We start from the raw sequence: 54,686 nt of genomic DNA, 5'->3' as shown, positions 1-54,686 counted from the left end.
ATAGGCGGAGCCGGAGCTCGATCCGCCTGATACATAGTCGGGGTTGATGGCGTTGGGCACCGCGCCATACGGCGAACGCGTGCCGTTCAAGCCGCAGGCGAACTGGTCCAGGTTGGTCTTGCCCAGCAGTTGCGCACCCGCATCGAGCAGCTTTTGCACCACGGCGGCGTGCGCCGTCGGCGTGTAGGCGAAAGCGGGGCAGGCGGCGGTGGTTGGCACGCCCGCTACATCAATATTGTCTTTGGCCGCAAATGAGAGCCCGGCCAGCGCGCCGCCGCGGCCGGTCGGGAAAGACGATGTCCTGGTAATCCAGGCCTCGGGAGCCCAGCCGGCGTCCGTGCCCGCAGATGTCGTCACCTGCTCAGGTGCAGCAAGCGATTGAGGAGAGTTCGGCGATGAAGAGATGTGCACCAATTGAAGGCATCCATACTTGTGTACAAGATGAGATGCAAGAGCTGTGCCAATCCGTAGAGCCGTCCCAGCACTGCCAGTGACGAAAAGGACTTTGATGTCTGCTTGTTATCCGATTAGGCGTATGAATGTCATGGATAAAGCGATTCTTGGGTAATTAATCACGCTCGATGTATCAAATACAGTAGAGGCTTATGGAAAAGTCCCGCTCCAACCCACAGCCCAAGCTTCGTGCTGTGCTGTTTGACGCCTACGGCACGCTGTTTGACGTGTACAGCGTGGGCTTGCTGGCGGAGCAGTTCTTTCCGGGCAAAGGCGAAGTGCTGGGCGTGCTGTGGCGCGACAAGCAGATTGAGTACACGCGCCTGGTGACCATCAGCAACGGCGGCGCGCATTACCGGCCGTTCTGGGACCTCACACGCGCAGGCCTGCGTTATGCGTGCAAACGCCTGGGGCTGGATTTGAATGCCGCCCGTGAGGAGCAGCTCATGAACCAGTACCGCCACCTGTCGGCGTTTCCCGAAAACCGGGAGGTGCTGCAGGCGCTGAAGGCGCGTGGCATCACCACCGGCATCCTGTCCAACGGCGACCCCTCCATGCTGGATGTGGCCGTCAAGTCGGCCGGGCTTGAAGGTCTGCTGGACCACATCATCAGCGTGGACAGCATTCGCAAATACAAGACCGCGCCCGAAGCCTATGCGCTCGGGCTGAAAGCCACCGGGCTGGAGGCGAAACAGATCGCCTTCGTGAGCTGCAACAGCTGGGACGCACTGGCGGCCACCTGGTATGGCTACCAGACGCTGTGGGTTAATCGTTACCAACTGCCGTTTGAAGAGCTGGGCACGCAGCCCCTGTACACCGGCAGCAACCTGCGTGAAGTGCTCTCGCTGCCGCTGCACTGATTTCGCAGGCTCGTTCTATTTTTTGTCTTTTAGTTTTTTTGATTCTTCTGATGCTTTTGAGAAAAGGGACCGCACCATGAACACAACAACCAACACACGCACCTCCAGCCACCGTCTGCAGGTCGCCACCGGGCTTTACCGTTTCGTCGAAGACGAGGTGTTGCCTGGCACCGGTGTGGCCAGCGGCGCTTTCTGGAAGGGCTTTGACGCCATCGTGGCCGATCTGGCGCCCAAGAACCTCTCCCTGCTGGCAGAGCGCGACCGCCTGCAGGCCGAGATGGACGCCTGGCACAAGGCCCACCCCGGCCCCATTGCGGACATGAAGGCTTACCGCGCTTTCCTCGAAAAAACCGGCTACCTCGTGCCTACGCCGAAGAAGGTCACCATCACCACTGCCAACGTGGACGCCGAACTCGCCAAACAGGCCGGCCCGCAACTTGTGGTGCCCATCCTGAACGCGCGCTATGCGCTTAATGCCGCCAATGCGCGCTGGGGCAGCCTGTATGACGCGCTCTACGGCACCGACGCCCTTTCCGAGGATGACGGCGCCACCAAAGGCAAAGGCTACAACCCCGTGCGCGGCGCCAAGGTGATCGAGTACGCACGTTATGTGCTGGATCGCACCGCGCCGCTGAAAAAGGGCTCGCACATCGATTCGATCGCCTATGCGGTCAAGGGCGGCAAGCTCGTCGTTACCCTGAAAGGCGGCAAGACAACGGCGCTGGAAGACGCCAGCCAGTTCATCGGCTACCAGGGCAAAGCCTCCGCGCCGTCGTCGGTGCTGCTGCAGCATAACGGCCTGCACATCGACATTCGCATTGACCGCGGCACGCCCATCGGCAAGACGGATCCGGCCGGCGTGAGCGACCTGGTGATAGAGGCTGCGCTGTCGACCATCATGGACCTGGAAGACTCTGTGGCCGTGGTGGACGCCGACGACAAGGTGCTGGCCTATCGCAACTGGCTGGGCATCCTGCAGGGCACACTGACCGAAAGCGTGACCAAGGATGGCAAGACCTTCACCCGCGGCCTGAACCCGGACCGTGAATACACCTCGCCGAAAGGACCCAAGGGCAAAGCAGTGGTACTGCACGGCCGTTCGCTGATGTTCGTGCGCAATGTGGGCCACCTGATGACCAACCCGGCCGTGCTGTACACCGCCGCGGATGGCAGCACGAAGGAAATTCCGGAAGGCATCCTGGACGCCGTGATCACGACCACGATCGCCATCCACGACCTCAAGCGCAAGGGCAAGCCCGGCATCAGGAACTCGCGCAAGGGCTCGGTCTACATCGTCAAGCCCAAGATGCACGGCCCCGCTGAAGTGGCATTCGCCGCCGAACTTTTCAGCCGCGTCGAAAAGATGCTCGGCCTGCCGGGCAGCACGGTCAAGCTCGGCATCATGGACGAAGAGCGCCGCACCAGCGTCAACCTCAAGGCCTGCATCGCCGCCGCTTCCAGCCGCGTGGCCTTCATCAACACCGGTTTCCTGGACCGCACCGGCGACGAAATGCACACGGCCATGCAGGCCGGCCCGATGATCCGCAAGGGCAACATGAAGATCAGCCCCTGGCTCAGCGCCTACGAACGCAGCAACGTGCTGGTCGGCCTGGCCTGCGGCCTGCGCGGCCGCGCCCAGATCGGCAAGGGCATGTGGGCCATGCCCGACCTGATGGCCGACATGCTCAAGGCCAAAATCTCGCACCCGCAGGCCGGCGCCAACACCGCCTGGGTCCCCTCGCCCACGGCCGCCACGCTGCACGCGCTGCACTACCACCAGGTCAATGTGGCGGCGGTGCAAAAAGACATCGAGAAGACGGTCGACCTGAAGTCCGAAATCGCCCGCCTGCTGCCCGAGCTGCTGCTGGTGCCGGTCTCGCCCGACGCTCAATGGACGCCTGCCGAGAAGCAGCAGGAGCTGGACAACAATGCCCAGGGCATCCTCGGCTACGTGGTCCGCTGGATCGACCAGGGTGTGGGTTGCTCCAAGGTGCCCGACATCCACAACGTCGGCCTGATGGAAGACCGCGCCACGCTGCGTATTTCCAGTCAGCACATCGCCAACTGGCTGCTGCATGGCGTGGTCACGAAAGCGCAGGTCAAGGAAACCTTTGAACGGATGGCCGCCGTGGTCGACGGCCAGAACGCGGGCGATCCGCTGTACAAAAAGATGACGGGCAACTTCGAGGCGTCAGCGGCCTACAAGGCAGCGTGCGACCTGGTCTTCAAGGGCCTGGAGCAACCCAGTGGCTACACCGAGCCGCTGCTTCACGCCTGGCGGCTGAAGGTAAAAGCCGGCTTGTGAGCTGTTAAGTCTGCGGCAGGGGTGCGGACGGGGGCTTGCGCCTGCTGCAGCCTGTGCCTGACAGAGCCAGCTTGCTACTGAATTGATAGCTGTTGGCGCAGGCTGCTATTGGCCTGCAGGCCAAATACTCTTGGAAATCTGGGTTCGGCCCGCTGGCGCCGGTGCGCCCCCTATGGCGGATGACAGCCGGTCAGGCGTTGATAACCCCTGAGCTTGCGGAGGTGTTGCGCCAAACTGACCTTTACAGAGAGCCGCCGATCTTGCAAAACCGGCCGCTCATCGCCATTCGCGGGATTTAAGGGCTGGTTATGGACCGTTCCGTGACAAAAACCCTGTAATTCATATGTATGCGTTGGAAACCAAGTGAAACACTTTGCAAGTACTTCAATGAAATCGCGGTTGGCCCTTACGCTAGCGTCTCCCCCTTCTCCGGCCACAGATCGGTTGCAAGCCGGCCGGCAAATGTGATTAATACCAATTTTCCCGAACTCCTCGATGGCTTCGCAACCTGACGTCCTTCAATCCTGTCTTCAGGCGGCTGCCAAAGCAGCCCGGCCTGCGCTGGAACGGTGCATTGATGACGCCGTGGCGGGGCTGCAGATTGCCGAGTCACAAAGCCCAAAAGTGGCCGAGCGCGACGAACTCGCGGCGGCCTGGCGGGGACTTCAACAAAACAAGCCCGTCTGGGTCGTGCAATACCCGGCAGACCTGCTGGTGCATTTCAAGGCGAATGTGGCTGTTGCGGTGCAGGCGGTGCGCACGCCGGCAGCATCGCCAGACCAGCTCGCTGCTTCAGCCGCCGCCGCATCCAGCACCTTTGCCGCCCTGTCTTATGCCAGTTTCGCCCTCGTCGATGACGAGGACGTGTCCCAGGCCATTGAATCGTCACGGCTGCTCCAGCTGGTGCTGCCGGCGGTCGACCACGTCCTCGCCGAACTCAACAAGCTGATCAGCACCGTGCAGGGGCTGCCCAATGTGCGCCCGGAGCTCAATCCGCTGCGCCCTGAAGTGTTTGCACAAACCCTGCGCGAAATGATCACCGCAAGCAATGCGGGCCCGGCCGTCGTTTCGCTGTGGCTCAGGTATCTTGCCGAGCCTCTGGGGCGCGAACTCGGGCAGGTCTATGAACGCCTGGTTAACCAGCTCGAACTTGCCAACGTGCAGGGAGCCAGCTACCGCGTATTGCAGACCCCTGCAAGCGCAGCCCCCGGCCGTGCCAGGGGCGCGGGAGGCGCAGGCTCCGGGTCGGGCACCGGTACCGGAGGCGTCGGCGGCGGTGAGGGCGGAAACGGTGGGAGCTCCGTCGAATCCGGCCAGCACCAGCCGCCCCCGCAATATGCCGACCTCTCCAACTATGAGATCCGGGACGAGTTGTTCCAGGATTTCCTGTTCCATGGCGGCAGCAACGCCCATCACGGGCTGGCGCCGTCCTATTACGAAACGGTGGAGGAAGAGCTGGTCGCCCTGCAGGAAGCGCCTGACTCTTCCGGCGCGCCGTTGGCTGAGTCGCAAGCCGCGCCCTCGCATGAATACCAAAACCTGCCGGCGGTAGACCGTCCGCAGCGGATGGTCGATGAGCGCAGCCAGCTCAGCCCGCAGGTTTGGGGCTCGTACGCCCGACCCCGCGAGCGCGCCATCGTCCGGACCCAGCTGAAGAAAGAGGCCAAGCAGGTCGGTCAGGTGCTGGGCCTGGAAGTGGTGCGCAAGCTGGTCAAACAGGTCGCGCAAGACCCGCGCCTGCTGGTGCCGGTGCGGGAAGCCATCGTGGCGCTGGAGCCTGCGCTGCTGCGTCTGGCCATGGTGGACCCGCGCTTTTTCAGCGACGAAGGCCACGCCGGGCGCCGTGTCATGGAGCGCGTGGCGCAGCGCAGCTTCAAGTACAACGACGAATTCAGCCCTGAGTTCCTGGCGTTTTTTGAGCCGGTCACGCGCGCTTTCAACGGGCTGAACAGCCTGACGATCGAAGATGCCCAGCCTTTCGCGATGGCACTGGCCGAGCTCGAATACGGCTGGGACGAGCAGGACCAGCTCGAAGCGGAAAACCGCAACAACGTGCTGCAGGCCCTGCGTTTCGCCGAAGAGCGCCAGACGCAAGCGGACCAGATCGCCTTTGAGCTGAGCACACGCTCAGACCTGGACAAGGTGCCGGGCCTGGTGCTGGACTTCCTGTTCGGCCCCTGGGCGCTGGCCATGGCGCACGCCAGACTCTCCGATACACGCAACCAGGTTGATCCGATGGGCTTCGGTTCGGTGGTGCCTGACCTGCTCTGGAGCGTCAAGCGGGAAGTCACCCTGAAACGCCCGGCCAAACTGATCGAGATGATTCCCAGCCTTTTGGGCAAGCTGCATGAGGGGCTGGAGTTGCTGGGGCAGGACCCGCGCGAAAGTGAGCCTTTCTTCGAGGGCCTGATGATGCTGCACCGGCCCGTGCTCAAGCTGCGACGCCTGAAAAGCCGGCGTGACGCCGAAGAGTCTGGCGCCGTGCCACTGGAGGCCGAAGAAGATTCGGCCACGCCTGAACAGCGTCTTGCCAAGGCCGCCGCGCACCCCTGGCTTGCGCGCGACGACCTGGACGCCGCAGGGTTTGAAGACACCCTGCCGACTGTGCCCGGAGAACTTGCTCCGATCGAGGAAGACGAACCGCCGCCGATAGAACCCATGCAAGCGGCAAATGAGCCCGACTCCAGCCATCCGGAATACCTTGCCGCGGCGGCAGCCTCCGCAAATGCAGTACCGGCCATGGCTCAAAGTGAAGCCGAGCGCCTGTTGCTCAGCCTGCGTTCCGGCCACTGGGTGGATATGTACTCCAGGCGCCGCTGGCTGCGAGCCCAGCTGATCTGGGCCAGCACCAAGGGCACGCTGTTCATGTTCGTGAGCCACGGCGGCCAGCCCCACTCGATGACCAAGCGTAGCTGCGAACGGCTGATCCGCGAACGCCTGCTCCGGCCGGTCGACAGCCAGGGTGTGGTGGCGCAGGCCCTGGATGCGGTCGCTTCGGAAGTCGCAACCACAGCGCAGCCGGAATCCCAGCCGGTCTGAAGGGGGAGGCCGCACGAGGCGGCAGTTACCTGCCGCCGGATACATGGCGGAACCCACCCGTACCGCTTAAAGCCTCATGACCTCCTGGCCCGACCTCAATCAATTTCCTGCCGCCGCTGTACCTGCTGGCCCGGCTGAATTGCAGCAGCCAGCGCATGCCCAGCCCTTTGTGCATGACGACGGAAGCACCCGGTCGCTTCACTTCACGATGGGTGAACTGCAAAGCCGCATGCTGATGCACAGCCCCTGGCACCTGGAAGTGGACTACACGCTGACGATGATGGGTTTCCTGCTCTTTCGGCCCGTGCCCCTGCACATCGGAATGATCGGCCTCGGAGGCGGCTCCCTGGCCAAGTTCTGCCACCGGCAGCTGCCGTCCAGCCAGATGACTGTGCTGGAGATCAACCCTCAGGTGGTGGTGCTGCGGCGCGAATTCCACGTGCCCGACGATGACGCGCGGTTCCGCGTCATCGCCGCTGACGGGGCCGATTTTCTGCAGGCCGGTACCTCCCGGTTCGACGTGCTGCTGATCGACGGGTTTGACCACCAGGGGCAACCGCCGGCCCTCTGTTCGCAACGCTTTTATGACGACTGTTTTGCCGCGCTGTCGCCGGGCGGCGTACTGGCGGTGAACCTGCACTACGATGACCCGGACTATCCGCTGCTGGCGGGCCGCATTGCGCGCAGTTTCGATGGCAATTCCGCAGAAATTCTTGCCCAGGAAAAAACCAACAGCATCGTGTTTGCCCACCGCGGGAAGCCCGTTTCCGCGCGCAGGCTCTCGGTTGCGCAAGCTCTTTCCGCACTGGCGGACGACGAGGGCCGGGCCCAGCTCAGGGCCGAGTTTGGGCGGATCACCTGGCACATGAAAGACCCGGGCGCAGACGACGCCTGACCGGTGCATCCCGGCTCACACCGGATCCGGCCACGGCGGGAAGGCCTTACCCCGACGTGCGGTGCTGTCCGACGGCCAGCCCCCAAAAAAACAGGCACGCTGGAACGTTCAACATTTCATTTCACTGTCCTGCACGGATATACCCTGCACGCGCACAAACCTGGAGAACCCCATGACCGAAAAAACCGCATCTGTTCACTGGGAAGGCCGAGGCAAAAAGGGCCAGGGCCAGATCAGCACCGACACCGCTGCACTCAAGTCGTATCCCTACGGCTTTGGCAGCCGCTTTGAGGACGACCGCAGCGGCACCAATCCTGAAGAGTTGCTGGGCGCCGCGCATGCAGCCTGTTTCACCATGGCATTTTCTTTTGCCTGCGACAAGGCTGGGTTCGGCACCAGCTCGGTAGACACCCGCGCCAGGGTCCGTCTGGTGCCGCAGGGTGATGGCTTCCTCATCGACCGCATTGCGCTGACCCTGGAGGCCGTGATTCCGGATATCGATGAAGCGAAATTCCAGGAACTCGCCGAAGGCGCCAAGAAGGCCTGCCCGCTCTCCAGGGCCCTGGCCAGCGTTCCCGAAATCACCCTCGCAGCGACATTACGCCGGTAGCTTTTTCCGCACCCAGAAAGAAACCCGATATGAATCCCAGGACGAATTTTTCTTTTGAGGTTCAATATGCCGCACAGTCAGGCGCCGCGCAGGACGAGCGCGACGGCCTGATGGGGTCGCTGGGCCCTTCGCTGCAGAAGCTGTTTGCCGCAGACGACCCTTCGGCCACCGTGACGGTGAGCGACAGCCACAAGGGTGACGGCAACAAGATCATTGAGTTGACGACCACCCTGCAGGATCCCCAGGTCGCCGCAACACTCCAGGCGTTTTCGAAGCAGCACGGCGTGGCCGTGAGTGCACTCGAATAGCCGGCCCTGGTGCGGCCTCGCTCAGGCTTGCCACACACCGTAACCCGCTTCGCGCAGGGCAATACCCAGTTCGACTTCCATGTCGCGCGCGGCGTCGTAGGGCATGGGGTTGTACATCTCGTACAGCTTGGGTAAAAGCCGCACGCCGAAATCACGGGCGAAACGGTTGGATTGAATGCCGGCCTTGTGTTTGTCAAAACGCACATCCGGGTCCAGCCCGGTCATGCCCACATACACAAAAGGCTTGCCCAGCTGGTAGTCCGGATTGGCGCGGCGAAAGCGTGCCACGTTCCACACTTCGGGCCCAAGCTCGATCACATAGACGCTGTAGTGATGGCCTCTGGGTCGGGTGGGCATGAATGGGCGGGCGTGGAGGGTGGGCGTTGTGCCGACTTTAACGCATCGCAATCCATTCAGGCGCTATCAAAAAAATAGCTGCTTGCGCGCGTCCTTATTGGTCTGCAACTTCTTTCTGCCTGAAAATCGCGCGCTAGCCTTGCTGTTGCTGCTGCGATTCCTTCATTTCTCCATTTTCTTCCTCTGTTGGGCTCTGGGTCTGCGTCTGTGCCTGTGTCTCATCCGGGGCCTGCTCCTGCAGCCAGCTGCCCGACGACACCACCAGGTGAATGAAGTGCAGCTTGGCGACCGCCTCCGTTGGCAGGATGAAGGGATAGAAATCGGGCTGGCCCATGCTGCGCGACATCTCGTTGAGCATGGTGGTCAGCCGCGTCCAGTGGTTCAGGAAGGTGAGGAACTGTTCGGCATCCGGGTGATCCGGTTGATACAGCGCATCTATCGTGAACGGCGTGAACTCCAGGTCGAAGTGATCGACGCTCAGGCCGAAACTTAAAGCGGTGTCGATCGCATCGCGCATGTGCAGGTAATGCGCCCAGCACTCGGCCCAGTCCTCCCAGGGGTGAGTACTGGCGTAGGCGCTCACGTAATGCAGCGGCCAGTCCGCGGGCGGGCCCTCGTCGTAGTTGCGCTGCAGGCTGGCCTTGTAGTCCAGGGTTTCGTCGCCGAAGAGTGCGTGAAAGCCGTCCATCCAGGCAGTGCCGGCCAGCAGGCGGTCCCAGTAGTAGTGGCCCACTTCATGGCGGAAATGCCCAAGCAGCGTGCGATAGGGCTCGCGCATGGCCTTGCGCACCGCCTCGCGCTTGGCGTCGTCGGCCTCGTCCACGTTGAGCGTGATGAGGCCGGTGTTGTGGCCCGTCATGATGTGCGGGCCGTTCACCGGCGAACGCAGGAAGTCGAACATCAGGCCGCGCTCGGTGTCTTCGCTCATGCGGGACGCCACCGGCAGCCCGAGCAGGATCAGCGCGGACACCAGGCGGCGCTTGGCCAGCTCGACCAGCCCCCAGAGGTAACCGTTGTCGGGCAGGGCTGGGTCCGTCAGGTCCGGAATGGTCCGGTTGAGGCGGCAGGCCCGGCACATGTCGGCGGGGTCCTCCACCGGCACCAGCCAGTTGCACGATGCGGGGGTTGAGAGATTGAGGCATCGCCTGTAAAGAGGTTCGCCGTTTTCGGCAGGCTGAGCGGGCGGTGCCTGCGTCGCCTCGGCTTCCTCAACGGGTGCGGCAGGCGCAGATTCCTGGCCAGGAATTTCCTCGAGCAAAGGCGGCTGGATGTCGTCGGGCGGCGCGCCGGCCGGTGCGCCGGCGGCCTGCCATTCCTGCCAGGTGCCCTCTTGCGGCCCAGGCATCAACGGCAGCAGCAGGCCGCGCTCACAGTCATAACCCAGCGGCGTGCCGCAGGCCAGGCATTTGCTGTTGCGAAAAAAGACGGGCTGCCCGCAATGGCAACGGTAGTTGCGCCCGGCCAGCAAAGGCAGGGGTTGGTCGGTGGATCTGGATGGCGTGGTGAAAAACAAGTGGCTTGCCCGAATGAATGGTGGGCCCGCAAGGCCGAAAGCGCAAAGCACCTGGCAGGAGAACACCCGGCAGGAGAACCCGAGGGTACAGGATAGCCCCGGCGAAGCCTCCGGGGCCCGGCGCCAACACCTGTCATGCTGTCAGTGGAGGCCGACAAAACAAGGCCGGGCTCTTGCTTTTATCATCGGGTATCAGACATGTTTGCGGGCCAGTTGACCGGACACCCGTAAAACCCTGTGTTCAACCCGCATCAACCACCACACCCCAGAGGACACCATGCCCACTTACCACGTCGAAATGATGGAAGGCCGGACCATCGAGCAGAAGAAAAAGCTCGTCGAGGCCATTACCCGCGTCAGCGTCGAAATTCTCGGCGGCCAGCCTGACTCGGTGGACATCCTGATCACCGACATCAAGCGCGAAAACTGGGCGACCGGCGGCAAACTCTGGTCCGAGCCGAGAGACTGACGACGGACACCCGGGCCATGCCCGCATCCCTTGCCGGCCTGCAGGCGCGCCACGGTCCGCGTTACCGGTGGTTGCTGCTGCTGTCGGTCATGATCGGCACGATGGCTTCCATCATGTCGTCGACCATCGTGAACGTGGCGATTCCCGACATGAGCCATTACTTCACGCTGGGGCAGGAGCGCGCGCAGTGGGTGAGCTCGGGCTTTATGGTGGCCATGACGGTCTCCATGCTGACCACGCCCTGGCTGCTTTCGCGCTACGGCTATCGCCGCACCTATGTGGGCACCATGGTGCTGCTGATGGCCGGCGGCATTGTGGGCGGTCTGGCCAACAGCTTTGGGCTGGTGCTGGGTTCGCGCGTGGCCGAGGGCCTGGCGGCCGGTGTGGTGCAACCGATTCCCGCGATCATCATCATGCGGGCCTTCGGGCCACACGAGCAGGGGCGCGCCAGCGGCCTCTTCGGCATGGGCGTGGTGCTGGCGCCGGCGCTGGGCCCCAGCGTGGGCGGTGTGCTGGTCGACCTGTTTGGCTGGCGCTCGATTTTTTTCATGGTGGTGCCGCTTTGCCTGGTATCTCTGTGGATGGCTTACCGCTACGTGCCCGACACAGCGCCCGGCGGCGTGGAGCCCAACCGCAATGGCGCGATGATCGACTGGCGCGGCCTGTTGCTGGGCGCGGTGGGCACGCTGTGCCTGCTCAACGGCATGGTTGAGCTGCACGGCGCCGGGCGCGCGCATGCCTTTGTATTGCTGGGCGCCGCGCTGGTGGCGCTGGCAGCATTCATCTGGTGGCAACGTCGCCTGGCGGCTTCGGGCGGTGCACCGCTGATGAACCTGGCGCTCTTTGGCTACCGGCCTTTTGCCATGGGCAGCATCGTGGCTTTCATCTACGGCACCGCGCTGTTTGGCTCCACCTACCTGCTGCCGGTGTACCTGCAGCTGGGCTTGAATCTCTCGGCTTCGCACGTCGGCACCATCCTGTTGCCTGCGGGCCTGGTGTTGGCGGCCACGATTGCGGGAGTGGGCCGGCTGGCGGACAAACACCCGACCTGGCTGCTGGTCAGCACGGGGCTGGCTTTGCTGGCAGCCTCGTTTGCATTGATGCTCACGGTGAACCTGGCTTCGGGGCTCTGGATGCTGGTGGCGTGGGCCACGCTGGGGCGTATCGGGCTGGGTTTTATCCTGCCTTCGCTCAACCTCGGGTCACTCCGGCCACTGCATGAGCATCTGTTATCGCAGGGCGCAAGCGCCATCAACTTCCTGCGCATGCTGGGCGGCGCGATCGGCGTGAGCCTGTGCGGCATCGTGCTGGAGTGGCGGCTTGCGGCCCATGGCGATTCGCTGGCCAACGCCACCAGCAGCCCGGCGCGGCTGGCTGCTTTCAATGAAGCCTTCCTGATGCTGGCCGCCCTGTGCGTACTGGCCGTGGTGGCCGCATGGCAGCTTCGCGTGCCGCCCCCCGCCCAACCTGATCACTTACCGAATAACAAGCAGGAAGCGGACTGACATGTGCCAACTTCTCGGCATGAACTGTAATGCCCCAACGGATGTGACCTTCAGTTTCAGGGGCTTCGCGCAGCGGGGCGGCCACACCGACCACCATGCCGACGGTTGGGGCATCGCTTTTTTTGAAGGTGACGACAGCGTGGCCGGTGGCAGCGACCGCGGCCTGCGCCACTTTGTCGACCACCAGCCGGCCTGCAGTTCACCGGTGGCCGAGCTGATCAGCCGCTACCCGATCAAAAGCCGCAACGTCATCTCACATATCCGCAAGGCCACGCAGGGCCGTGTCGCGCTGGAGAACTGCCACCCCTTTGTGCGCGAGCTGTGGGGCCGCTACTGGGTGTTCGCCCACAACGGCGACCTGAAAGATTTTTCTCCCCGCCTGCACGGCAGCTTCCGGCCCGTCGGCACCACCGACAGCGAACGCGCCTTTTGCTGGATCATGCAAGAGATGGCCAAGTCGCACGCGGGCGTTCCCAGCGTGCAGGAACTGAGCATCACGCTGCGGGAACTTGCCGCGCACATCGCCACCCACGGCACTTTCAACTTTTTGCTCAGCAACGGTCAGGCCTTGTGGGCGCACGCGTCCACCAACCTCTATTACGTGGAGCGCAAGCACCCCTTTGCGCATGCCACGCTGAGCGACGAGGACGTGAGCGTGAACTTTGCCGAGCACACCAGGCCGACCGACCGCGTCGCTGTGGTGGTCACGGCGCCGCTCACCACCAACGAAACCTGGACGTCATTTGCGCCCGGGGAACTCAAGGTGTTTGAAGGCGGTGCGCTCATCGCCGCCTGACAGCCGCAGCCCGCCTGTGTGATCGGGCTGTCAGGCGCCGGCTGTCGTGACAGCCTGTTCCAGTGCATCAATGAACATGGCCGCCACGTCAAAGCCTGCCTGGTCGTGGATTTCCTGGAAACAGGTCGGGCTGGTGACGTTGATCTCGGTCACATAGTCGCCGATCACGTCGACACCGGCCAGCAGCAGGCCGCGCGCGGCCAGCACCGGCCCCAGTGCTTCGGCAATTTCAAAATCCCGCTTTGAGAGCGGCTGCGCCACACCCACGCCGCCGGCCGCCAGATTGCCGCGCACTTCGCTGCCTTGGGGAATGCGCGCCAGGCTGAAAGGAACCGGTTTGCCTCCGATGACCAGCACGCGCTTGTCGCCCTTGACGATCTCGGGCAAAAATTTCTGCACCATCACGCTTTCGGCGCCGTTCCTGTTCAGTGTTTCGGTGATGCTACCCAGATTCAGGCCGTCTTCCTTCACGCGGAAGATGCCCATGCCGCCCATGCCGTCCAGCGGCTTGAGGATGATGTCCTTGTGTTCGGCATGAAAGCGCTTGATGTCGGCCGCGCTGCGCGTGACCAGCGTCGGGCCGCTGAATTGCGCAAACTCGAGGATGGCGAGCTTTTCGGGATGGTCGCGCAAGGCGGCGGGCTTGTTGAAAACCCTGGCGCCTTCACGCTCGGCCTGCTCCAGCAGGTGCGTGCTGTAAAAGTATTCACTGTCAAAAGGCGGGTCCTTGCGCATGACCGCCGCATCAAAACCCGCAATGGCTTCGCGGCCGTCGGGCCGGGCGGCATCGGCCGTGAACCACACATCTGCATCGCCTGTCAGCGTGATGTGGCGCACCTGGGCCGTGACTTTCGCGCCGGTCTGCCAGCTCATGTCGGCCGGTTCACACGCGCTGATGCGGTGCCCGCGCCGCTGCGCCTCCCGCATCATGGCAAAGGTGGTGTCCTTGTAAATCTTGAATGACTCGAGCGGATCGGCAACAAAAAGAAGGTTCATGGTGTGGAACGTGTCCCTGGGTTTGGCGCCGCCCCGGAGCGGGCTTCGCGGCGCTGTTGGCCATATTGTTGTACAAAGAGTGCAATCGCGCCCGCGACGACACCCCAAAAGGCCGAGCCCACACCGGCTATTGCGACGCCCGACAAGGTGACGAGAAAAGTGATAAGCGCCGCTTCCCGGTGCGATTCCTCCTTCACCGCCGCGGCCAGGCCGTTGCCGATGGTACCCAGCAGCGCCAGTCCGGCAATGGCGACGACCAGCTCCTTCGGAAAAGCTGTCAGCAGGCCGGTGATCGCTGCGCCGAATATGCCGATCACGATATAAATGGCGCCGCAGCAAACGGTCGCGGTGTAGCGCCTGGCGGGGTCCTCATGCGCTTCCCGGCCCATGCAGATGGCCGCCGTGATGGCGCTCAGGTTGAGGGCAAACGCGCCAAAAGGCGCCAGCACCAGCGTGGCCAGGCCGCTCAGCGTGATGATTTTTGACACCGGAATGCCGCCGTCCGGACTGTCGGGCCCATAGCCCGCCGCATGGATGGCCGCCACGCCCGGCAGATTCTGCGAAGCCATGGTCACCACAAATAGCGGAATGGCCAGGCTGACAGTGGCGGCCAGTGTGAACTTCGGCATCACGAACACCGGCATCGCCAACGAAAAAGCGACCTCAGACCACGCCAGTTGCCCGCGCGCAGCGACAAACACAATGGCTCCGACCAGCGTCAGCACTACCGCATAGCGCGGCATCAACCGCTTGCCCAATAAGTAGATCGCCAGCATCAGCAGCACCAAAGGCAAAGCCGTTTGCGCTGCCGCAAAGGCCTGGATGCCGAAGCGCGCAAGCACACCCGCCAGCAACGCGGAGGCGATGGCCACAGGAATACGGTTCATGACTTTTTCAAACCAGCCGGTGATGCCGAACAAGGTGATGAGCGCCGCACTGACCATAAATGCCGCAACCGCCTCTCCCATCGAGAAACCGCCAGCCAGCCCTGCAGTAGCCAGCACGGCGGCACCCGGTGTGGACCAGGCCACCATCACCGGCTTCTTCAACCACAACGACGGCACAAGAGAGCACAAACCCATGCCGATGCCGAGCGCCCACATCCACGAGGCAATCTCGGCAGGCGTGGCGTTGAAGGCAAGGGCTGCCTGAAAGACGATGGCAACCGAGCTGGTGAAGCCGACCAGTACTGCCACGAAGCCCGCGGTGAAGGCGGCGAGGTTGAGGTCTTTGAAAAATTGCATGGGGGGATTCTGGCAGGGTTGGCACGCAGGGCATGAGGTCGCAAGAGGAAGAACCGCCTTCCAGATGGATTTCATCCGTTTGCTATGAATTCAATAGCGGCTTGCGCCCGACCCAATTGCCCTGTGGCCCAAATGCCTACAAACCCGACAGCTTGCGCATTTGCCGGTCATGCCACCGGCCCAGCAACGTGATGGCCACCGCAGCTCCGATCAAGGCCATGAACATGTCCGACTGCGTGTCCCAGGGGTCCCCCTGGGTTCCCAGAAATTCATCCGCGCCCTGACCCAGCGCCAGGGCCGCCCACCACTCCACCAGCTCATACACCGCGCTGATGGCCATGGCCACGCACACCGACAGAAACCCCGCCATGCGGCGGCTGCCCAGGTAGCCGCGCTGCAGCAATACCTCGCGTGCCACCAGCGCAGGCACCAGCCCCTGCATGAAGTGGCCGACCTTGTCGTAAGGGTTGCGGCCCAGGTGAAACAAATCCTGCAGCCAGAAACCCGGCGGCACCCTGGCATAGGTGTAGGCGCCACCCACGATCAGCACCAGCATGTGCAGCGCAATCAGCACATACAGCAAGGTCGTCAGCGGGTAGCGCCGGCCCGTGGCCAGCAGCACCGGTGCGGCGATGACGGTGGGCGCCACCTCGAGCATCCAGGTGCCCCGGTCATACGGCGCCATCCCCGACCACACCAGCGCGGCCAGTACCGGCAGGCCGAGAGCGACCAGCAGCGGCCTGCGGTCAGTCATGCGTCGCCATACACAGGCTCGCAGCGCACATCGGTTTTCACCGAGTTCGCGATGAAGCAGGCGTCGTGGGCCTCATGGTGCAGCTTGTCGATCTCGGCGCGTGTCGGCATGCGTTCACCGGCAAACGCCACGTCAGGCCGCAAGGTGACGGTGGTCATGGCGATTTTTCCCTCCGCGCTCTTTTCCATCACGCCGCTGGCCGCATCAAAGTAGCGTGTCACGGAAAACCTGCGCTTGGCTGCGATCGACAAAAACCACAGCATGTGGCAGCTCGACAGCGAGGCGACGAATGCCTCTTCCGGGTCCATGGCCGATGCGTCCGACATCGGCAGGGGCACCACATGTGGTGAAGAAGAGCCCGGCACTTCGAGGCCGCCGTCGAAGCGGATCAGGTGCCTGCGGCTGTAGCGGTTTCCCGGGAAATCACCGCCATTGATTTCCCACAAAACCTCTGCCGTATAAGTCGACATGGCCGTCCCTTGAAGTCAGCGAAAGAAGTTGTGCAGCGCAGTGGCCGTCGCCACGGGCTGTTCTTCGGGGATGAAGTGGCCCGCCGGTACGGCATGGCCCGAGACCTCGCCGCTGCATTGCGCCTCCCACAGCGCCAGCGGGTCGAACATCCGGTGCACCACACCGCGTTCGCCCCACAGGAGCAGCAAATCGCAGGCCACCGTCAGGTGCTGCGCGCGGCTTTCGCGGTCGTGGTCCAGGTCAATCCCGGCGCTTGCCCGGTAGTCTTCGCAGGCCGCATGCAGCGCTTCGGCGTTGCAAAAGCAGCGTTCATATTCGGCCAGGGCCTGAGGTTCGATGTAATTGAGCCCCGCGCTGCCCCAGCCGCCGAGCTTGGCGTGCAGGTAGGCTTTGGCGGTTTCGGGATGGTTGGCGCCCATCATGATTTCGGGCAGCGGCGCCGGCTGCAACATATGGAACCAGTGGTAATAGGCACGCGCAAACGCCATGTAGGGCTCCGTCATGCTGCGGCCTTCGTACATGTCCAGTGTGGGGGCTATGTCGATGATGCAGAGTTTTTGCACGCGTGCCGCATAGTCCAGCGCCAGCCGGTGCGCCACACGCCCGCCGCGGTCGTGGCCGCAGAGGTAAAAGCGGTCCACACCCAGGGTATCCATCACCCCGACCATGTCGTGCGCCATGTTGCGTTTGCTGTAGTTGCTGTGGTCGGGCAGGCCTGCGGTTTTGGAAGAGTCTCCGTAACCCCGCAGGTCGGGCATGACCAGGAAATAGTGTTTTGCCAGGCGCTGCGCCACGCGGTGCCACATCACATGCGACTGCGGAAAACCATGCAGCAGCAACAGGGCCGGGCGCAGCGGATCACCCGGCACGACCCGGGAAAACCGCGCGTTGATGGACGCGCCGTTGACCTCAAAGCTGCGTGATTCAAAACCGTCAAACCAGGACATGAAAACTCCCGTTCAAATCAACTCTTGCGCGGGCCTAGTGTCGCGTCACCAGGTATTTTTGCAGATTCGCCGCCGCCTGTGCCCGCACCTTGTTGCGCAGGAAAGGCGTCCAGCCCAGCAGCAGGCCGGGCGCGCCCAGCGCCTGCCGCGACCAGGTCCAGAAATCAAAGTGATCACGGTGCCGCGTGATCAGGCCCTGTTCATTGAATTCAAACGCGCCGTCAATGCTGTTGTGCACCATGCGCCCAGTGGCGCTGAAGCGGTAGTAGGCGTCCCAGTGTGATTTTCCCGTGCTCGCGCCGGCTTCCAGCCCGCTGTAGGTGAGTTTCCAGACATCCATGCCCTTGGCTTTTGTGGCGTCGCACAGCATGTGCCACATGCCGGTGACCTCGCGGTGCCCCCGCAGTGAAAACGCCGCGTCGTCGAAAGCGGCGTCCGGGGCGTAGCAGGTCGCCATGGTGTCGGAATCCAGCCGTGTAAAAGCGCTGTAAAACTTCTCGAGGGTGGCCTGGTTGGGGTGCATGGTGTCTCCTGGGTGGTTGTTTTCGGGTGGCCTCGTGGCTTCGCGACTCTATAGCGCTTTGGTAGGGGCCGGCGTCGCTCACGCGTCAGCCGGCTTCGCGCAGCAATTGCAGCAGCCGCTGCAGCGCATGCTGCACCGTGGCGCTGCGCACCGCGGCGCGGTCGCCGTCAAAGCGCCGGACTTCAGACACCAGCCGGCCGGGCAGCGCAAAACCAAACCATACCGTGCCGACAGGCTTGGCGGCACTGCCGCCTGTCGGACCGGCCACTCCGGTGACGGCCACGGACACCTGCGCGCGCGAGCGGGCCAAGGCTCCGGAGGCCATCGCACGGGCCACTTCTTCGCTGACAGCGCCGTGCACGGCAATCAGCGCAGCATCTACACCCAGCAGTTCGTTTTTCGCTTCGTTGGAATAGGTGACAAAGCCGCGCTCGAACCAGGTGCTGGAGCCCGCCAGGTCGGTGCACACCGCCGAAATCATGCCGCCGGTGCAGCTTTCGGCCGTCGCAAGCATCCAGCCCTTTTTGAGCAATAAATCGGCCACCAAGCCAATAGATACGGGCGCAAGCAGCTCCTCTTTTAATAGCAATTCGTTGCTCACCAGAACCTCCAGAAGGCGATCACCAGCAAGGCGCAGAACGCGGCCACGAAGTCGTCAAACAAAATCCCGAAGCCGCCGCGCCAGCTAAAGCCCTTGAAAGCCTGATCCGCCCATGCCACCGGGCCGGGCTTCACGGCGTCAAAAAAGCGGAACAGCAAAAATGCAGCAAGTTGCGCTTCGAAGCCCGCCGGCATGACCAGCCACAACACCAGCCAGAAGGCCACCACTTCGTCCCAGACGATGTTGCCGGGGTCGAGCACGTTCATGGCCTTCGCGGTGACGGTGCAGGCCCACCAGCCAATCAGGGTAGAGGCGGCAATCAGCCAGCCCATGTCGGCCGGCGACAGCCATTGCTGCAGCACCAGAAAGGCCAGCCATGCCCACAGTGTGCCGGCCGTGCCGGGTGCCACCGGGCTCAGGCCCGAGCCGAAACCAAGGGCGATGAAATGCGCAGGGTGCGACAGCAGGAACCGGACATTGGGCCGGAACCGCGGTGGGCTGAGGGTTTCTGATGGGGGAGTGAGTTCGGACATGGGGATCATGAGGCTGGGGCCGCGCTGGTTTTCTCCAGCCACTCGGCCCAATGGTCGATACAGGCCTTGATTTTGGGCAGGCGGTGGCGGTTGGTAAGCGTCACGGCGTAAATCGGGCTGGGCTGGTCGTCGACAAAGTCCGCAAGCACCGGGACGAGCAAACCCTGGCGCACCAGCGGTTCGGCGACCAGTGTGGCGCAGCGTGAAATGCCCAGCCCCTGCAGCGTCAGCGTGGCGGTCATGCCGGTATTGTCGGATCGCCAGGATGCCTTGGGCACGATCACGCTGGGTTTCCCGTCAATCACGAAGGGCCAGTGGTTGAGCATGGGCACGCCGCTGTTGGTGATCAGCCGGTGGCTGTGCAGCTCATCGGGGTGCCGGGGTGTTCCGTAGGCCTGAAGATAGCCCGGCGCGGCATACAGCCGCCGGCCCAACGCACCGATTTGCCGTGCAACGACCGTGTCGGTCACCGGTGTACCGGTGCGAATCGCGATGTCGATGCCATCGCGCGCCATGTCCACCAGGCGGTCTTCCACCTGGAGGTCCACGCACAGCTGCGGATGGCGCTGGTGCAGGCTGTCAAAACTGGGCGCCAGCAGGTACTGGGCGACCACCGTGCTGGCCGCCACACGCACCCAGCCGGTGGCTTGCCGCGACTGGCTGGCAAATTCGCCTTCCAGTTCGTCGAGCGTTCCCACGATGCGGCGGCAGTACTGCAGAAAGGTTTCGCCCTCGGCGGTGGGCGCCAGCCCGTGCGTGGAGCGATGGATAAGGCGCGTACCGCAGGCTTTTTCGATGCGGCTCAGGCTGCGCGAAACCTGGCTGACCGGCACGTCGCGTTCGCGGGCCACAGCCGAGAGGGTGCCCAGCTCGGCCACGCGGGCAAAGAGGAGCATGTCGTCGAAGCCAAGGTTGCGCATGGGTCAATGGTAACCAGTACAAGGCCTGCGGGCGGCTTTGCAGCCAGCGCAAGACCCATTTGCGGACCATGCCGTTTCCGGCGGGCCGTGCTTTTCCTACAGTGCTTTCACCCCCCGCAAACCCCGGGGACAGAAAAGGAAAACATCATGAACCGCACCCTTTCGCTTGACGAGCACAATCGCCTGATCGATCTGGCCGGGCAGCGAGCCAGGCAACTACGCCGCGAGGCCGTGGAGAATTTCGGCAATGGGGCCGCCCCGGCCGCCCTGCGGGCCGCAACCCGGTTTGTACAGAGTCTGGCGCGCCATGCCCGGCTGCGCAAACACACCGAGACCTGAACACGCGGGTGCACCCGCCTGTCACAGCCGCTTCACAGAAAGGCGTCAAAGTCCACCGCTTCAATACGGAGGATAAGCATGTCGGTTTTGACAAAGATGAATGGATTGACCCTGGCGGCGGCTTGCGCGTTGTGCCTGGCTTCAGGTGCCGGGCGCGCGCAGACACAGGCGGCCCCGGCGGTGGAGGCGGTTCTTGCCGGCCATGCAGCCCTGAGTGCCACCACGGCCGTGGCAGCGCCTCGCGATGCAGGTCCTTTTTTCGCCACGGCCGGGAAATTTGCCAATGCAAAACGTCAGCGCAATGAGCGGCTGGGCAGCGAAAGCGCCAACACTTTTGTGGGCGACCCCAAATACCCGCGTGCTTCCGGCGGCACCCTGCCCATGAAGGGGCAGTCGGTGCAGGGGTTTTCGGGTATTGTGTCCCTGGGCAAAGGCGACTTCCTGGCGCTGACCGACAACGGCTTTGGCAACAAGGTCAATTCGCAGGACGCGCTGCTGATGGTGCACCGGTTGTCGGTGGACTGGGCCAAAGGCCAGGTCCGGCGGCGCAGCACCGTCTTCCTGAGCGATCCCGACAAGCGCGTGCCTTTTCACATCCAGAACGAAAACACGCAGCGCCGTTATCTCACCGGCATCGATTTCGATCCCGAGTCCATCCAGGTGGTGGGCAACGAATGGTGGATCGGCGACGAGTATGGTCCCTACCTCTTGCGCACGGACTTTCAGGGCCGCGTGCTGGGCGTGACCGAGACGGTCATCAACGGCAAGCTGCTGGCATCGCCCGATCACTACATGCAGGGCCGTTTGCCCAACCTGCCGGGCGAGGCCCTGTTTGAGGTGCGCCGTTCCAACGGGTTTGAAGCCATGGCCCGATCGCCCGACGGCAGCAAGCTGTACCCGATGTTTGAAGGCCCGCTGTTCGATACCGCCGCCAAAAGCGTGGAAAAGGCAGGCGACAAAACCTATGTACGCATCAATGAGGTGGATGCAGCCTCGCGCAGTTTCGCCGGCAAGCAGTGGAAGTACCTGCTGGAAGAAGTGGGCAACGTCGCCGCCGACTTCCAGTTGCTGGACGCCACGACCGGTCTGGTGATTGAACGCGACGACAGCACCGAAGGCCAGTCGCCGGCGTGCCCAGGCGAAGCGCGCACCGACTGCTTCACCCGGCCCGCGCGTTTCAAGCGTGTCTACAAGATCGACCTGGCGGCAAGCGATGCGGACGGCTTTGTGCGCAAGGTGGCCTATGTCGACCTGACCCGCATCGCCAATCCGCAGCGGCTGGCCAGGCTGGGGCCCAATGAAGCGGTGTTTTCATTGCCGCACCTGGGCCCTGAAGGGCTGGCGATTGTTGACGCCACGCACATCGTGCTGGTCAACGACAACAATTTCCCGTATTCGTCAGGCCGTGAAATCGGCAAGCCGGATGCCAATGAGCTGACCTTGCTGGACATTCGCACCCTGGTGGACGCGAAGTAAAGGCGCAGACGCTTTCTTCCGACGCTTCTTACTTCCGGGCAAAGTGATCAAACGAGGAAAACTGCTGCGAAACAGCTTTTCCCTGTGCGTCGATCAGGCGAAGGCCCGGCTGGGAGTCGATTTGCCCGATGCGGGTGACGGGCGTTGCGGCAAGCCGTGAAGCTGCCCGCACGGCCTCACGCGCGGAGGGCGGCGCGGTGAAGGCGAGCTCATAGTCATCCCCGCCGGCCAGTACGCATTCCAACTGCTTTTCATGGGGAATTGTGCCTTCAGGCCAATCAGGATGAGCGCAAGCAGCTATCAAATTGATAGTGGCCGAGCTGTCGATGGTGGCACCGGCGCCGGACGCCTTGAGGATGTGCTGCAAGTCGCCCAGCAGGCCGTCGCTCACGTCGATGGCGGCAGAAGCAACACCCCGCAGGGCCAGGCCGAGGGCGACGCGCGGCGTGGGTTGTTCGAGCCGCTGGCGGGTCTGTGCAAGGACGCCTGGAGGCAGGGCCAGGGCGCCGCGCAGCGCCTCCAGGGCAAGCCGGGCGTCACCCAGCGTGCCGCTGACATAGATGTCGTCGCCGGGCTTTGCGCCGGAGCGCAGCAACGCCTGGCTCTTGCCGCCGACCACAGGCACTTCGCCAAACACCGTGATGCAGATGTTGAGCGGACCCTGGGTGGTGTCGCCGCCCACCAGTTCACAGCCGTGCGCGTCGGCCAGCGACAGCAGGCCTTGCGAAAATGCGGCCAGCCAGGCTTCGTCGATAAGGGGCAGGGCCAGGGCCAGTGTGAATGCCAGGGGCTGGGCGCCGCAGGCGGCCAGGTCGCTAAGGTTGACGGCCAGCGCCTTGTGGCCCAGCGTAAAAGGATCCACATCCGCAAAGAAATGCCGGCCCTCGACCAGCATGTCGCTGGAGATGGCCAGCTGTGTGCCGGGCGCGGGCTGCAGCAACGCGCAGTCGTCACCGACACCCAGGACGGCCCGGCCGGCGGGGCGCGTGAAATAGCGTGCGATCAGGTCAAATTCACCCATATGCCGAGCATACAAGGGTATCCGGCAAAGCCGGATCAGGGATGTTGTTGGTGCGTGACGCCACCGCGGAAACGGTCGGCCGCCTGGCGTATGACTTCGGCCAGCAGGTGTTCCTCGCCTTGCTTTTCGCGCAGCCAGCGGGCGTCATTGTCGGCGCGCTCCACGCTGTTGCGCAGCAGGTGCAGCGACGCACCGGCACCCATGCCGGTGGCATGGCGTTCAATCTGTGCCATGGTCAGCAGGATGTGCTCGCGCAGCGGCATGTGCCCGCCCGTGGCCGGGTCGACATAGACTGCGTCCAGCCCGAAGCGGCAGGCCTGGAAGCGGTTGTAGGTGTAGACCAGGTAATCGTCTTCGACCGGCATGAAGGGCTGTTCGTGCATGAACCAGGAGGCCAGTGACTGCACAAAGCCGGCCAGCGCGGTGGCACGCTCCACGGTCAGCGGGGTGTCGAACACGCGGATCTCGATGGTGCCGAACTCCGGCTTGGGCCGGATGTCCCAGTAAAAATCCTTCATGCTCTTGACCACGCCGGTGCGCGTCATCTTGTCGAAGTAGACGGTGAAGTCGTCCCACGTCAACGCGAACGGTGCACGTCCCGACAGCGGAAAGGCAAACACGGAGTTGAGCCGCGCCGAATCAAACGCTGTGTCTTGCCCCTGCACATAAGGCGAAGACGCCGACAGGGCAATGAAGTGCGGGATATAGCGCGACATGCGGTGCAGCGTCAGCAAGGCACTGTCGGCGTCGGGGCAGCCCACGTGCACGTGCTGGCCGAAGATCGTGAACTGCTTGGAAAGGTAGCCGTACAGCTCCGACAGTTCGCGAAAGCGCGGTTTGTCGTAAATGCGGCGCTCGTGCCATTGCTGGAACGGATGCGTGCCGCCGCCCACCACCGCAATGTTGAGCTTGTCGGCGCTCTTGACGAGCGCGTCGCGAATCTGCGAAAGCTGGCCCAGCACCTCCGAGGCGTTATGGCACACGCCGGTCGAGATCTCGATCATGCTGGACGTCATCTCCGGCACCACGGCGCCGGGTAGCGGAATTTTGGCCATCAGGCGCAGCATGTCTTCGGCATACGGCGCGAGGTCGTAGTCGTGGGTATTGACGAGCTGCAGTTCAAGCTCGACACCCAGCGAGAGGGCTGCGGACTTCTGGAAAGGTTCAAGACTCATGAACAGGTCCTGTTGAAGGGCTGCGTGTGAGCGGCGCCCAGGGTTTGGAGCTTTCGCCTGAGCGGTAGATGGCCACGGTGGCGAGCACGGCACCCAGCACTTCCATCAGCAAGATCGCAGGCAGGGCCACGCTGGCAATCTGGCGCCCGGTCGCGCCTGAGGCCGCTGCAAACTGTGAGACCAGCAGCAGCGCCACCGATGACATCGGCGACATCGCGCAGCCGACCCAGAGGGCCTGCTTCCAGCTGGCGCCGCTGCCCACGTTGCCGATGGCGACACCGGCAATCTTGGCAACCATGCGGGCCACGACCATGCCGATGACGAGCCCGGCAACAGGCCCGCTCCAGTCTGCTTGCGCGGCGACGACGGAGACCAGCACAAACATCAGCATGGTCAGCATCGACGAGGCCGTGCCCATCTGCCGCGGCCATGACCAGGGGCGCGGGTTCAGTTGCTTGAGCAGCATGCCGCCCAGCAGGGCCGCCAGCGGCGCCGAGCCGCCGAAGTGGGCTGCAAGCGCCGCACCTGTGGCGATCAGTGCCAGCAGCAGGATGGCGGTGTTTTCGCTGGTGGGGCTCATCACCCGCAAGGCGATGCGCAATGTGAGGGCGAGCACAGCGCCGACCACGACAGACAGGCCCAGCACCACCAGCACTGCATAGAGCGGGCTTGACAGCGCGGCTTCGCCCCGCGGCATCAGGCCGGCGCGGGCGCTGCACAGTGTGAGGGCATACAGGGTGCCCAGCGTTGACAGCACCAGGGCGCGCTCCGTCACCGGCCCGGCGGCGCCTGTGTCGATCGCCACGCGCGAGAGAACGGCCGGTGAAGCGGCCATGGCCAGCAGCGCGAGCGACTCCGCAACGATCTCGCGCACACCCAGCTTGCTCAGGGCCCAGTGGACAAAAACATAGGTGAGGGCAGATTCAGCCAGGCTTTGCACCAGCACCATGGGGTTGTGGCGAAACCAGCGCAGCGGAATGCGCCCGCCCGCTTCAAACAGCACCACGGCAACGCCCAGCTCCAGCAGGAAAAGCCCGGTGCCCTGCAATGGCCACACGGCGCCGGTAAAACCGGCCAGGCCGGCCAGGCCGCCGACGAGTGAATAGCCGATGACCTTGGGCAGGCCGGTGTAGCGGTTGGCGAGGTGGCCGGCGGCGGCGGCTACCGCCAGCAGGATGGACCATTGCACGGTCGGCAAACCTGCCGACGGCTTGATCCACTCAGCCCATATGGCCAGGATTTCGTTCATACGGGGTTGTCTCCACTGTCGTCAGGACTTCTTCTACAAGCATGCCTGTGTCTGCGGCATGTTGCGCGTTGAGTGGCCAGCCTTGGCGGCGTGAAGCCCGATGGTGTTCTTGAAAAGAAACGTTGCATTAATTTACAGGCGCCTCGCGGCGGGGGCTGTAGGACAAGACCTGAACATGAAGCACACCCCTATCGGGCTCACCGCGTGTAGCCCTTTTCCCCTTGCAGGGGACGGCGCCTGCGGCCCGGCAAAGCCGGTTCCGCGGCCCCTGCTTGCTTGAAGAATTCAGTGGGCACTACCAGAGGTGCCGCGGGACTGGCTTTGCCAGACCGCAGGCGCCGCCCCCTCGAGGGGGGAGCAGGCTACACGCAGTGAGCCTGGACGGGGGTGCTGCTTGTTTAGGGCATGAAGAAGCTGCGCGGGTGGCTGCGCAGGCGTGCCCAGATGGCGATGCGTATGCGGGCCCGGTCCAGGTTGCTCACGTTGTGCGCCTGCAGGGCCAGGCGAAACGCCAGGTAAAAACTCACGCCGAGGTTGAGCGCGCCTATCAGGGGAATGGCAAGAATGCAGGACCAGATTTGCCAGTGCCGGAATGCTTCGAGCCCGAGAGAGGCGCCGGCCGCCGCCAGTTGTCCGGTTGACAGGGTGACGTGGCGGGCCTGGAGTTCAAGCCCGAAGAAACCGGTAAAGGCCGGTATGAGGCCGAGCATGAAACCCAGTGCGATGTTGGACGCGAAACCCGAAATGTTGTCGCGCATGAAGCCGGACCAGCGCGCAGCGCGCTCGCCCCCCAGCACGGAAGTGATGCGCGGGTTGTGGCGCATCGCCGAGTCAAGATGATGCAGTACAAACCAGTTCTCGGTCCAGCCCCCGATCATGCTGGCTGCGAACAGGATGCCGCCGGTGAACCCGGCCCATAGCAGGGCGGGGCCCATCACGGTGAGGGTTTCCAGCACGTGGTGCGCGTCGGCGACGCTGATCATGGGCCGGCCCAGAACGACCTGGATCAGCGTGTTGACGAGCAGCACGGCCGGAACGACCATGAATACATTGCCGCACACCGCCGCAACTTGCGAACGCACCAGGTGCGTCACCTCGTCGACAAACGCTTCAATGGGGCCGGTCGTATCGACCGAACCGATGTCCTTGAGCTTGGCCGCCATCGCCGGTGCGGTCATGGCAGGCTGCTTGGTGGCCAATGTGAAATGCAGCAGCTGGATGACAACAAAGCTGCCGGCATAGACGACGCTGGACCAGAAGCCGCCCCAGAAGGCAGAAAGACCAACTGCCACGACCATGAATTTCAGGAGCGTGGTGAAAGCGGTGATCGCTCCGCCGCCCATGGCCTTGCCCAGCATTTCGCGGTATTCCTCGCGGGTACGGGTGATGTAGGTTTCCCCGGTCTCTGCGCTGCGCTCAGCCATCTTGGCCGACAGCAGCGTGGAGTTGGCGCTGATCAGCGCGCCTATGCTTTTACTCTCCTGCGCCGTGATGACGCGGCGCGTCAGTAGTTTCAGCGCAGCCATGCCGGGTTTGGCCGAAAGCAGAGCGTCCAGCAGTTCGCGCACGCGCAGGATGCGTTCGCGCAACTGGCGCAGGCGAAACACCATGCCGACGGAGATACCGTGGTCTTCAAGATGCACGTAAATGCTGTTGACGGCCTGGCGGCAGGCGTCCAGTCGCTCACGGTACTGTGCGATGGCGGATTGCAGTTGGGCTTCGTTCCGGTCAGGCTTGAAGAACGCGTTGCGCAGCTCGTCGATATCAGCGGGCAAGGCATGGAAGGCCCGGGCGTGTGGCGTGGCGCGGTTCATGCGCAGACGCAGCTCCGGCGCAAAACCGGTGGCGCGAATCTGCGCGGTGCAATACGTCAGGGCGTCCATCAGGCTGTATTGCCAGTGCAGTGCATCCAGCTTTGGGCTGGCCGACAACAGCTGCGTGAGGCGGCTGATCTGGGCGTCTTCCAGTGCGCCCATCCACTGGGCATCGAAACGTGTGGGGGCGACCAGTGGGAAAAGCTCCGAAGCATCGGTGGTTTCGGGCGTTCCGGGTAGCAGCTTGCGACGCAGGCGTTCGGCCAGCTCGCTGACAAACGCCGTGCGCGGAGCAAAGCCGAAGTCGGCCAGCAAGGTGGTGATGTCAACGGTCTGCATCAGCGTTTGCCACCAGGCTTGCAGCCGTGTGCGCACTTCGGGTTGCATCTCCACGGCGTCCATCAACGCCTGTACTCGTGACACGGCCGCAGGCACGGAAGTCTGGTCGCCGCGAATCCACTCGAAAAGCTTGATCAGCCAGACGTGGCGCTGGGCCAGGTCGGCGTCGGGGTCGAGCGCCTTCAGGAGGGAAGCAAGATCCTTCATCAGCCGGTCAAACCCATCCGTTCAGTGCAGCACCCGGCCGTGCGGGGCGCTGCCGTTGTGTGCTTCCAGAACGAACATGGCAATGGGTACGTCAAAACGTTCGCCATCTTCGGCCACACAAAAATAGCTGCCGTGCATGGTGCCGGTGGGCGTGCGCAGGCGCGATCCGCTGGTGTACTGGAAGGACTCACCCGGCTTGAGCAGCGGCTGGTGACCCACAACGCCAAGCCCTTTGACTTCCTCGTTGTGACCGTTGGCGTCGCTGATGATCCAGTGGCGGGAAATCAGCTGGGCGGTCACGTCGCCGGTGTTGGTTACTGTGACGGTATAGGAAAACCCGTAGATGTGGTCTTCCGGGGCCGACTGGTCAGGCTGGTATTGCGGAACGACTTCGCAGGAGAACTGGTATTTGGGCATGGCAGGTAAACGGTTGGCGTCCATGTTAACCGCCTGCCCGGGAGGCTGCCATGCGTGCGGGCATGACGCGGCGGCGGCTTGCTGCGACAATCCGGCCATGCCTAAAAACACGCCACCCACTTACCGGATCGCTCCCTCCATTTTGTCTGCCGACTTTGCCCGGCTGGGTGACGAGATCAAAGCCGTGATTGCTGCAGGAGCCGACTGGATCCACTTCGACGTCATGGACAATCACTATGTGCCCAACCTCACCTTTGGGCCGATGATTTGCCAGGCCCTCAAGCCTCATGCAAAAAAAGCTGATGGCACTGCCGTGCCGGTGGATGTCCACCTGATGGTGCAGCCCGTCGATGCACTGGCTGCAGCCTTTGCCGATGCAGGTGCCGACTTCATCAGTTTTCACCCCGAGGCGTCGGGCCACGTGCACCGCAGCGTGCAGGCCATCAAGGCAAAAGGCTGCAAAGCGGGGCTGGTGTTCAACCCGGCTTCTCCGCTGGATGTGCTGGACTGGGTGATTGAGGATATTGATCTCATCCTGATCATGAGCGTCAATCCGGGCTTTGGCGGACAAAGCTTTATTGACTCCGCGCTGCGCAAAATAGAAGATGCGAGAAAACGCATTGATGCTTCGGGAAAAGACATTCGCCTGGAAGTCGACGGGGGCATCAAGACCGACAATATCGCGCGCGTGGCATCGGCCGGTGCCGATACCTTTGTCGCGGGCAGTGCGATTTTCGGGAAACCCGACTACAGGGCGGTGATTGACGCCATGCGGGTGGAGCTGGTGAAATAAGGCAGACTGCAACGATGCAGACCCCTGTCTCCCATATCTCTCTGCCCGAAAACCGGTAGGGCCGCAACTGGCCCGGCATTCATGGAAGAGCCGCATCATGACTGAACCTGTGAAGCCGCCGGTTAGCGAGACGCCCTCCGCGCGGAGGGCGCGCATCCTGGTGGTGGACGATACCGAGGACATACGTTATTTTCTCGCGACGCTGCTGCAGGACCGGTATGAGGTGATTGCCGCTGCGTCGGGCGAGGAGGGCCTGCAGGCGGCAACTTCAGGTGTGCGCCCCGAGATCATCCTGCTGGATGTGATGATGCCCGGCATGGACGGCTACGAGGTGATGCGGCAACTGGCGGGCGATCCGCGCACGGCTGATATCCCGGTGATCTTCCTGACGGCGCTTGCCAGTGTGGAGGAGGAGCAATATGGGCTGGACCTGGGGGCCACCGACTACATCACCAAGCCCGTCAGCCCGCCCATCCTGTTGGCGCGCGTCAGGATGCATCTTGAACGCAGCGCCAATGCCAAGCGCCTGAAGACCCTGTCAGAACAACTGTCGCGTTACCTGGCACCGCAGGTCTACCAGTCCCTCTTTGACGGGTCGCGCCAGGCTGAAATCGAGACGCAGCGCAAATGGCTCACGGTGTTTTTTTCGGACATCAAGAACTTCACCGAATCGACCGGTAAATGGCAACCGGAAGAAGTCACGTTCCTGCTGAACAGCTATTTTGAAGAGATGTCGCAAATCGCGGCCGACTATGGCGCCACGCTGGACAAATTCATCGGCGATGCCATCGTGATTTTTTTCGGGGACCCGCACACCCTTGGCCGGCAGCAGGATGCCGTGCAGTGCGTCCGGATGGCGGTGGCCATGCTGGTGCGGCTTGATGAGCTTCAGGTGCGGTGGAAAACGATGGGTATCGACAAGGCTTTTGAAATACGCATCGGCATTCATTCCGGGTTTTGCGATGTCGGAAATTTCGGCAGCAAGCTGCGTATGGACTACACCATTATTGGCCGGGAGGTGAACCTTGCCGCGCGGCTTGAGCAGGCCGCAGAGCCCGGCCAGATGCTGATCTCCCGCGAAACCCATGCACTGGTCCAGGCGGAAATCCAGGCCGAAGCACGGCCTGCCGTCACGGCCAAGGGATTTGCGGAGCCCATTCCGGTCTATGCCGTGCTGAAACCGGCGCGCTTGCCGCAGGCTGTTGCGACAGCGACCCCGCCAACGTTGCAGCCGCCGCCGCGGGATACCGTCAAAACGCCGGGTACGGGAATTCCCATGGCGGATGCCGCAGACGCCACGTTGCCTGAGAGCATTGCCGGCCTGGATCTCAGCGTCGGCCTGACCCGCGCAATGGGCATGAAGGGGTTTTATCTGTCGATGCTGCGCCGCTACCTCGACGGCCGCCGGGATACTCCCCGGCACATTCGCGAAGCGCTGGATGCGGGCGACCTGAAGAATGCCGAACTGCTCAGCCATTCCCTGCGGGGCGTTTCGGCCCAGATCGGAGCCATTCGCGTGCCGGCGGATGCGGCCGCGCTTGAGCAGGCCATCAATGAGGGCCTGCCGCGCCAAAGTCTGGACGATTTACTGGGGAAACTGGAGTCATCCCTGGGCGAGCTGATTGCTGCGCTGCAGTCAGGGTTACCACCGACGGATCCGGCCGCCGCAGGCTCTTAGCGAGGCGATCCATGAGGGGCCGGACCTGCAGGTGTATCGTTTCCTTACATCGCAAGCCACTAGAATCAGAATGCATTCAGGCTCATGCCACGACTGTTACCCGTTACCCGCGAAAGGACATCCACAGTGCATCCAAACAACATTTATGCGGTTACACCCAAAGGTCAACAGGAACTGCGCAGTGCCGCCACGTCGATTTCGCAGCCTGAGATTGAATTGCTGGTGCGCCTTGATGGCATCCTGACGGTCGCGCAGATCCGGCAGAGCATGGGTGAAGCAGGCAGTGCCACAGTAGACGGCACGCTCGATCTGCTCTATGCCAAGGGGCTCGTGGAAATGGTTCAGCCCGATCCGTTTGCGGCCTCACTGCAACTCCACCTCAGCCCGTTGGCCCTGACAGCGGCGGACGCGGAAGCCGACTCCTGTGCGGCCACGCTCAAGAAGTCCAACTATTACGTGCGTATTGCGCGCAAACGCGGAGCACCCCGTGCCCACGCAGCTGGCGAACGCCTGTCAGTTGTTATCGTGGACGACGAGGAGCACCTCGCCAAATTTCTGCAAAGTTATCTGACGTTCGAGGGGTTCGACGTTCGCACGGCCGGTTCCCGTGCCGAGATCGTGGCGGAATTTCGCAAGCAGCCGATTCCCGATCTGGTGCTTCTGGACGTGATGCTTCCGGATGCGGACGGCTTCGACATCCTGCTGCGGATTCGCTCCCATCCCGTGCTCAAGGACGTTCCGGTCATCATGCTGACCGCCAAGGCAACGCGGGAGTCCGTGCTGAAGGGCCTGGCGGGTGGTGCCGACGGGTATGTCACCAAGCCTGTAGAGACGGAATCACTGATTCAGGCCGTCCGCACCGTGCTGGGCACCCAATAGCACGCCTTTGCGGCGAACAGGCCTGAAGAAGCTCCAAGCGCCATGAAAATGCCCTTTCGCTCAAGCATCAACGTGGCCCTGTGTGCCGGAATGGTCCTGATCGCCCTGAGTATTGCGGCATCCTATGTCACCATCAATTCGCTGATTAGCGATGCGCAGAGTGAAAGTGAAGCGCGGGAAAAGGCGCTCGTTCTCCAGCGCGTGGTTTCTGGATTCAAGGCGACGGAATCCCTGCAGCGGCGTTATTTGCTGACCAATGCCCCCAGCGACCTGGCTGACTACCGGCAGTCCCTTGCACAGATCCAGCAGGCGCTCGAAAGCATGCGGCCCGGCCAGGATGTTGTCACCTCCGCTGCAGATTGGCTTGCACTGAAAGATGCGATCACGCGAACGGTCGGCTTGATGGAACAGACTGTTACGGCACGCCAGCAATCCGGTCTGGAAGCCGCTATTGCCGTCGTGGGTGGCCCCTTGAACCGCCAGCTCCACGATGAAATCGAAATCCTGGTTGGCCGTATCAAGGGGGGTGAAGAGTCAGCCCTTGAACGCACCAAGGCCGAAACCCGCCAGACTGCTCAAACCGTCAAGCAGCTGATTTTGATGGGCGGACTGCTGTCGCTCAGCATATTTGGCTGGGCGATCCAGAGGATTCTCCGGACGCAGGAAAAGCGCCGCCGTGCTGAGGCGCAGCTTTTGGACAGCGAAGCCATGAGCCGGGCCGTGACTGAGAGCATGGCCGAAGGGCTGGTCACGGCAACGGGCGAAGGCCTGATCGTCCACGCGAACAGCGCAGCACGTCATCTTTTTGGTTACCGGCTCGAAGATCTGGTTGGCCAGGAGGTCACCATGCTGCTGCCGACGCGGTACCGCATGGGGTTTAGTGCCTTTTTCTCCGGGCTGGGCGGCCGCCAGCGCGGCTTCCGGGAGTGGGACGTCAAGATCCTGGGCCAGCGCCACGACGGGACCGAATTCCCCGTCAATGTGTCCTTTGGCGATGTCAATGTGAGCGGAAAGCGGCTTTTCACGGCCATCATTCACGACATCTCCGAGAGCGTGCGCATTACCGAGGCTCTTCGCAACAGCGAGGAACAATTGCGCCAGCTGACCGATACCGTTCCGGCCCTGATTGCCTATATCGACGGAGGGCAGCGCTTTCAATTCCACAACCGCGCCTACGAAGAAGCGTTTGGTTTGAAAGCCGAACAAATCGAGAACCGGCCGATGCAGGAAGTGCTGGGGGCCGAACTGTATGACCAGGTCAGGGTGCATGTACGCGAAGCACTTTCCGGTTACTCGGTGCGTCATGAGTTCGAGTATGTGACAGCCGGCGGTGACCGCCGCGAATACGTCATGAACTACTTTCCCCGATATGGGGAAGGTGATGAGCAGGACATGGTCATCGGGTTTTCCTCGCTTGGGACGGACGTCACCGAGCTCAAGCGTATCGACCGCATGAAAACCGAATTTGTTTCAACCGTCAGCCATGAGCTGCGCACGCCGCTGACGTCAATACGCGGGTCATTGGGACTGGTATGGGGCGGTGTGGCCGGCGAAATTCCGGAAAAAGCCAAAAACCTCGTAGGCATTGCCCAAAGCAATTGCGAGCGGCTGATCCGGCTGATCAATGACATTCTCGACAGCGAGAAAATCGAATCAGGGAAGATGCGTTTCGAGCTGCAGGCGCAGGAGCTTGAGCCATTGCTGGAGCGGGCCCTGGCAGATAACGAGGGCTTTGCCGCTCAACACGGCGTCAAGCTGGCCCTGCATAGGGCCGAAAATTCCCTGCAGGTCTGCGTTGACAGCGACCGGTTGATCCAGGTGGTGACCAACCTGTTGTCCAATGCCATCAAGTTTTCTCCTCCGGAGGGGACGGTCGATGTGACTGTGCGCAAGCGTGGCCGTCGCGCCCGGGTGGAGATCTCCGATAAGGGCCCCGGGATTCCCGACGAATTCCGGCAGCGCATCTTCCAGAAGTTCTCGCAGGCCGACTCCTCCGACACCCGCCAGAAAGGCGGGACCGGGCTTGGCCTGAGCATTTCCAAAGCCATTCTTGAGCGCATGGAGGGCAACATCGGTTTCACGACCGAGAGCAATGCGGGAACGACGTTTTACTTTGATTTGCCCGAATGGCGCGAAGCACCCCCTGTCACCGCACCGGTGGGGCTGTATGCACGTCCCCGCGTGCTGGTGTGCGAGGACGACCCGGATGTCGCCAAGCTTATCGGCATGATCATGGACAAGGGCGGGTACGACGCGGACATGGCGCATACCGCGGATCAGGCACGCGACTACCTCAAGATGGAGACGTATGCCGCCATGACGATGGATATCAAGCTGCCTTATGAAAACGGCCTCACCGTTGTTCGTGAGCTGCGCGCCAACAAGCGCACCGCCACGCTACCGGTGCTGGTCTTGTCGGTTATCGCTGCAGAGGCCCGGCAGCATGCCGAAAACCAGTCGCTCGGCGTCTCGGAGTGGCTTGAAAAGCCGCTGGATGAGCAGCGCTTGCTGAAGTGCATCAAGCGCGCCATCAAAAGCCGCTCCAACGGGAAACGCGGGGGCGTTCTTTGATGGCACCGGCGCTGTGCCGTCTGGACCGCGATCTGGAATGAAGAAATAAGTATCTCCAAATCGAGGCTTTGAGCGGGTAATGCAGATTTTGCGAGATGAGGTTCCGCCGGCGTTGTTGCAGTCCTCACCCCTCAGTATCCGGCCCGGCAGAAATTCGTCATTTGTCACCGGGCTTGGCCATGTGGGATAGATCATCTCCAGTCTGTCCACCAAAGCCCCGCTTCGCAAGTTGCATCAGCAGCCGCCGGCCCTTGGCATCCGTCGTCCGCCACGCAATGCGGGCGAGTTCGATAAAAGCGTTTTCTGCAGGATTGATTGCGTCTCCGCCGTGATCCGTATCCATCCAGCCTTTTGGCTTTCCGGACTTGCTCTCGATCTGCGCGGCCGCTGCATCGCCGATGTTCCGCGCGGTGCCCTTTGCGTCACCCTTGAACTGGCTCAGTCCCCCGGCGCTGAGGCCGAGCTGTCTGGCGATACGGCCCAGCATGCCGACAGGTGATTCGCCGGCGGCCAACTCCTTCTCACTGAACTCCCGAATGATGATCAGCAGGTTGTTGCGCCGGTTTCTATTGACGTTCTCGGAGTCCATGTGACGTGGTTGCAACAATCCAGATTATTTTGCATCGACCCGTTGACGACGGTGTAAAAAGATTTTACATTACCTTTCATCGCTACTTTGACATCAACCCTTTCCACGCACTCATCATGAAACCGATAGCCGCCAACGCAAGAAACAACACCCCCGTCTGGGGCGGTGCTGCCGTGCGTCGCCGTGACGTTCATCTGGGCCAATGCCGTGGGCTGAGTTCTTTTGCGTTGTCCATTTTGCGGACCGCCATGCCCAAGCAGAACCACGAGGATTCCACACAACCGGGAGAAGGAGACGCCTGAGCGTACCTTCTAAATCTCTGACACCCAGAGGCCCGGTATCCGCAAGGAACCGGGCCTTTTTGTTTTTCCCTGACGGTGATCGTGCCGTCGATGCGCTTCAAGCGCGGGACTCTTTAAAAATTTGCAGCGGGACAGCAGCCAAACACTGGATGGCAGCGAGTCCCGCAAAAATTGCGGACATAGCTCAGTAGGTAGAGCGTGAGCCTTCCAAGCTCAATGTCGTCGGTTCGAAGCCGTCTGTCCGCTCCATTTCGGGTGTGCCTGTTTCACGTCACCTGCGCGAGACCGAGGAGACGGTCTGGTGGCGTGTGTGCTGGCAGCCGGGGTTCATGGCCCCGGATATGCAGTGCAGTGGGAGACCCTCGGTCGGTGTCATGTCGTCCGCCTACATGCAGGTACAGCCGAAATGGATTCAGTTTTTTCGCCCGCGCAGCTCAGTCGATGGAGCGGTAAGGCAGCCGCCTTGTAAGCGGCGGGTCGGCCGTTCAAATCGCGACCGTGGGCGCCAGGGTATTTGTCACGTTCGTCTAGCTGGCTCAGGACACAAGGTTTTCATCCTTGTAGACAGGGGTTCGAATCCCCTACGTGACGCCAACTCCAGCGCTGGCAGCCAGGTAATTGGCTGGCAGCTGTTCAGTAAAGAAGCGCAGTGCTTGCAAGAGCGTAGTGCGGAAACCGGCCTCAAAGATAGGGTGGCACCGGAACTCGTAACCGGGAATTTTTGGGAAGATTGGCCGAGAGGTTCAAGGCACTCGCTTGCTAAGCGAGAGCCCATGAAAGTGGGCTCATGGGTTCGAATCCCTTATCTTCCGCCATCTCTTTGATGGGCCGTTCGCCAAGCTGGTCCAGGGCATCGGGTTTTGATCCCGACATTTCGGTGGTTCGAATCCATCACGGCCTGCCATTTTTTTTCGGGTTGCATAGCTCAGTGGTAGAGCAGCGGGCTCATAACCCGCCGGTCGTTGGCTCGGTCCCAACTGCAACCACCACCTGCATCACCCAAGCCATTTGCGTGCATGGCTCAGCGGGACTCAGAGCGCGACCCTCCGGAGGTCGAGGCCGGCAGTTCGAGCCTGCCTGCGTGCACCAGCAATAACCCAATAGATTTTTCTCGCGTTAGCTCAGTCCGGAATCAGAGCATCTGCCTACGAAGCAGAGGGTCGGAAGTTCAAATCTTTCACGCGAGGCCATTCAGTTTTCATTCAGCTCGATTCAATCCGTGTGTGGCGCAGTTGGTAGCGCGCGTGCTTTGGGAGCATGAGGTCGCAGGTTCGAGACCTGCTACACGGACCATCTTCATTCCGGTCTTCTTCATTCTTTTGGTCTGTTAGCTCAGCTGGTAGAGCACTTCCCTGTCCAGGATGTGGTCACGGGTTCGATTCCCGTACAGGCCGCCACCATTCATGCCGTGCTACCTCGGTCAATGGATCGATAACCCCATGCGCCGGTTCGAATCCGGGCTGGACACCAGATAAATGCTCAAGTGGCGGAATCGGAAGACGCGCCTGCTTCAAAACCAGGTCTTTTGGGAGTTCGAGTCTCCCCTTGAGTACCAGAACAGTTTTAGCCCCGGTGGTGGAATGGGAAGACACACTGGCTTTAGAAGCCAGCGCTTTCGGGCATGCCGGTTCGATGCCGGCCTGGGGCACCATTTTTTTAGATTTTCATGGGTGTGTAGCTCAACCAGGCAGAGCAGCGGCCCCCAAAGCCGAAGGTTAGAAGTTCGATTCTTCTCGCGCCCGCCAGCGATTTCCGGCGGTGTACCCCAGTGGTCGAAGGGAGCGGATTGCAAATCCGCCTGCGTCAGCACGCGTCAGTTCGAATCTGACCACCGCCTCCATCTCATTACTTTCAGCGCCTGTAGCTCAGCCAGGAAAGAGCGCTGGGCTTCTACCCCGGTTTGTCGGCCGTTCGAATCGGCCCAGGCGCGCCACATTCCCCGTTCAACCAACCTCAAGGAGATTTGCCATGACAACAAGAATCACAGCGGCCTCCCGGAGGGTGGCCAAACCCCGCGGTCGCATTGTTCGTGCCTTGCTGCGCAGCATCGTCGCCGCCGGCAGCGCGCGGCATCGTCACGTCTTGCCGAAGCGCGGAGATGCACAAGATGACCGCGACCTCGATCAGCGCGTCCGCGAATGCGGCGAGTGGTGAGCACGCCTGGTTCCCTCTCCCCGTTAGTCCACGATAGCTCAGCTGGTAGAGCGCGCGACTGTTAATCGCGTCGTCCCTGGTTCGACCCCAGGTCGTGGAGCCAATTTTTTCTTCATAGCCGCATAGCTCAGTGGTAGAGCAGTGCCTTGATAAGGCACAGGTCGCTGGTTCGATGCCAGCTGCGGCTACCAATTTTCTTTTTTGTGGTGCAAGTGGCGCAGTTGGCAGCGCAGCGGGATGTGACCCCGCGGGTCACCGGTTCGAGTCCGGTCTTGCACCCCACCCCCCCTGCGGGCATAGCTCAGAGGAAGAGCAACCGGCTTTTAACCGGTAGGTCGAGATTTCGAAATTCTCTGCCCGCACCACTCGTCATTCAGCTCTTCGGTTTTTTCGGCTCTTTAGCTCAGCAGGTAGAGCAGCGCCCTTACAAGGCGATGGTCGGGAGTTCGATCCTCTCAAGAGCTACAAAATTCATTCTTTTCACCTTACAGGAGGCCACGATGCATCACGTTCTGCAGCTCGACATCCAGGGGACGCCCCAGGCCTGGATCACGGCTGAAGATGCGGCGTTGCACTATGCCACCGGTACTGTGGCGTGGGAGGAGGGCGACAGCCCCCTCGTCACGCTTCGCGGTGGGTGGAATGTGGCGCGTGGCCGGCAATCGCTGATGGTCATCCAGCCCATCATCGCCCTGCGCGGTTCGCCGCGGCGCAACCTGTTTGAGGTCACGCCGGCCGTATCGAAACCCAAGCTGTTGCGACGGGACCGTTGCACCTGTGCTTATTGCGCTCAGGTCTTCCTCGAAAAAGATCTCGAGGCCGAGCACATCATTCCCGACAGCAAGGGTGGAGCCTACAGCTGGACCAACCTGGTCAGCGCATGCCGTTCGTGCAATGCCCGAAAAGGCGCCCGCACCCCCGAGCAGGCTGGAATGCCGCTGGTCTACCTGCCTTACGTTCCGTCGCTGTGGGAAGACTTCCTGCTGCGCGGCCGCAATGTACGGGCCGATGTCCATGAGTGGCTGGCCGCCCGGCTGCCCAAAGGATCCAGGCTGAATTGAGTTCAGCAGCCGAAGCGGCGCGTCGCGAAAGTGGTGCGCCGCTTTTTTATTGCCGATAGTCCCCTGGATCATCGGCATGCCGTCCAGCATGCCTGTGCGCGGCCCACTGCCGCCATATGGCAGGATCGGCCCGGAGTCACGGCGGCAGAAGGCAACAGGCTATCTGCCTTTAAGATCAACCCGATGAGGTACTGGCGGTGACTGGTCTTGGGGAGAATTCCTGTGCCAGGAATGACCCACCCGTATCATCAGTTCGGGCCGCTATCTGTTTTGAGCGTTACTGCCTTGTATTGAACCCTAATGATTTTTGACAACGACCGTGTTGACGCTGCCATCATCGACCTGGATGGCACCATGGTCGATACCCTTGGCGACTTTGTGGCTGCCCTCAACCTGATGCTGGCCGAAATGCTGCCGGGCCACCCGCCGGCGTTCGGGCTTGATGCTGCAGCAGTGGAGCGCATGGTTGGAAAAGGCTCGGAGCATCTCGTCAAGACCACGCTGAAATATGTCCAGGAGAAGATGGGTATTGCGCTGACAGCTATCGATTTAATAGCGCTTTACGATGCGGCCTACGTCGCTTACCAGCGGCACTACACCCGCATCAATGGCTGGCACTCCACGGTTTATCCGGGTGTCCTGGAGGGCTTGCATGTGTTGCAGCGGGCGGGATTGCCGCTTGCCTGCCTGACCAACAAACCCCTGGCGTTTGCCCGTGAGCTGCTCAAGCTCAAAGGCCTCGACGGTTTTTTTGCGGAGGTGTTTGGCGGGGATTCATTCGAGCGGAAAAAGCCCGACCCGTTGCCCTTGCTGAAAACCTGCGAGAGCCTCGGTACTTCGCCTGCCCGCACGCTGATGATTGGCGACTCCAGCAACGATGCCCGGGCCGCTCGGGCAGCGGGCTGTCCGGTGTTGCTGGTGACGTATGGGTATAACCATGGCGAGCCGGTTCGCGCTGTGGATGCCGATGGCTTCATTGACTCGCTGGCGGAGCTGCGGTTTCAGAAATGACAACGGGGCTTGCGCCCCGTTGAGAGAGTGTGACTTGCGCCGCTTCAGGCGGGTTTGCCGAGCATCGCGTCCTTCAGTTTCCAGTCGGCCGGTTGCGGGCCCAGCCAGATGCGCAGAAGTGCGGTGAAGAACTCTGCTTCCTTGAATGGATCGCCTTGCGGTTTGCCTTTGACCGTGATGATGGTGCCGGTGCCGGGAATCCAGTCAATGGTGAAGTTGTCCCCGGCCACCAATTTTTTCTGGCTGGCGAATATCTGTCCCATCTTGATCAGCCCGGGAATCAGCTTGGACATCTCGTTTTTCGGCGTGTTTTCTTCAAAGGCTTTGGTGAAGCTCTTGCCGAGCTCGTTCGAATCAATTTCGCGCAGCAGCGTGATGCTGACCCGTTTGGGACCCGGGGCCGCGTAGACCTCTTCAGGAGTCACTGCTTTTTTTCCGAGATAGAGCGCGCCGACATAGACCTTGAAAACCGCTTTATAGCGAACGCCTGCGCCGTTCAGGTGGAGCTTGGCGCCGCTCACCTCGACCGGGTCATCGAGCTTGATGCCTGAAACTTCCATAGGGTCGGCCAGGGCGCTGAACGACAGTACCAAACCGGCCAAGCCAGCCATGCATCGCGTTGTCAAAGTCATGAATTTATCTCCAGATAATAGGGGAAATAGAACGAGCGTTCTTTTTTATGGGTTCATTTTGGGTGCGGCTACCCTCCCTTACAAGAGGGTTTGCGAGATAAGCATTACTACCAGTTGTTGTAACTTTGCCAACTGCGCTGGCCTGGAGGCCTCGATGGGCCGCTGTTTGCTACACTTTGTCCTTCATGTTCATTCATCACGTCATTCAGACAGGTTGTGCAGGCCGGGGAGCCTGGCCCTGGCGTACCTGTCATTTCTCGCACGCCTGAGGCGCACGCGGGCTGGCACACTGCCACTTGCCCGTGTATCTGCCGCGGTTTTTGCGACACCCCCCTTGATGCGCTCCGGCCCTGCCGGAGCATCCCGGCCCCATGCTTCGGGGTATTTTGAATGACAGGTGGCTACGCCTTTGAGCGCGTTGCCTCCTTGCGAAGGACTCATCCGTGATCACAGAACTCGAATTTAAAAGCCTGGCCGGCCAGGGCTACAACCGCATTCCCTTGATGGTCGAGGCGTTTGCCGACCTCGAAACACCTCTTTCCCTTTATCTCAAGCTTGCGCATTCCAGAGACGGCGGCAAGTTCAGCTTCCTGCTGGAATCGGTAGTGGGGGGCGAGCGGTTCGGCCGCTACAGTTTTATCGGCCTTCCCGCGCGCACGCTGGTGCGGGCATCCGGTTTTGGGCCAGATACCCTGACCGAAGTGGTGACGGACGGCAAGGTTGTGGAAACCTCCAAAGCCAATCCGCTGGACTTCATCAGCGACTACCAAAAGCGTTTCAAGGTCGCCCTGCGGCCCGGCCTGCCGCGCTTTTGCGGCGGCCTGGCGGGGTACTTCGGCTACGACACCGTGCGTTACGTCGAAAAGAAACTCGAAGCCTCCTGCCCGCCCGACACACTGGGCTGCCCCGACATCCTGTTGCTGCAGTGTGAAGAGCTCGCCGTGATCGACAACCTGTCGGGCAAGCTTTACCTGATTGTTTATGCCGACCCGGCGCGGCCGGAGGCCTACGCGAATGCCAAAAAACGCCTGCGCGAACTCAAGGACCAGCTGAAGTATTCCGTCAGCGCGCCGGTGGTGAAACCGTCGCAGAGTTATCCCGCTGAGCGTGACTTTGCCAAGGCAGACTACATCGCCGCCGTGGAACGCGCGAAGCGGTTGATCGAAGCCGGCGACTTCATGCAGGTGCAGGTCGGCCAGCGCATCAAGAAGCGTTACACCGAGTCCCCGCTGAGCCTGTATCGCGCGCTGCGTTCATTGAACCCCTCGCCCTACATGTATTACTACCATTTCGGCGACTTCCACGTGGTGGGGGCGTCTCCTGAAATTCTGGTCAGGCAGGAAAAGGTCGATGAGGGGCAGAAGATCACGATCAGGCCGCTGGCCGGCACGCGGCCCCGTGCCTCTTCGCCTGAGGCCGACAAGGCCGTGGAACACGAACTGGTGAACGACCCCAAAGAGCGCGCTGAACACGTGATGTTGATCGACCTCGCCCGCAACGACATCGGCCGCATCGCCAAAACCGGCACAGTGAAGGTCACCGAAGCCTTCGCGGTCGAGCGCTACAGCCACGTGATGCACATCGTCAGCAATGTCGAGGGCACGCTGCTGGACGGCATGTCGAGCATGGACGTGCTCAAGGCCACCTTCCCGGCGGGCACGCTCACCGGCGCGCCCAAGGTCCATGCCATGGAGCTGATCGACCAGCTCGAGCCGACCAAGCGGGGCCTCTACGGCGGCGCCTGCGGCTACCTCAGCTATGCCGGCGACATGGATGTGGCGATCGCCATCCGCACGGGCATCATCAAGGACCAGACGCTGTATGTGCAGGCGGCTGCCGGTGTGGTGGCCGATTCCGTGGCCGAACTCGAATGGATGGAAACCGAAGCCAAGGCGCGCGCGCTGCTGCGGGCGTCCGAGCTGGTGGAGGAGGGCCTGGAATGAGCACGCTGTCCCATCCCGTCATTGAGCATTGCGACACCATGGCCGATGTGCGCCGCCACATCGATGCGCTGGACGACCGCATCGCGCCGCTGATCGCCGAGCGCAGCGCTTATGTGGCGCAGGCCGCGCGCATCAAGCAAAGCGCCAGCCAGATTGTCGACAACGCACGCATCGAGTTCATCGTTGATCGTGTGCGTGCACAGGCCCGTGCGGCCGGCGCCCCCGAGGCCATCATGGAAGCGACCTACCGCGCCATGATTGCCGCATCCATTGATTTTGAGCGCGGCGAGTTCACACGCCTGCGCCAGGGAGACTGAACCATGAAGCGCACCAAACTCCTGATGATCGACAACTACGACAGCTTCACCTATAACATCGTCCAGTATTTTGGCGAGCTCGGTGCCGAAGTCGAAGTGTTTCGCAATGACGAGATCACGGTGGCCGAAATCGCCGCGCGCGCTCCTGACGTGCTGGTGGTGTCGCCCGGTCCGTGCTCACCGGCCGAGGCCGGTATTTCGGTGGCGGCGATCCAGCATTTCGCCGGCAAGCTGCCGATTCTGGGCGTCTGCCTGGGCCACCAGGCCATAGGCGCCGCTTTTGGCGGCAAGATCGTGCGCGCCCAGCAGCTCATGCACGGCAAGACCAGTGTCATCACCACCACACAGCAGGGCGTGTTCGCCGGGTTGCCTGAGCAGTTTGTGGTGAACCGCTACCACTCGCTGGCGATCGAAAAAGAATCGTGTCCCGACGTACTGGCCGTCACGGCGCGAACCGACGATGGCGAGATCATGGGTGTGCGCCACACGGAGTTGCCGATCCAGGGTGTGCAGTTCCATCCGGAATCCATCCTCACCGAGCACGGGCACGCCATGCTGAAAAACTTCCTGGAGCAGACGGCATGACCCAAGATGCTATTACTTTGATAGCTGGTCGCGCTTATTCATATTGCCCTGGGGGTAAAAATGACTGATAAAAGAGTCGTTGACCTGCGCAGCGATACCGTCACCCGGCCCACGGCCGCCATGCGTGAGGCCATGCTGGCTGCACCGCTGGGTGACGACGTTTTCGGCGACGACCCGGCCGTCAATGCGCTGCAGGAAAAGATTGCCGGATTGCTGGGCTTTGAGGCCGCGCTCTTCGTGCCCACCGGGACGCAGAGCAATCTTTGCGCGATCCTCTCCCACTGCCAGCGCGGTGACGAATACATCGTCGGCCAGATGGCGCACTGCTACCGCTGGGAAGGCGGCGGCGCGGCGGTGTTCGGCAGCGTGCAGCCGCAGCCGCTGAACCACCACACTGATGGCACGCTGGCGCTTGCCGAGATCGAGGCAGCGATCAAGCCCGACGACGCGCACTTCGCGCGCACCCGGATGCTGGCGCTCGAGAACACCCTGGGCGGCAAGCTGCTGCCGTTTGCGTATGTGCAGCAGGCGACCGTGCTCGCGAAGAATCACGGCCTGGCCCGCCACCTGGACGGTGCGCGGCTCTTTAACGCCGCTGTGGCGCAGGCTGCGCAAACGGGCAGCAACCCGCTGGCTGAGGCGCGCCGCATTGCGGATTGTTTTGACAGCGTATCGGTTTGCTTCAGCAAAGGCCTGGGCGCGCCGGTAGGTTCGGCCCTGTGCGGCTCGCGCGAATTCATCGCGCGGGCGCACCGCATCCGCAAGATGGCCGGCGGCGGCATGCGGCAGGCGGGCATGCTGGCTGCAGCAGCGTCGCATGCACTGGACCACCATGTCGGACGTCTCGCGCAAGACCACGCCCTGGCCAAATACCTGGCCGACGGCCTGACGGGCATTGACGGCCTGCAGGTAGAGGCACCACAGACCAACATGGTGTTTGTCGACCTGACCGGCGCGGCGCGGGACCGGTCCGCTGCCTTGCTCAAGCACCTGGCCGGCCAGGGCATTGAGGCCACGGGGCTGTACCGCCTGCGTTTTGTCACCCATCTGGACGTGGACACTGCCGGCGTGGACCGTGCCATCGCTGCCATCCGGCAGTTTTTTAACTGAAAGGACTTAGCCATGCCTGACTTTCAACACCTGTTGCTTTTCATCGCGGCTGGCTGGCTGCTGAACCTGACGCCGGGCCCTGATGTGCTTTACATCGTGACCAATTCACTGCGCTCGGGCGCGCGCGCCGGCATTGTTGCCGGCCTCGGCATCACGGCTGGCTGCTTCGTCCACATCTTCGCGGCGGCCGTGGGCGTCGGTGCCTTGCTTGCCACTTCGGCCACGGCATTCACCGTGCTCAAGTGGATAGGCGCGGCGTACCTGCTGTGGATAGGTGCGAAAATTTTGTTTTCCAGGGCACCGCAGGCCACCACCGACCTCGCCGCGGCGGCTGCCGCCCAGCCGGAGCGGCGCCTGAAAGCGGTGTTCATGGGCGGCTTCTGGACCAACGTGCTGAACCCCAAGGTGGCGATTTTTTTCCTGGCCTTCGTGCCGCAGTTCATCGCCCCCGGCACCGACAACAAGGCCCTGGCCTTTGTTTTGTTGGGGGTGCTGTTCAACCTGAACGCCATTCCGGTCAATTCGGGCTGGGCCCTGGCCGCGGCCTGGATGGCCCGGCGCGATGCCGTGCAGCGCGGGATGCACTGGCTGGACCGTGCAGCCGGTGCCATGTTCATTGCCTTCGGCCTCAAGCTCGCCTTGACCGACCATCCAGCGAGCTGAGTCATTTTCTTCCAGCCCAGAATAAAGAAACGAGACACGCCATGCCCAACACCCACAAGATCACTCCGCAGGAAGCCCTGCAGCGCACCATCGAACACCGCGAAATCTTCCACGACGAAATGCTGCACATCATGCGGCTGATCATGAGCGGTGAGATGTCGCCCGTGATGATGGCCGCGCTCATCACCGGCTTGCGCGTCAAGAAGGAAACCATCGGCGAGATCACGGCCGCCGCGCAGGTGATGCGCGAGTTTTCGACGAAAGTCAATGTGGCCGACAAGACGCATCTGGTCGATATCGTAGGCACCGGCGGCGACGGCTCGCACACCTTCAACATCTCGACCTGCTCCATGTTCGTCGCGGCGGCGGCTGGCGCCAAGGTCAGCAAGCACGGCGGGCGCAGCGTCAGCAGCAAGTCGGGCAGCGCTGATGTGATCGAGTCGTTGGGCATCCATATCGGCCTGTCGCCCGAAGCCATTGCGAAATGCATCGACGAGGTCGGTGTGGGCTTCATGTTTGCGCCCAACCACCATCCGGCCATGAAGAACGTTGCGCCCATCCGCAAGGAACTCGGCGTGCGCACCATCTTCAACATCCTGGGCCCCCTGACCAACCCGGCCAGCGCGCCCAACATCCTGATGGGCGTGTTCCATTCGGACCTGGTCGGTATCCAGGTTCGCGCTTTGCAGCGCCTGGGCGCCGAGCACGCGCTGGTGGTCTACGGCAAGGACGGCATGGACGAGGTCAGCCTGGGCGCGGCCACCGTGGTTGGCGAGCTCAAGAACGGTGAAATCACCGAGTACGAAATCCATCCTGAAGACTTCGACATGCCCATGGCCAGCAACCGCGCATTGCGCGTAGACACCCCCGAGCAGTCCAAGGCCATGCTGCTGGGCGTGCTGGACAACCAGCCGGGCGCGGCGCGCGACATCGTGGTCCTGAACGCCGGGGCGGCGCTGTATGCCGCCAATGTGGCCGACTCCATGAAGGCTGGCATCGTACTGGCGCGTGCGGCGCTGGAGTCGGGCGCGGCCAGAGCCAAGCTCGATCAGCTGGTCAGCCACAGCAAGAAGCTCGCCTGACAGCTTGCCGGCGGCGCATGGCTGCGCAGCTATCTATTCCCGTGCGGTCACGCGCGCGTCGGTTGCGGCGAAATGCAGGCCGACCGTGCTGCCTGGTTCGGCCACGCTCAGCAGGGCGTCACTGAACACCAGCAATTCACCTAGCGGCGTGAGCACCACGCTTTCGATCCGGCTACCCAGATAAGCCTGCCGCAGGACTTTTCCTGTCAGCGTGCTTGCTTCCAGTTCGCCGATACGGATGCGGTGTGGGCGTATGGCCAGCGCCACAGCGCCGTCCGGCATGCCTAGCGGCGGCACCACCCGCACATCAACCTGGTCGGCGCGGAAGAAATGCTGGCCCTGCAGTGTGACCAGTTCGCCGTTGATCAGGTTGGCGTCGCCGATGAAGTCAGCCACAAAACTTGAGACGGGCGCTTCGTACAAATCGCGCGGCGCGCCCATCGTTGCAATGCGTCCCTTTTGCATGACCACAATGCGGTCCGACACCGCCAGCGCTTCTTCCTGGTCGTGCGTCACGTAGACCACGGTGAGCTTGAGGTTCTGCTGAAGGTCGCGGATGTCCTGGCGCACCTTGCGGCGCAGCTTGGCATCCAGGTTCGACAAGGGCTCGTCAAACATCAGCACGGCCGGCTCCAGCACCAGTGACCGTGCCACTGCCACACGTTGCTGCTGCCCGCCGGACAGCTCCGACGAGAGCCGGTCGGCGTAATCGGCAATGCCGAGCAGATCCATCTTGGCTTTTGCCAACGCCACGGCCTGCGGTTTCTTCATGCCGGATGCGAGCAGGCCGTAACACACGTTCTCCAGCGCACTCATGTGCGGGAATAACGCGTAGGACTGGAAAACCAGGCTCACGTCGCGCTGGTTGGCCGACCTGCCGGTCACGTCCCGTCCATCGATGCGGATCACGCCCTCGGAAGGTAGCTCCAGGCCGGCGATCAGCCGCAGCAGTGTTGTCTTGCCGCAGCCGGAAGGCCCCAGCAAGGTCACCAGCTCTGCCTTGTCGATGGTGAGATCAAGCGGATGCAGCGCAACCACCTTGCCGAAACGCTTGACGACGCCTTGAAACTCCACAGCGGCGGGGGACGGGGTCATGGCAGGGCCTGTTAAAAAATAAGTGAAACGAAAAAGATGTGACGATGGCGCAGAGGCTCAAGCGGTCGACACCGCGCGCCGCCCCAGCTCCGCATTGCCAATGAAGCGCTGGATCAGCAGGACACAGGCCAGCATGATCACGATGAGCACGGACGAATAGGCAATGGCCAATGCGTATTCGCCGACTTCGACACGGCCCGCGATGTAAACCGTCGCAAGGTTGTGCTGGGCGGTCGCCAGGAAAATCACCGCGCTGACGGCTGTGATGGCATGCGTAAAACTGAACACCAGGCTGGCAATGATGGCCGGGCGCAAGAGCGGCAGGATGACCCGCGCGAACGTGCGTGATGTGCTGGCGCGCAATGTGGCGGATGCTTCGTCCAGCGACCGGTCAAGCTGCGACAGGGCTGATACCGTGGCCCTCACGCCCACCGGCATGTTGCGAAACACCAGGCACAGCACGATGATGGCGAAGGTGCCGGTGAATTCAAGGGGCGGCACGTTGAAGGCGACGATATAGGCCACGCCGATGACGGTGCCCGGCACGGCGAAGTTCACCATGGTCAGGAACTCGAAGGCCCGCCGACCCTTGAATGCATGTCGGCTCACGACATAACCTCCCAGCAGGCCCAGCGCGGTGGTCAGGGGTGCGGCAACAGCGGCAACGCCGAGCGTGGTGAACAGGCTGTTCCACGCCGAGCCCGAAAACACCAGGCCCCCGGCGCCCCAACTCAGCCCAAACCCGGTCTGAAAGTGCTGCAGCGAGGGCGTCAGGTCAAACCTTCCGATGTCCTTGACCACGCCGCCGATCAGGATGATGCCGTATGACAGCACGGTCAGCGCGACCCAGGGCAGAACCAGCGCCAGCGCCCCCCACTTGACGCCGGTGGGCAGTGCGGCGGGCAGGCCGCTATCGCCTTTTCCGCTCACGGATGTATAGGAAGCTTTGCCGATCCAGCGCTGCTGCAGTGCAAAGATGCCGACCGTCAGCAGCAGCAGGGTGACGGCGAGGATGGCGGCGCGCGAAGCATCGTGCTGCGCCCCGGCGATGGCGAAGAAAATCTTCGTCGACAGCACCTCGAAATTTCCGGAGAGCACCAACGGGTTGGCAAAGTCCGCCAGGCTTTCCACAAAGCCCAGCAGGAAGGCATTGGCAATGGCGGGGCGCACCAGGGGCCAGGTCACGGTGCGAAATACATGCCACGGCGAACCCCTCAGCACCTGGCCGGCTTCTTCCAGCGTCGGGCTGACCAATCGCAAGGCGCCGCTGATCAGCAGGAAGGCCAAAGGCGTAAAGCAAATCACCTGCGCCAGCAGTACGCCCGGCAGGCCGTAGATCCAGCGCGACCTTGCAATGCCGAACCAGTCGCTCATCAGCTGCGTCACCATGCCGGTGCGGCCGAAGAGAATGATGATGGCCAGGCCGATGACGAAAGGCGGCGTGACCACCGGCAGGATGGACAGCACGCGCAGGCTGCCGCGAAAACGCTGACCGCCGCGCTCGGCCAGCAGGGCCAGCGCAAAACCGAAAAGCGTGCTTCCGATGCCTGCAAGGGTGGCCAGCACGATGGAGTTGATGGCCACGCCGCAACGGACGTTGCCGGCGATGCAACCCGCGCCCCAGATGTCCTCGCTGAAAAACCGGGCGGCGGCAGTCTGGATCAGCCAGTTCCCCCGCTCGTCCACAAAAGCCGCCAGCAGCATGCGCCCGATTGGGTAGATGACAAAAATGGCCAGCAGCAGGGACAGGATGCAGACAATGCCGGAAATGGCGGCATCACTCTTGAAAGCGCCGGCGCGTGTTGCCAGTAGGCTTGCGACGGCGGCCAGCACGCACCCGCCGGCAACATAAGCTGAGCTCTGGGTCCACGGCATCAGCAGCACGCCCGCTGCAATGCCCAGTGCTGCCAGCAGCCAGCTCAGCGGATCAGCCCGCACGCGTGGGGCGGCTGCCATCACTGCAATGGGTGTAGTCAAGGTGCGACGTGATTCATCAGTGAGCAATGGAATTGCGGGATGTGCTCAGCGCTCACTTGGGCAGTGCCCCGATGTCCTTGTCCCATTTGCCCAGCAGGCGCGAGCGTTCGGCCGAAGCGCCGTACTTGGCGAAGTTGTAGTCGATCAGTTTGACGTCGGCCAGCTTGGGCGCCTGCGGCGGCAAGGATGCTTTTTTATTGGAGGGGTTCTGGTACGAATGCGCGACCGTGGCAATGTCCTGCGCTTCAGGTGTCAGGGCCCAGTCGTACCATTTTTTGGCGTTGGCCAGATTTTTGGCACCCTTGATGATGCTCATGCTGCCGATCTCGTAGCCCGTACCCTCGCACGGTGCGACCACCTTCAGGGGCGCGCCTGTCACGGCGTGCGTGACGGCGTCGTGCAGGAAGGTGATGCCGATCATGCTTTCGCCGGTGGCTGCCGCACGGGCCGGCGCAGCGCCCGACTTGGTGTATTGGTTGATGTTGCGATGAAGGGCCTTCAGGTAGTCGAACGCCTTGTCTTCTCCCATGATCTGCACGAGTGTGGCGAGCAGCGTGTAGGAAGTGCCCGAGGAGTTGGGGTTGGCGACCTGGACTTCCCCCTTGAACTCCGGCTTGATGAGATCTGCCCAGCATTTGGGTTCGGGCAATTTGCGTTTGGCCAGCTCGACGGTATTGAAGCTGAACCCCAGGGCGCCGGCATAAACGCCGACCGTGCGGTACTTGGAGGCCTCGGCTTGCCGTACTGCCCAAGGGTGCAGGTCGGCCAGTTTGGGCGATTTGTAGGGCTCGGTCAGACCTTCTTCAGCGGCCTGAAGATGAGGGTCGCCCGTGCCACCCCACCACACGTCACCGCGCGGGTTGGCTGCCTCGGCCTTGATCTGGGCATAAGTTTCGCCCGAGCTCTTGCGTGTCATTGACACCTTGATGCCGGTGGCCTTTTCGAAGGCGGTCACCATGGGCCGGCACCATTCTTCCTGGACGTTGCAGTAAACCACCAGTTCTTCGGCTGCGCGGACCGAAGGCGATATCGCGCACGCCATGGCCGCCAGAAGCAATCCCGGAACGAGTGATTTGAATGTGAACTGTCTCATCTATGTCTCCTTCTTTATGTCGTCAATAGCGCCTGGGGGTGCGGCGTTGAGGCCACCTTAGCAGCCGTCAGCGCAGCGGTATACCCGTTAAAACGCTTAGTTCGGAGGCCAGCCTGGCGTTGGTGGCCAGCACCGCGCTACCTTGGGTCAGTCCGCCTTCGGCCCAGAAATCGTTAACGCGGCCGCCTGCCTCGCGCACCAGCAGCAGGCCAGCCGCGACGTCCCATGAATTGATATGCGCTTCGGCGTAGGCTTCGCAGCGCCCGGCGGCCACATAGGCCAGCCCCAGCGCGCCGGAACCCGCGCGGCGCACCGAACAGCCCGCATGCATGCACTGGCTGACCAGCGCGAGGTAGGGGTCTGGCGACAGGCGCGAAGACCAGCCAATTTCGACCGTGGAGGCGGCCAGCTCGGCCAGCTCGCTGACCTGGAGCCGAACGCCGTTGCACCATGCGCCATGGCCGTTTTGCGCGATGAAGAGCTCGTCGTGCATGGGCTCATAGATGGCGCCGGCTTCGAGCTCGCCGTTGACCATCAGGCCCAGGGAGATGCAGAAATGCGGGATGGCCCGGGCGAAATTCGCCGTTCCATCCACCGGGTCGACAATCCAGAGGCGAGCTGTGCCGCCGGTTTCTCCTCCTGCTTCCTCCCCCAGCACGGCGTCTCCCGGAAAGCGCCGTTCGATCTCCGCGCGCACATACTGTTCTACCGCACCGTCGGTGACGGTCAGGTAGTCCTGCCGGCCCTTGAGCGAGTAGGCGGGCTTGTCTGGCGCGTTGAAGGCGTCGCGCATCATGGTGCCGGCCGAACGGACAATTTCTTCAATGGCATCAGTGAGTGCGGTCATGGGAAGGGTGTAGGGGATATCCGATGGAGGTCGCCTTGTGTGCGAGCCGGGTCAGGCGTGGCACCTAAAGCGGGTAAAACGAAATGTTAGTGCCGGGGCGTATCCGGCTGTAGCGGGTTTGCGCTAAGACGCCGCGAAACCTGGCCCTGCGAGTCGCCCGGCCGCATCTGCCAAAATCGGGGCATGTCCGATATCCTGAACCAAATCATTGCCGTCAAGCGTCAAGAAATTGCCGATGCCATCCGCCGCAAACCGCTGGACGTGATGCGCGAAGATGCCGAATCGCGTGTCCTGACGCGTGACTTTGTGGGTGCGCTGCGCGCCAAGATCGCAGCGGGTCAGCCCGCGGTGATTGCCGAAATCAAGAAGGCCAGCCCGTCCAAAGGCGTGCTGCGCGCCGACTTCATTCCAGCCGACATCGCGCAAAGCTATGCCGAAGGTGACGGCGAGATCAGCGCCGCCTGCCTTTCGGTGCTGACCGACAAGCAGTTCTTCCAGGGCAGCATTGATTACCTGAAGCAGGCGCGGGCCTCCTGCAGCCTGCCGGTGCTGCGCAAGGACTTCATGGTGGACCCTTACCAGGTGTATGAAGCGCGCGTCATGGGCGCTGACTGCATTTTGCTGATTGCTGCCTGCCTGGACGACGCGCAGATGCAATCGCTTGAAGCGCTGGCCATGTCGCTGGACATGGCGGTGCTGGTCGAGGTACACGACGAAGCCGAACTGGAGCGTGCGCTCAAGCTCAAGACGCCGCTGATCGGCATCAACAACCGCAACCTCAAAACTTTCGAGGTCTCGCTGGACACCACGCTGGGCATGCTGGCCAGGGTGCCGGCGGACCGCCTGCTGATTACCGAGTCGGGCATTGCCACGCCGGCGGACGTGCAGCGCATGCGTCAGGCAGGTGTGAATGCATTCCTGGTCGGCGAGGCCTTCATGCGCGCGGAAGAACCCGGCCTTGCACTGGCTCAATTGTTCGGTAAAAGATAGGCTGTAAAGCCATGAACCAGCTGCTTGACGCCATGAAGGCGCCTTTGCCCAACCGGCTTACCACTGCTGACCCCGCCGCCTGGCCGGTAGCGCCCGGCTGGCGGCCGACCACCGATGCATTTTTTGGCAGTCCCACCGGCGAGAAGTTGCTGGGCTTTCTGCGAGGCCGCCTGGCGGAGGGTGTGACGATCTTTCCGCCGCAGCCGTTGCGCGCGCTGGAGCTTACGCCGCCCGAAGAAGTGCGTGTTGTCATCCTCGGTCAGGACCCGTACCATGGGTTGGGCCAGGCCGAGGGGCTGGCGTTTTCCGTCGCACCCGGTGTGGCCCTGCCGCCCTCGCTGCGCAACATCTTCAAGGAGTTGCAGCGCGACCTCGGTACGCCGCCGCCCCAGTTTCCGGTGCCCGGCGGCAGCCTGGTGAAGTGGGCGACACATGGGGTGCTGTTGCTCAACACCTGCCTGACGGTCGAGGAAGGGCTGCCGGCCAGCCACGCCGGCAAGGGCTGGGAGGTATTGACCGATACCCTGATCCGCCAGGTGGCGGAAGGCGACCACCCGGTGGTGTTCATGCTGTGGGGTGCACATGCCCAGAGCAAACGGTCGTTGATTGATGCGAAGCGTCACAAGGTGCTGGTGGCCAACCACCCGTCGCCGCTGTCGGCCATGCGGCCACCCTTGCCCTTTATTGGTTGCGGCCATTTCTCACAGGCGCGCGACTGGCGTGATGCACACCCAAAGGCCTGATTTGCTATTGTTTTAATAGCTGCTCGCGCTTGTCCTGTTTGGTTTGAAGGCCGAAAATCCATAAATTCTGAAGATGGGCTAAAACTCCGCCGGAAGGCTGCCCACGTAGTCGCGCCGGATATTGACCGTGCTTTGCAGGCCCAGCGCCTCGAAATGGCGGCGCAGCCAGCGTTTGGCCGCGCCCTGGCCCATCTCAAACAGTTTTTCGATCATGGCCGTATCGGCCGACATCTTGCTGGACGAGGGCAGGCTTTCCAGCGCCTCGCCGCCGTCGATGCGGTGCAGCAGCAGGCTCTTGTATTTCTCGCCCTCCTGCAAGCGGCCATCGGCCAGCAGGCGGTTGATGAAATCGACGGTCCGCATCTGGGACAGCAGGCTGGCGTTGAAGGTCAGCTCGTTCACCCGGTCTGCGATGTCGTGAGGCGTGTGGGGAATCTCGGGGCGCCGCAAGGGGTTGATCTGGACAACGATGATGTCGCGGCTGCTGCAATCACTGATGAGCGGCAGCAGCGAGGGATTGCTCGAAAACCCGCCATCCCAATAGTGCTGGTCGTCAATTTCAACCGCCTGAAACAGCGTGGGCAGGCAGGTGGACGCCATCACCGCCTGCAAAGTCAGGCGTTTGCCGGCAAAGATTTCTGCCCGGCCGGTGGTGACGTGGGTTGCCGATACGAAAGCCTTGGTTGTGTGCATGGCCGCAATGGCGTGAAAGTCGATTTCTGCCTCCAGCAGTTTGCGCAAAGGGTTGATGTCCAGCGGATTAGACTGGTAGGGTGACATCCACTGTGTCATTGCACTATTCATTAAGTTTGCACTCACTTTGTTAGCGGCCCAGCCCCCAATGAGCATCTTGCTGATGCTGTCAGCCATGGAGCCGAGGCTGCCCATGGCGGCAACGCCCTGCCAGACCCGGCTGAGCGACGCACGTGCCGCCTCCCGCGGGTTGGTTTTTTCGGGGGAATTGTCTTTTTGGGCGGTAGCGAATCCGTGTGCCAGCGCTACGGCGTTGACCGCCCCGGCGCTGGCACCGCTGATGCCGTCAAACTCGATGCGCTCGTCCGCCAGCAGGGCATCCAGCACGCCCCAGGTGAATGCACCGTGCGATCCGCCGCCCTGCAAAGCAAGATTGACCCGGCGCAGGGAAGACGGCTCAGCGGGGGAGGAAGGCAGTGCGGGTACGGTGACAGTGCTCATGCGTAGACGGTCTCACGTTATCCAGGTTGGCCGGTGGCGCGGGAGGGTGCCCGGGACGGCAATATCCATGCGACTCACTCTGGCATTGATGAAAGGCTGCCACATCATGCCCGAAGCCTGGCCGCAGCCGCCACGGGAGTGCGGCAGGGTCTGGGGGTTAGGGCCGGACCGGGTTATGCCGCGTTTTCGGGGGCTTTCCGCGGTACCCACGGGCATCCCGGGGTGAAGGTTTGGTCGGGAGATGCGCTGGCAAGGCATGCGGCAGCTTTTTTTAATGCTTTTTGCCATGCCTTGGCATTTCGTCCGACATAAAACCGTGGCATAATCCGAGGTTCGCTTGAAGGATGGGTGCCCGAGTGGCTAAAGGGGGCAGACTGTAAATCTGTTGGCTAACGCCTACGCTGGTTCGAATCCAGCCTCATCCACCAGATTTTGTTTTGATTTTGGCAAGCGGGCGGCGCAAAGTAATCACGTAAAAGTGTGTCGCGTAAAGCGTGTTTTGGGTCGTAAGTGATTTTGGTGTGAGTTGAATTTGGCAGAGCTGCGCGGGAGTAGTTCAATGGTAGAACCCTAGCCTTCCAAGCTAATGACGCGGGTTCGATTCCCGTCTCCCGCTCCATAAAGCTGCTTTATGGTTCTGCTTTTGAATCTTGCGCCGGGTTGCAATTATGGTTTTGAGTTCAGCCCTTTTGGCTCAGTGGTAGAGCACTCCCTTGGTAAGGGAGAGGTCGCGGGTCCGATTCCCGCAAAGGGCACCAAATTTTGAGTCGGTGTGGCGTACGAGGCGCTGTTGCTGGCTGTAGTGGTAACTGGTTTTGTAACTCTTTATAAATTTCTGGAGTTGAAAAAATGGCAAAAGGCAAATTTGAGCGGACCAAGCCGCACGTCAACGTAGGCACGATTGGCCACGTGGACCATGGCAAGACGACGCTGACGGCGGCGATCACGACCGTTCTGGCATCCAAGTTCGGCGGCGAAGCCAAGGGCTACGACCAAATTGACGCGGCGCCCGAAGAAAAAGCGCGCGGCATCACGATCAACACCGCCCACGTCGAGTACGAAACGGCCAACCGCCACTACGCCCACGTCGACTGCCCAGGCCACGCCGACTATGTGAAGAACATGATCACCGGCGCCGCCCAGATGGACGGCGCTATTCTGGTTTGCTCCGCCGCTGACGGCCCCATGCCCCAGACCCGCGAGCACATCCTGCTGGCCCGCCAGGTGGGCGTGCCTTACAT

51 protein-coding genes and 23 tRNA genes (1 of these 74 running past the window's edge) are annotated in these 54,686 nt (G+C 62.2%); 50 read left to right on the top strand and 24 right to left on the bottom strand.

All coding sequences use genetic code 11. The features are described from left to right. Positions 1-357 carry the beginning of an allophanate hydrolase gene (gene atzF / locus AC1D13_RS20565; RefSeq protein WP_457282328.1) on the bottom strand. The gene continues 1,341 nt to the left of window position 1, outside the view, so the window shows 357 of its 1,698 coding nt (coding positions 1-357); it begins with the start codon at positions 355-357; its stop codon lies off the left edge, out of view. Between the two features lie 248 nt (positions 358-605). Between atzF and AC1D13_RS20560 the strand changes: the two genes are divergently transcribed. From AC1D13_RS20560 to AC1D13_RS20535, 6 genes are all read left to right on the top strand, one after another. Further along, complete coding sequence (locus AC1D13_RS20560) at positions 606-1,313, top strand: haloacid dehalogenase type II (protein WP_477690198.1); 708 nt, start codon at positions 606-608, stop codon at positions 1,311-1,313. Positions 1,314-1,389: 76 nt separating this feature from the next. Continuing rightward, positions 1,390-3,618, top strand: a complete 2,229-nt coding sequence (locus tag AC1D13_RS20555; RefSeq protein WP_477690197.1) for a malate synthase G — start codon at positions 1,390-1,392, stop codon at positions 3,616-3,618. A 495-nt stretch (positions 3,619-4,113) separates the two neighbouring features. After that, positions 4,114-6,657 (top strand): DUF1631 family protein, encoded by a 2,544-nt coding sequence (locus AC1D13_RS20550; protein WP_477690196.1) that lies wholly within the window; start codon positions 4,114-4,116, stop codon positions 6,655-6,657. Between the two features lie 76 nt (positions 6,658-6,733). After that, positions 6,734-7,552, top strand: a complete 819-nt coding sequence (locus tag AC1D13_RS20545; RefSeq protein WP_477690195.1) for a fused MFS/spermidine synthase — start codon at positions 6,734-6,736, stop codon at positions 7,550-7,552. A gap of 172 nt (positions 7,553-7,724) precedes the next feature. Beyond that, entirely contained in the window at positions 7,725-8,162 is a 438-nt protein-coding gene (locus AC1D13_RS20540; protein ID WP_457282323.1) for an OsmC family protein, read from the top strand. Positions 8,163-8,191: 29 nt separating this feature from the next. Then, positions 8,192-8,470: a hypothetical protein gene (locus AC1D13_RS20535; protein ID WP_457282322.1), complete on the top strand. Its 279-nt coding sequence runs from the start codon at positions 8,192-8,194 to the stop codon at positions 8,468-8,470. A 21-nt stretch (positions 8,471-8,491) separates the two neighbouring features. Here the strand turns inward: AC1D13_RS20535 and AC1D13_RS20530 are convergent, their stop codons facing one another. Continuing rightward, positions 8,492-8,827: a hypothetical protein gene (locus AC1D13_RS20530; RefSeq protein ID WP_457282321.1), complete on the bottom strand. Its 336-nt coding sequence runs from the start codon at positions 8,825-8,827 to the stop codon at positions 8,492-8,494. Between the two features lie 133 nt (positions 8,828-8,960). Continuing rightward, on the bottom strand, positions 8,961-10,340 hold the full coding sequence (locus AC1D13_RS20525; RefSeq protein WP_477690194.1) for a zinc-binding metallopeptidase family protein: 1,380 nt from the start codon (positions 10,338-10,340) through the stop codon (positions 8,961-8,963). Between the two features lie 277 nt (positions 10,341-10,617). Here AC1D13_RS20525 and AC1D13_RS20520 point away from each other — a divergent pair, with 277 nt between their 5' ends. From AC1D13_RS20520 to AC1D13_RS20510, 3 genes are read left to right on the top strand one after another with little or no spacing between them, the layout of a single operon-like run. Then, positions 10,618-10,809: a 4-oxalocrotonate tautomerase gene (locus AC1D13_RS20520; protein WP_411881369.1), complete on the top strand. Its 192-nt coding sequence runs from the start codon at positions 10,618-10,620 to the stop codon at positions 10,807-10,809. Positions 10,810-10,826: 17 nt separating this feature from the next. Continuing rightward, the gene (locus AC1D13_RS20515) at positions 10,827-12,314 is read left to right on the top strand and encodes an MFS transporter (protein WP_477690193.1); all 1,488 of its coding nucleotides are present in this window, start codon (positions 10,827-10,829) and stop codon (positions 12,312-12,314) included. A 1-nt stretch (position 12,315) separates the two neighbouring features. Further along, positions 12,316-13,110, top strand: a complete 795-nt coding sequence (locus tag AC1D13_RS20510; protein WP_457282318.1) for a class II glutamine amidotransferase — start codon at positions 12,316-12,318, stop codon at positions 13,108-13,110. Between the two features lie 30 nt (positions 13,111-13,140). On the opposite strand, the gene gshB is transcribed toward AC1D13_RS20510, so the two are convergent. From gshB to AC1D13_RS20465, 9 genes are all read right to left on the bottom strand, one after another. Then, a complete protein-coding gene (gshB, locus tag AC1D13_RS20505) occupies positions 13,141-14,106 on the bottom strand; it encodes a glutathione synthase (protein WP_477690192.1) in 966 nt (321 codons plus the stop codon). After that, a complete protein-coding gene (locus tag AC1D13_RS20500) occupies positions 14,103-15,350 on the bottom strand; it encodes a benzoate/H(+) symporter BenE family transporter (protein ID WP_457282316.1) in 1,248 nt (415 codons plus the stop codon). Before AC1D13_RS20500 ends, gshB begins: the two co-directional genes overlap by 4 nt. 136 nt (positions 15,351-15,486) lie before the next feature. Continuing rightward, positions 15,487-16,104, bottom strand: a complete 618-nt coding sequence (locus tag AC1D13_RS20495) for a DUF2238 domain-containing protein (RefSeq protein WP_477690191.1) — start codon at positions 16,102-16,104, stop codon at positions 15,487-15,489. Beyond that, the gene (locus AC1D13_RS20490) at positions 16,101-16,574 is read right to left on the bottom strand and encodes an OsmC family protein (protein WP_477690190.1); all 474 of its coding nucleotides are present in this window, start codon (positions 16,572-16,574) and stop codon (positions 16,101-16,103) included. Before AC1D13_RS20490 ends, AC1D13_RS20495 begins: the two co-directional genes overlap by 4 nt. Positions 16,575-16,589: 15 nt before the next feature. Further along, entirely contained in the window at positions 16,590-17,522 is a 933-nt protein-coding gene (locus AC1D13_RS20485) for an alpha/beta hydrolase (protein WP_477690189.1), read from the bottom strand. 34 nt (positions 17,523-17,556) lie between these two features. Continuing rightward, positions 17,557-18,045, bottom strand: coding sequence for a nuclear transport factor 2 family protein (locus tag AC1D13_RS20480; protein ID WP_457282312.1), 489 nt, complete (start codon positions 18,043-18,045; stop codon positions 17,557-17,559). A gap of 85 nt (positions 18,046-18,130) precedes the next feature. Continuing rightward, the gene (locus AC1D13_RS20475; RefSeq protein WP_477690188.1) at positions 18,131-18,646 is read right to left on the bottom strand and encodes a CinA family protein; all 516 of its coding nucleotides are present in this window, start codon (positions 18,644-18,646) and stop codon (positions 18,131-18,133) included. Continuing rightward, positions 18,643-19,179 carry a phosphatidylglycerophosphatase A family protein gene (locus AC1D13_RS20470; RefSeq protein WP_477690187.1) on the bottom strand — a complete coding sequence of 179 codons (537 nt, stop codon included), beginning with the start codon at positions 19,177-19,179 and terminating at the stop codon, positions 18,643-18,645. The genes AC1D13_RS20475 and AC1D13_RS20470 overlap by 4 nt, the downstream gene beginning before the upstream one ends. Before the next feature lie 5 nt (positions 19,180-19,184). After that, the gene (locus AC1D13_RS20465) at positions 19,185-20,099 is read right to left on the bottom strand and encodes a LysR family transcriptional regulator (protein WP_477690186.1); all 915 of its coding nucleotides are present in this window, start codon (positions 20,097-20,099) and stop codon (positions 19,185-19,187) included. Positions 20,100-20,246: 147 nt separating this feature from the next. On the opposite strand from AC1D13_RS20465, the gene AC1D13_RS20460 reads away from it, so the two are divergent. Then, positions 20,247-20,438, top strand: coding sequence for a hypothetical protein (locus AC1D13_RS20460; RefSeq protein WP_457282308.1), 192 nt, complete (start codon positions 20,247-20,249; stop codon positions 20,436-20,438). Positions 20,439-20,516: 78 nt separating this feature from the next. Continuing rightward, positions 20,517-21,914: an esterase-like activity of phytase family protein gene (locus tag AC1D13_RS20455; protein WP_477690185.1), complete on the top strand. Its 1,398-nt coding sequence runs from the start codon at positions 20,517-20,519 to the stop codon at positions 21,912-21,914. A gap of 28 nt (positions 21,915-21,942) precedes the next feature. On the opposite strand, the gene thiL is transcribed toward AC1D13_RS20455, so the two are convergent. From thiL to apaG, 5 genes are all read right to left on the bottom strand, one after another. Continuing rightward, positions 21,943-22,935, bottom strand: coding sequence for a thiamine-phosphate kinase (thiL, locus tag AC1D13_RS20450; RefSeq protein ID WP_477690184.1), 993 nt, complete (start codon positions 22,933-22,935; stop codon positions 21,943-21,945). 35 nt (positions 22,936-22,970) lie between these two features. Beyond that, complete coding sequence (locus AC1D13_RS20445; RefSeq protein WP_457282305.1) at positions 22,971-24,110, bottom strand: YbdK family carboxylate-amine ligase; 1,140 nt, start codon at positions 24,108-24,110, stop codon at positions 22,971-22,973. Continuing rightward, on the bottom strand, positions 24,100-25,359 hold the full coding sequence (locus AC1D13_RS20440) for a cation:proton antiporter (protein ID WP_457282304.1): 1,260 nt from the start codon (positions 25,357-25,359) through the stop codon (positions 24,100-24,102). Before AC1D13_RS20440 ends, AC1D13_RS20445 begins: the two co-directional genes overlap by 11 nt. A 398-nt stretch (positions 25,360-25,757) precedes the next feature. After that, complete coding sequence (locus tag AC1D13_RS20435) at positions 25,758-27,719, bottom strand: site-specific recombinase (protein WP_457282303.1); 1,962 nt, start codon at positions 27,717-27,719, stop codon at positions 25,758-25,760. A gap of 21 nt (positions 27,720-27,740) precedes the next feature. Continuing rightward, entirely contained in the window at positions 27,741-28,136 is a 396-nt protein-coding gene (gene apaG / locus AC1D13_RS20430; RefSeq protein WP_457282449.1) for a Co2+/Mg2+ efflux protein ApaG, read from the bottom strand. Between the two features lie 97 nt (positions 28,137-28,233). Here apaG and rpe point away from each other — a divergent pair, with 97 nt between their 5' ends. The 4 genes from rpe to AC1D13_RS20410 all read left to right on the top strand — a co-directional run bounded on the left by rpe (position 28,234) and on the right by AC1D13_RS20410 (position 34,057). After that, positions 28,234-28,929, top strand: coding sequence for a ribulose-phosphate 3-epimerase (rpe, locus tag AC1D13_RS20425; protein WP_457282302.1), 696 nt, complete (start codon positions 28,234-28,236; stop codon positions 28,927-28,929). Between the two features lie 97 nt (positions 28,930-29,026). Further along, entirely contained in the window at positions 29,027-30,607 is a 1,581-nt protein-coding gene (locus tag AC1D13_RS20420; RefSeq protein WP_457282301.1) for an adenylate/guanylate cyclase domain-containing protein, read from the top strand. Positions 30,608-30,733: 126 nt separating this feature from the next. After that, complete coding sequence (locus AC1D13_RS20415; RefSeq protein WP_457282300.1) at positions 30,734-31,486, top strand: response regulator; 753 nt, start codon at positions 30,734-30,736, stop codon at positions 31,484-31,486. A gap of 42 nt (positions 31,487-31,528) precedes the next feature. Then, positions 31,529-34,057 carry a PAS domain S-box protein gene (locus AC1D13_RS20410; RefSeq protein ID WP_457282299.1) on the top strand — a complete coding sequence of 843 codons (2,529 nt, stop codon included), beginning with the start codon at positions 31,529-31,531 and terminating at the stop codon, positions 34,055-34,057. A gap of 157 nt (positions 34,058-34,214) precedes the next feature. Here the strand turns inward: AC1D13_RS20410 and AC1D13_RS20405 are convergent, their stop codons facing one another. Further along, positions 34,215-34,646 (bottom strand): hypothetical protein, encoded by a 432-nt coding sequence (locus AC1D13_RS20405; RefSeq protein WP_457282298.1) that lies wholly within the window; start codon positions 34,644-34,646, stop codon positions 34,215-34,217. A 475-nt stretch (positions 34,647-35,121) separates the two neighbouring features. On the opposite strand from AC1D13_RS20405, the gene AC1D13_RS20400 reads away from it, so the two are divergent. The 23 genes from AC1D13_RS20400 to gph all read left to right on the top strand — a co-directional run bounded on the left by AC1D13_RS20400 (position 35,122) and on the right by gph (position 39,174). Further along, positions 35,122-35,197: transfer RNA gene (locus AC1D13_RS20400), tRNA-Gly, on the top strand. Positions 35,198-35,371: 174 nt separating this feature from the next. Further along, positions 35,372-35,456, top strand: a tRNA-Thr gene (locus tag AC1D13_RS20395). 8 nt (positions 35,457-35,464) lie between these two features. After that, positions 35,465-35,542, top strand: a tRNA-Glu gene (locus AC1D13_RS20390). Positions 35,543-35,672: 130 nt separating this feature from the next. Next, positions 35,673-35,763: transfer RNA gene (locus tag AC1D13_RS20385), tRNA-Ser, on the top strand. Positions 35,764-35,773: 10 nt separating this feature from the next. Then, positions 35,774-35,852: transfer RNA gene (locus AC1D13_RS20380), tRNA-Gln, on the top strand. Positions 35,853-35,862: 10 nt separating this feature from the next. Further along, a tRNA-Ile gene (locus tag AC1D13_RS20375) sits at positions 35,863-35,937 on the top strand. Positions 35,938-35,958: 21 nt separating this feature from the next. Continuing rightward, positions 35,959-36,037, top strand: a tRNA-Arg gene (locus tag AC1D13_RS20370). A 21-nt stretch (positions 36,038-36,058) separates the two neighbouring features. Beyond that, positions 36,059-36,138, top strand: a tRNA-Arg gene (locus AC1D13_RS20365). 27 nt (positions 36,139-36,165) lie between these two features. Then, positions 36,166-36,241, top strand: a tRNA-Pro gene (locus AC1D13_RS20360). Positions 36,242-36,269: 28 nt separating this feature from the next. Then, a tRNA-Asp gene (locus tag AC1D13_RS20355) sits at positions 36,270-36,345 on the top strand. A gap of 80 nt (positions 36,346-36,425) precedes the next feature. After that, positions 36,426-36,503: transfer RNA gene (locus AC1D13_RS20350), tRNA-Leu, on the top strand. Positions 36,504-36,514: 11 nt separating this feature from the next. Continuing rightward, positions 36,515-36,599 (top strand) — tRNA-Leu (locus AC1D13_RS20345). A 17-nt stretch (positions 36,600-36,616) separates the two neighbouring features. Continuing rightward, positions 36,617-36,693: transfer RNA gene (locus tag AC1D13_RS20340), tRNA-Trp, on the top strand. Positions 36,694-36,702: 9 nt separating this feature from the next. Then, positions 36,703-36,788, top strand: a tRNA-Cys gene (locus AC1D13_RS20335). Between the two features lie 14 nt (positions 36,789-36,802). Then, a tRNA-Arg gene (locus AC1D13_RS20330) sits at positions 36,803-36,881 on the top strand. Between the two features lie 35 nt (positions 36,882-36,916). Beyond that, positions 36,917-37,102, top strand: a complete 186-nt coding sequence (locus tag AC1D13_RS20325) for a hypothetical protein (RefSeq protein ID WP_457282297.1) — start codon at positions 36,917-36,919, stop codon at positions 37,100-37,102. 27 nt (positions 37,103-37,129) lie between these two features. Further along, positions 37,130-37,205: transfer RNA gene (locus tag AC1D13_RS20320), tRNA-Asn, on the top strand. 13 nt (positions 37,206-37,218) lie between these two features. Further along, positions 37,219-37,293, top strand: a tRNA-Ile gene (locus AC1D13_RS20315). 15 nt (positions 37,294-37,308) lie between these two features. After that, positions 37,309-37,384 (top strand) — tRNA-His (locus AC1D13_RS20310). A gap of 8 nt (positions 37,385-37,392) precedes the next feature. After that, positions 37,393-37,467: transfer RNA gene (locus AC1D13_RS20305), tRNA-Lys, on the top strand. Positions 37,468-37,494: 27 nt separating this feature from the next. Further along, a tRNA-Val gene (locus AC1D13_RS20300) sits at positions 37,495-37,567 on the top strand. Between the two features lie 35 nt (positions 37,568-37,602). After that, positions 37,603-38,163 carry an HNH endonuclease gene (locus tag AC1D13_RS20295; RefSeq protein ID WP_457282296.1) on the top strand — a complete coding sequence of 187 codons (561 nt, stop codon included), beginning with the start codon at positions 37,603-37,605 and terminating at the stop codon, positions 38,161-38,163. Between the two features lie 300 nt (positions 38,164-38,463). After that, positions 38,464-39,174, top strand: coding sequence for a phosphoglycolate phosphatase (gene gph / locus AC1D13_RS20290; RefSeq protein ID WP_457282295.1), 711 nt, complete (start codon positions 38,464-38,466; stop codon positions 39,172-39,174). 44 nt (positions 39,175-39,218) lie between these two features. Here the strand turns inward: gph and AC1D13_RS20285 are convergent, their stop codons facing one another. Then, positions 39,219-39,806: a chalcone isomerase family protein gene (locus AC1D13_RS20285; protein ID WP_457282294.1), complete on the bottom strand. Its 588-nt coding sequence runs from the start codon at positions 39,804-39,806 to the stop codon at positions 39,219-39,221. A 443-nt stretch (positions 39,807-40,249) separates the two neighbouring features. On the opposite strand from AC1D13_RS20285, the gene trpE reads away from it, so the two are divergent. The 6 genes from trpE to trpD are packed head-to-tail and all read left to right on the top strand — an operon-like array spanning position 40,250 to position 45,506. After that, positions 40,250-41,749 carry an anthranilate synthase component I gene (gene trpE, locus AC1D13_RS20280; protein ID WP_457282293.1) on the top strand — a complete coding sequence of 500 codons (1,500 nt, stop codon included), beginning with the start codon at positions 40,250-40,252 and terminating at the stop codon, positions 41,747-41,749. Then, positions 41,746-42,066 (top strand): chorismate mutase, encoded by a 321-nt coding sequence (locus AC1D13_RS20275; protein WP_457282292.1) that lies wholly within the window; start codon positions 41,746-41,748, stop codon positions 42,064-42,066. Before trpE ends, AC1D13_RS20275 begins: the two co-directional genes overlap by 4 nt. A gap of 3 nt (positions 42,067-42,069) precedes the next feature. Further along, on the top strand, positions 42,070-42,651 hold the full coding sequence (locus tag AC1D13_RS20270) for an aminodeoxychorismate/anthranilate synthase component II (protein ID WP_457282291.1): 582 nt from the start codon (positions 42,070-42,072) through the stop codon (positions 42,649-42,651). Positions 42,652-42,711: 60 nt separating this feature from the next. Further along, the gene (gene ltaE, locus AC1D13_RS20265; protein ID WP_477690183.1) at positions 42,712-43,761 is read left to right on the top strand and encodes a low-specificity L-threonine aldolase; all 1,050 of its coding nucleotides are present in this window, start codon (positions 42,712-42,714) and stop codon (positions 43,759-43,761) included. A gap of 12 nt (positions 43,762-43,773) precedes the next feature. Further along, positions 43,774-44,424 carry a LysE family translocator gene (locus AC1D13_RS20260; protein WP_457282289.1) on the top strand — a complete coding sequence of 217 codons (651 nt, stop codon included), beginning with the start codon at positions 43,774-43,776 and terminating at the stop codon, positions 44,422-44,424. A 41-nt stretch (positions 44,425-44,465) separates the two neighbouring features. Next, on the top strand, positions 44,466-45,506 hold the full coding sequence (gene trpD / locus AC1D13_RS20255) for an anthranilate phosphoribosyltransferase (protein WP_477690182.1): 1,041 nt from the start codon (positions 44,466-44,468) through the stop codon (positions 45,504-45,506). 33 nt (positions 45,507-45,539) lie between these two features. Here trpD and AC1D13_RS20250 read toward each other — a convergent pair whose 3' ends face one another. The 4 genes from AC1D13_RS20250 to AC1D13_RS20235 all read right to left on the bottom strand — a co-directional run bounded on the left by AC1D13_RS20250 (position 45,540) and on the right by AC1D13_RS20235 (position 50,518). Further along, entirely contained in the window at positions 45,540-46,601 is a 1,062-nt protein-coding gene (locus tag AC1D13_RS20250) for an ABC transporter ATP-binding protein (RefSeq protein WP_457282287.1), read from the bottom strand. 57 nt (positions 46,602-46,658) lie between these two features. Continuing rightward, positions 46,659-48,557, bottom strand: coding sequence for an ABC transporter permease (locus AC1D13_RS20245; protein ID WP_457282286.1), 1,899 nt, complete (start codon positions 48,555-48,557; stop codon positions 46,659-46,661). 73 nt (positions 48,558-48,630) lie between these two features. Further along, positions 48,631-49,671, bottom strand: coding sequence for an ABC transporter substrate-binding protein (locus AC1D13_RS20240; protein WP_457282285.1), 1,041 nt, complete (start codon positions 49,669-49,671; stop codon positions 48,631-48,633). Positions 49,672-49,738: 67 nt separating this feature from the next. Then, positions 49,739-50,518 carry an inositol monophosphatase family protein gene (locus AC1D13_RS20235; RefSeq protein WP_457282284.1) on the bottom strand — a complete coding sequence of 260 codons (780 nt, stop codon included), beginning with the start codon at positions 50,516-50,518 and terminating at the stop codon, positions 49,739-49,741. Between the two features lie 183 nt (positions 50,519-50,701). On the opposite strand from AC1D13_RS20235, the gene trpC reads away from it, so the two are divergent. Together trpC and AC1D13_RS20225 are read left to right on the top strand one after the other, a co-directional pair. Beyond that, the gene (gene trpC / locus AC1D13_RS20230; protein WP_457282283.1) at positions 50,702-51,508 is read left to right on the top strand and encodes an indole-3-glycerol phosphate synthase TrpC; all 807 of its coding nucleotides are present in this window, start codon (positions 50,702-50,704) and stop codon (positions 51,506-51,508) included. A gap of 11 nt (positions 51,509-51,519) precedes the next feature. Beyond that, on the top strand, positions 51,520-52,251 hold the full coding sequence (locus AC1D13_RS20225; protein ID WP_457282282.1) for a uracil-DNA glycosylase: 732 nt from the start codon (positions 51,520-51,522) through the stop codon (positions 52,249-52,251). A gap of 78 nt (positions 52,252-52,329) precedes the next feature. On the opposite strand, the gene AC1D13_RS20220 is transcribed toward AC1D13_RS20225, so the two are convergent. After that, on the bottom strand, positions 52,330-53,445 hold the full coding sequence (locus tag AC1D13_RS20220; RefSeq protein ID WP_477690181.1) for a patatin-like phospholipase family protein: 1,116 nt from the start codon (positions 53,443-53,445) through the stop codon (positions 52,330-52,332). Positions 53,446-53,787: 342 nt separating this feature from the next. On the opposite strand from AC1D13_RS20220, the gene AC1D13_RS20215 reads away from it, so the two are divergent. The 4 genes from AC1D13_RS20215 to AC1D13_RS20200 form a co-directional block, all read left to right on the top strand. Continuing rightward, positions 53,788-53,873, top strand: a tRNA-Tyr gene (locus AC1D13_RS20215). Positions 53,874-53,990: 117 nt separating this feature from the next. Then, positions 53,991-54,064, top strand: a tRNA-Gly gene (locus AC1D13_RS20210). A gap of 64 nt (positions 54,065-54,128) precedes the next feature. Further along, a tRNA-Thr gene (locus AC1D13_RS20205) sits at positions 54,129-54,203 on the top strand. A 91-nt stretch (positions 54,204-54,294) separates the two neighbouring features. Beyond that, on the top strand, positions 54,295-54,686 hold a 392-nt coding region (locus tag AC1D13_RS20200), incomplete at its 3' end, for a GTP-binding protein (protein ID WP_477690180.1).

This window comes from Polaromonas sp. P1_E12 (genome assembly GCF_056405975.1).
The sequence above is the reverse complement of the archived record's forward strand: the minus strand, read 5'-3'. Positions and strand labels throughout refer to the sequence as shown.

Bases quoted from the DNA above. Each gene is read 5' to 3' on its own strand.
- AC1D13_RS20560 (WP_477690198.1), top strand. From the start codon at position 606: ATGGAAAAGTCCCGCTCCAACCCACAGCCCAAGCTTCGTGCTGTGCTG.
- rpe (WP_457282302.1), top strand. From the start codon at position 28,234: ATGCCTAAAAACACGCCACCCACTTACCGGATCGCTCCCTCCATTTTG.
- AC1D13_RS20275 (WP_457282292.1), top strand. From the start codon at position 41,746: ATGAGCACGCTGTCCCATCCCGTCATTGAGCATTGCGACACCATGGCC.
- AC1D13_RS20545 (WP_477690195.1), top strand. From the start codon at position 6,734: ATGACCTCCTGGCCCGACCTCAATCAATTTCCTGCCGCCGCTGTACCT.
- AC1D13_RS20250 (WP_457282287.1), bottom strand. From the start codon at position 46,601: ATGACCCCGTCCCCCGCCGCTGTGGAGTTTCAAGGCGTCGTCAAGCGT.
- AC1D13_RS20440 (WP_457282304.1), bottom strand. From the start codon at position 25,359: ATGAACGAAATCCTGGCCATATGGGCTGAGTGGATCAAGCCGTCGGCA.
- AC1D13_RS20465 (WP_477690186.1), bottom strand. From the start codon at position 20,099: ATGCGCAACCTTGGCTTCGACGACATGCTCCTCTTTGCCCGCGTGGCC.
- AC1D13_RS20240 (WP_457282285.1), bottom strand. From the start codon at position 49,671: ATGAGACAGTTCACATTCAAATCACTCGTTCCGGGATTGCTTCTGGCG.
- AC1D13_RS20520 (WP_411881369.1), top strand. From the start codon at position 10,618: ATGCCCACTTACCACGTCGAAATGATGGAAGGCCGGACCATCGAGCAG.
- AC1D13_RS20455 (WP_477690185.1), top strand. From the start codon at position 20,517: ATGTCGGTTTTGACAAAGATGAATGGATTGACCCTGGCGGCGGCTTGC.
- AC1D13_RS20325 (WP_457282297.1), top strand. From the start codon at position 36,917: ATGACAACAAGAATCACAGCGGCCTCCCGGAGGGTGGCCAAACCCCGC.
- AC1D13_RS20460 (WP_457282308.1), top strand. From the start codon at position 20,247: ATGAACCGCACCCTTTCGCTTGACGAGCACAATCGCCTGATCGATCTG.
- AC1D13_RS20510 (WP_457282318.1), top strand. From the start codon at position 12,316: ATGTGCCAACTTCTCGGCATGAACTGTAATGCCCCAACGGATGTGACC.
- AC1D13_RS20495 (WP_477690191.1), bottom strand. From the start codon at position 16,104: ATGACTGACCGCAGGCCGCTGCTGGTCGCTCTCGGCCTGCCGGTACTG.
- AC1D13_RS20555 (WP_477690197.1), top strand. From the start codon at position 1,390: ATGAACACAACAACCAACACACGCACCTCCAGCCACCGTCTGCAGGTC.
- AC1D13_RS20490 (WP_477690190.1), bottom strand. From the start codon at position 16,574: ATGTCGACTTATACGGCAGAGGTTTTGTGGGAAATCAATGGCGGTGAT.
- AC1D13_RS20235 (WP_457282284.1), bottom strand. From the start codon at position 50,518: ATGACCGCACTCACTGATGCCATTGAAGAAATTGTCCGTTCGGCCGGC.
- AC1D13_RS20220 (WP_477690181.1), bottom strand. From the start codon at position 53,445: ATGAGCACTGTCACCGTACCCGCACTGCCTTCCTCCCCCGCTGAGCCG.
- AC1D13_RS20530 (WP_457282321.1), bottom strand. From the start codon at position 8,827: ATGCCCACCCGACCCAGAGGCCATCACTACAGCGTCTATGTGATCGAG.
- AC1D13_RS20435 (WP_457282303.1), bottom strand. From the start codon at position 27,719: ATGAAGGATCTTGCTTCCCTCCTGAAGGCGCTCGACCCCGACGCCGAC.
- thiL (WP_477690184.1), bottom strand. From the start codon at position 22,935: ATGGGTGAATTTGACCTGATCGCACGCTATTTCACGCGCCCCGCCGGC.
- AC1D13_RS20515 (WP_477690193.1), top strand. From the start codon at position 10,827: ATGCCCGCATCCCTTGCCGGCCTGCAGGCGCGCCACGGTCCGCGTTAC.
- AC1D13_RS20420 (WP_457282301.1), top strand. From the start codon at position 29,027: ATGACTGAACCTGTGAAGCCGCCGGTTAGCGAGACGCCCTCCGCGCGG.
- AC1D13_RS20470 (WP_477690187.1), bottom strand. From the start codon at position 19,179: ATGTCCGAACTCACTCCCCCATCAGAAACCCTCAGCCCACCGCGGTTC.
- AC1D13_RS20500 (WP_457282316.1), bottom strand. From the start codon at position 15,350: ATGCAATTTTTCAAAGACCTCAACCTCGCCGCCTTCACCGCGGGCTTC.
- AC1D13_RS20485 (WP_477690189.1), bottom strand. From the start codon at position 17,522: ATGTCCTGGTTTGACGGTTTTGAATCACGCAGCTTTGAGGTCAACGGC.
- AC1D13_RS20405 (WP_457282298.1), bottom strand. From the start codon at position 34,646: ATGGACTCCGAGAACGTCAATAGAAACCGGCGCAACAACCTGCTGATC.
- apaG (WP_457282449.1), bottom strand. From the start codon at position 28,136: ATGCCCAAATACCAGTTCTCCTGCGAAGTCGTTCCGCAATACCAGCCT.
- trpC (WP_457282283.1), top strand. From the start codon at position 50,702: ATGTCCGATATCCTGAACCAAATCATTGCCGTCAAGCGTCAAGAAATT.
- AC1D13_RS20225 (WP_457282282.1), top strand. From the start codon at position 51,520: ATGAACCAGCTGCTTGACGCCATGAAGGCGCCTTTGCCCAACCGGCTT.
- AC1D13_RS20245 (WP_457282286.1), bottom strand. From the start codon at position 48,557: ATGGCAGCCGCCCCACGCGTGCGGGCTGATCCGCTGAGCTGGCTGCTG.
- AC1D13_RS20410 (WP_457282299.1), top strand. From the start codon at position 31,529: ATGAAAATGCCCTTTCGCTCAAGCATCAACGTGGCCCTGTGTGCCGGA.
- AC1D13_RS20535 (WP_457282322.1), top strand. From the start codon at position 8,192: ATGAATCCCAGGACGAATTTTTCTTTTGAGGTTCAATATGCCGCACAG.
- AC1D13_RS20480 (WP_457282312.1), bottom strand. From the start codon at position 18,045: ATGCACCCCAACCAGGCCACCCTCGAGAAGTTTTACAGCGCTTTTACA.
- AC1D13_RS20295 (WP_457282296.1), top strand. From the start codon at position 37,603: ATGCATCACGTTCTGCAGCTCGACATCCAGGGGACGCCCCAGGCCTGG.
- AC1D13_RS20540 (WP_457282323.1), top strand. From the start codon at position 7,725: ATGACCGAAAAAACCGCATCTGTTCACTGGGAAGGCCGAGGCAAAAAG.
- gshB (WP_477690192.1), bottom strand. From the start codon at position 14,106: ATGAACCTTCTTTTTGTTGCCGATCCGCTCGAGTCATTCAAGATTTAC.
- AC1D13_RS20285 (WP_457282294.1), bottom strand. From the start codon at position 39,806: ATGACTTTGACAACGCGATGCATGGCTGGCTTGGCCGGTTTGGTACTG.
- ltaE (WP_477690183.1), top strand. From the start codon at position 42,712: ATGACTGATAAAAGAGTCGTTGACCTGCGCAGCGATACCGTCACCCGG.
- trpD (WP_477690182.1), top strand. From the start codon at position 44,466: ATGCCCAACACCCACAAGATCACTCCGCAGGAAGCCCTGCAGCGCACC.
- AC1D13_RS20270 (WP_457282291.1), top strand. From the start codon at position 42,070: ATGAAGCGCACCAAACTCCTGATGATCGACAACTACGACAGCTTCACC.
- AC1D13_RS20260 (WP_457282289.1), top strand. From the start codon at position 43,774: ATGCCTGACTTTCAACACCTGTTGCTTTTCATCGCGGCTGGCTGGCTG.
- gph (WP_457282295.1), top strand. From the start codon at position 38,464: ATGATTTTTGACAACGACCGTGTTGACGCTGCCATCATCGACCTGGAT.
- AC1D13_RS20550 (WP_477690196.1), top strand. From the start codon at position 4,114: ATGGCTTCGCAACCTGACGTCCTTCAATCCTGTCTTCAGGCGGCTGCC.
- AC1D13_RS20445 (WP_457282305.1), bottom strand. From the start codon at position 24,110: ATGAGTCTTGAACCTTTCCAGAAGTCCGCAGCCCTCTCGCTGGGTGTC.